Consider the following 57,671-nt stretch of genomic DNA (forward strand, 5'->3'; position numbering starts at 1 on the left):
AATAGCCTGTTATTTTTATATAACTCATAGCGTTTAAAAATATGAAATTCACATTTAAATTTTATGGGTATTATAGAAACTTAAGAATTTAGCTTAGATTAAAATTTAAACAAAACATGTAACACATTTCTTTATCTGTGACAACCATCACATTAAAACTATGTTGTTAAATTTTAATGAAATAATAATTAATGAAATATTGAATAAAAACTGGTTTTTTTTTAAATATACCTCACAAAAAGCAAAAAAAAAGATGAAGGAAGTCCTTCATCTTTTTAAAAACGCTGAGTCGTTAGACAGTAAAATCATCACCCAAATACACTTGGCGCACAGTTTCATCTGCCAACACTTCTTCTGGCGTACCTTCCGCAATCACAGCACCTTCACTCACAATATAAGCATGCTCACAAATCGCTAAGGTTTCACGAACATTATGGTCGGTAATCAAAACCCCGATCCCACGATCTTTTAACTGGCGAATAATATCTTTAATATCACCTACCGAGATTGGATCGACACCTGCAAAAGGTTCATCCAAAAGCATAAATTTTGGATCTGCTGCAAGTGCGCGTGCGATCTCTGCACGGCGGCGCTCACCACCTGACACACTCATTCCAAGAGAATCTTTAATATGGGTAATTTTAAAATCTTCTAATAATTCTTTGAGACGTTGTTGACGCTGTTGTTTATCTAAGTCTTTGCGTGTTTCTAGGATGGCCATGATATTTTCAGCAATCGTCAACTTCCTGAAAATTGAAGCTTCCTGTGGAAGATAACCAATCCCTTTACGTGCACGTTGATGCATAGCTAAATCAGAAATATCTTCATTATCAAGATGAATTTCGCCTTTATCCATTCGCACCAAACCAACGACCATATAGAAACTGGTGGTTTTACCCGCACCATTCGGCCCAAGCAAACCTACAATCTGTCCACTTTGCATACTAAATGAAACATCTTTGACCACCCAGCGTTTACTATAAACTTTTGCTAAATGTTTGATACAAAGTACTTGAGGCTGATTCGATGCTGTCATTAATCACGCGCTCCAGGGAAAGACTTGGTGCTATTTGGCGGAATAATAATTTGTACACGTCCTTTCGCAGAACCTGTGCTATTTGAACTGCCCGAAGCCTCAATATCACCTTTGTTCATACTGTATTTTAATGAACTACTGCGAATACTTGCTCCATCTTGATATAAATAAGCATTACCAATCAGATTAATAATACCTGTTTCAGCATTATAAATAATTTTTTGCGCTTCTCCACGAGCAACACCCTTAGCCGTATCAACTTGTTGTTGAAACTTTGCTGGGCCCCCAGTGGCAGTAATGGTACTAATTTGCTTATTTTTATTCAATTGAGCCACAATTGAAGCAGCTTGAAGCTTCATAGTACCTTGCTCAATGATGACATTACCGGTATATGTCGTTACACCCGCAGCTTCATTATAGGTTGCTTTATCTGCAACCAATGAAATTGGCTGATTACGATCTGACGGTAATGCAAATGCTGCTGCAGACAAGCCCATTAAACCGGCAGTGCAGATCGCTTTTATTAGGAAAGATTGTTTCATTGAAAAAGGCTTAGTTAGGTACATACTTTCCTCGAATATGTGCAAATTCATATTGACCTTGGTTTAAATCAGCTTTTAAACCCTGACTAATAAATTCTGCATCAGGTGCATTAACAGTCACTTGGTGAGTCGTTTCAAACTGACGTATTTTAGGGTAACCCGTTAACTCGTCTGTTTGAAATTCCATGGTCCCTCGTTCACCAATCTTGGTCGCTTTAACTTGTCCAGATAAAACGACTTTTTCATTGTCATTAAATCCTCGTGCTTCTTTTGCAAAAAAAGTTGAATCTACTTTATTTTGATGAAACATCGAAGCATTGAGATTACTCAATGTTGAAGTTTTTCTTTGTAAATCCTGCTCTAAACGATCCACTTGAGCACGAACATAAAGATTACCCTTTTCATCTGTTTGAACCAACTGGATACCCTCAGCAGTATACGTCATGCTTTTTGCTGAATTCGCATCCAACTTTTTGCCTTTTCCACTGTAATAGTAATAGCCACCACTGATTGCCGCGATGACAACTGCAGTCACATATAAAACCTTAGTATCCATAAATTACATTCAACATTTGATCAATCTGAATTTACGCTATTAATGCGGTATAGCTGTATATTTTTCAAGTAATTCTTGGTAAGTGCCTTTTGCCATCAGCAACATATCACAGACTTCACGCACAGCTCCACGCCCACCCATCGCCTGAGTGACTAAATCTGCTCGACGACGCACTTCAACATGCCCATTGGGTACAGTGACTTTCATTCCTGCAATTGCAAAGGCAGAAAGATCTGGCCAATCATCGCCCATATATAAACAGTCTTCAGGATCTAAATTGAATTGAGCACAAGCTTCTTTAAGTGCAGTCCCTTTGTCTTCACGACCTTGAAAGATCAAATCCACCCCCAGATCAGCCATACGCTTTTCAACAATATTGCTTTTGCGACCAGTGATAATGATGACTTTAATCCCAGATTTTTGCACCAGTTTCATGCCCAATCCGTCACGAATATCAAAGGATTTAATTTCATCCCCTGTATTGGTCAACGTCACAAAACCATCACTCAAAATACCATCTACATCTAAAACCAATGCTTCAATATGACGCGCTTGTTCCAGTAAAACATAAGAAGCCATTGATTAATTTACTCCAGCTTGAATCAGGTCATGCATACTAATTACACCAATCACTTTATTGGCATCATCGACGACAATAAATTGACTAATTTTCTTTTCATTCATTTTTTCTAAAGCTTCAACTGCACGTGCTTCTTTAGAAATGGTTGAAGGGTTTTGAACCATGACCGCGGAAACAGGCAAGTTCACATCAAAACCTTGCTGTCTATCAATTAAACGACGTAAATCACCATCGGTAAATATGCCCAATAAAGTATCATTTTCATCGACAACAGTGGTTAAACCTAAACGCTTGTTAGAAATTTCGTACAAAACTTTATTCATTGGTGTATCAGGAAATACTTTAGGTAAATCAGTGCCTGTACGCATCAAATGTTTAACATGTAACAACAATCGTTTACCCAACGCACCCGCAGGATGTGACATTGCAAAATCATCTGCAGTAAAACCACGTGCATCTAATAATGCCACAGCCAGTGCATCGCCCAATACCAATGTTGCAGTAGTACTTGAGGTTGGTGCCAAACCTAATGGACATGCTTCTTTGATATTTCCAAGTGTCAACGCAACATCTGCATTTTGTGGCATAGGTCCTTTGTCATCACCGCTGATGGTGATCAAAGGCACTTCCAAATACTTAATCAGTGGCATCAACATCATAATCTCATCACTCTTTCCAGAGTTTGAAATTGCAATCAACACGTCACCTTTGACCAACATACCCAAATCGCCATGCCCTGCTTCACCAGGATGCATAAAGAATGATGGTGTCCCTGTTGATGCGAAAGTTGCTGCCATTTTCCGCCCAATATGCCCAGATTTCCCCATACCCGTAATCACTAAACGACCTTGGCATTGTAAAATAATTTCACATGCGCGCGTAAAGCGTTCATCAATTTGAGTCGCTAAAATCTCTATGGCATGTTCTTCAATGCGTAAAGTTTCAAGTGCAACTTTTTGAAAATCAACTTGATTTGATTTATTTTCAGGATTCAAAATGGGCTAACCTTAACTCTAATAAAGAGTTTTGAATATCGAATGGAATATTTTTGCTATTTTAGCATAGCAATACAATAGGCTGCTTTCCTAAATGTATAAATTTCATTTTCTTAGAAAAATAACGTATAAAACTTTATGAAATATGGAGCTTAGGTTAAGATTAATCATCATTTTATTGAAGCCTTTAGAAAACCTATGCAACCATTTGTTCTTTACAACTCTGAGCAACGAAAAAAAGTTGAATTTGTTCCCCGTAAAGAAGGACATATCGACATGTATGTGTGCGGTATGACAGTTTATGATTACTGTCATATAGGCCATGCTCGGGTGATGGTTGCTTTTGACTACATTATTCGTTTTTTACGTAGCCAAGGTTGGAATGTTAAATACGTTCGTAACATCACAGATATCGATGACAAAATTATTGCGCGTGCCAATGAAAATAGCGAAAGCATTACAGCTTTGACCGATCGTTTTATCAAGGCGATGAATGACGATGCCGAAAACCTAGGATGCTTAGCACCTGATGAGGCACCACGCGCAACAGATTACATCGATCAAATGCAGAATATGATTGGTAACCTTGTCAATAAAGGCACGGCTTACCCTTCTGCAAATGGCGATGTGTATTTTGAAGTTGAAAAATTTAAGAACTATGGCCGACTTTCAGGACGTAAACTTGACGATATGCAAGCTGGCGCTTCTGAACGTGTTGATGTTGAAGTTGAGAAGAAACATCCATTTGACTTTGTGCTATGGAAACATGCTAAAGAAAATGAGCCATCATGGGCTTCACCTTGGGGTAATGGCCGTCCAGGTTGGCATATTGAATGCTCAGCAATGTCAACTTGCTGCTTAGGCAATCATTTCGATATTCATGGTGGCGGTTCAGATCTTTTATTCCCACATCATGAAAATGAAATTGCGCAATCAGAAGCAGCAACAGATGAACAATATGTAAACTACTGGATGCATGTTGGCTTTATCAATGTCGATGGTGAAAAAATGTCTAAATCTTTAGGCAACTTCTTTACCATTCGTGATGTGATGGAGAAATTTCATCCTGAAGTGATTCGTTATTTTATTGTGTCATCACACTATCGTAGCCCTGTAAACTTCTCGGACTTTGCACTAAAAGAAGCAAAAACTACGCTTTCTCGTTTTTATCATGCATTTAAAGCATATCAACAAGTCTATGGCGATAAAACCACAGATCTGTTAGATGAAACGCTCGTCGAGCGCTTTAATTCAGCAATGCGTGATGACTTCAATACATCTGAAGCAATTGCAGTTTTATTCGAAATTATTAAAGAATTGAATCGTGCGGTTAAAGAAGAGAATGCAGCGCAATCTACGCTTTATTATTCTACTTTACGCCACTTGACCAATATTCTTGGCTTGGTTCAATACAATGTAGATGAGTTTTTAAAATCAGACATTGGTCAAGAAGCACTTGGTTTATCCGAAGCTGATATTGAAGATTTCATTCAACAACGTGTTGATGCCAAGAAAAATAAAGACTTTGCCCGTGCAGATGAAATCCGTCAGTCTTTGCTTGCTCAAGGTGTAGTACTGGAAGATACACGTCAAGGTACCATTTGGCGCCGCGCGGATTAATTTCTAAGAGCTTTATTAAAAAGAAAAACCTGATCAAATGATCAGGTTTTTTTGTAAAGTCGTTGCTGACTAAATATGTTTTTAAACGGTACATCTCTTACAGTTTCACTATATTCATCGTATGACCATACTTAAGTTTAGTTTTATAAATTGTTCGTTGAAGTTTTATCTCTCCTAATTTACTTATATAAAAGCTAAATTATTAAATACATTAAAAAAATAAATATTTTATTGAATATGATGGACTATAGTTTTATTGAATCAGCGAAATAGCTGATATACTCTGAGTCCAGTTCTTCATCAGCGGTTTTGGATCAATAGAATGAGTTCAGTGCGCCAACAGAATTTTCTTCTTCGCAAAGAGAAAATTTTAGCAATGGCAGAAACCTTATTGCTTGATAATAATCAGGATATTACGTTAAGTGAGCTTGCTGCTGAACTAGATATCGCAAAAGGAACGATCTATAAACATTTTAAAAGTAAAAACCAACTATATCTCGAACTGATTATTTTGAATGAAAAACGACTTTTAGATATTTCTAAAGCCTATCATCACGATATTAAAATCTATGTATCTGAATACATGTTATATAACATGTTAAATTCGAATCGAACAATTTTACTGCATGTGATTGAAGAGCGTTTAACCAATAATGAACGTAAACTCAAAGACTTATTCGAAGAACTTTATAGCATACGTGAACAACGTATTTTAGAAATTAAAGATCTTTTCGGAGCACATCTCAAAGCCTTAAACAGTAGTATGTCAATCCGCGATTACTTGTCTTATATCTGGACAGTGACTTATGGCGCATCATTATTATTAAATTCTACGCACTATCAAAAGTCTATTGGCTCTCGTGAACGCTTAATCAAACTCTATGTCAATCAAGCATTGATGACACCTGATAAGCTAACCGATTCAGAGCATCAAGCGAATTAATGTTAAAAGAATAACTGTTCTTAAGCTGTTCAGTTTTAAAAGTCCTCTAAACTTCAGGCTGATCAGCATGACCCAATAACTGACTGGGTAAAGGCATTGAGTTCACCTGACTAAAAATCTCATAACACATATGTCTTAACCACTGATGACTGGTTTTATGGTGACATGACATATGCCAATACTGCTTAATCGAATAAGTCGGAAACGAAATTGGTGCTGGAAAAATTTGTAAGTTTCCTCGTGACAACAAGACCTCACTCAAATAATAAGGAACGGTTGCAATCGAGTCAGTATCTTGCACCACCAATCCAACACCAAGATAACTCGGGATACGCATCAATACATCACGTTTTAAATCCAAATTTAACAGCTCATTGGCGATGTGATAATGCCCCACACCCGCATCAATATCGATGTGTGACTCACTCAAATACTGCTCTACGGTCATGCTTTGTTGAGTTAATCGTGGATGATCTTTAGATGCAATCACCACATAAAATTGTTCGAATAATTTTTGTTGATAGAAACCATTTTCTAATTGCGGTAAAAAACCAATCGCCAAATCAATTTCACCATTTGCCATCTGATAACTGGTTTCAGAGGTGATGGCGCGAACATTTAATTTGACATGCGGTGCATGTGCTTTGAGATATTGAGAGATTTTAGGCAATAAAACTAAGTGAGAAACATCCGTCATCGCAACTGTAAATTGTTGCTGTGATGCTGTTTCATCAAAATCCACACTAAAATTATTAATAATTTCAACTTTACTCAGTGCTTCACTGATCAAAGGATAAAGTTGTTTAGATAATTCTGTAGGCACCATTTCATTACCAATCCGTAAAAACAACGGATCGTTATAATGAACACGAATTTTGTTCAGAATATTGCTTACTGTAGGTTGGCTCATCGCTAAATGATCTGCGGCAACAGAAACACTTTTAAACTTGTAGATATAGTAAAAAATACTGAGCAACTTACAATCTAACTCATACACGAAATTACATCTCACTCATTTTTAGATTCAATATTATATATTCTGCTTTTTTATAAAAATTTCCAATGTTTTAATGTACCGATTTTAAACAATCAAACCAGGATTTTAAAATCGGTACGAATTATTGGCGCGATCCGTTCAGCAATTATTCTTTAACAAACAAATCAACCATCAACTCATCCTCTGAATCAGCATAGCGATATTCAGTAAAATCTGTAATACCCGACTCTCGTAGGATTTCTTCATCAATCAACAAACGTCCTGTTAAAGCACGTTGCTCACTGTTTAAAATACGATAAGCGGCGTCTGCCATAATGTTCGGTTTACGAGCTCTGCTAAATAATTGCTTACCGCCTAAAGAAAACTCAATTGCAGCTGTGGCAATAATCGTTCTCGGCCATAGTGAGTTTACACTCACTCCATAACTGGCAAACTCTTGATTCATCCCTAAAGTCAGCATACTCATGCCATATTTAGTAATGGTATAAGGTGCATAGCTGGCAAACCATTTTTCATCCAAGTTTAACGGCGGTGAAAGATTTAAAATATGTGGATTGTCACTGTTTTTTAAGTACGGTAACGCAGCTTGACTACATACCATCACAGCACGTGTATTAATCTGATACATTAAATCGAAACGGTTTGGGTCAAGCGTCTCCACACCAGACAGTTTAATCGCACCAGCATTGTTAATTAAAATATCAATTCCACCGAAATGCTCTGCTGCTTGTTTCATGGCAAGCGCAACCGCATCTTGATCACGTACATCCAGTTGAAGTGCTAAAGCTTGACCACCTGCCGCCTCAACTTCTTGAGCAACAGTAAAAATCGAGCCTCCTAATTTAGGATGCTCTTGTGTAGATTTTGCAGCAATCACAATGTTCGCACCATCTTGTGCAGCTTTTAGTGCAATCTCTCGCCCTATTCCTCGGCTTGCACCGGTAATAAAAAGTGTTTTTCCTTTAAGCGACATGATTTCCTCGTTGTATTTGTTTTTTGCTGTACTAGGGTCTGTTGATATTTCATAAATGGCTTGCGTTGTAGGCTAAAATTGAGCAGATAAGGCATGAAACGAAAAGAATAGCGAGACTATTTTTGAGTTTCATAACGCAGACTGAGATAATTTTAGCCACAACCCTACGGGACTAGTGTGTTTTTTGCCGCTATGTCGTTACAAACTACTCATTTAGAATGACTAAATTTCGTATTTCTCGCCTCATATCGTCTAAAAAACACTCGTTGTCGCAAACATAGAAGAAGTGTCAACAGACCCTAATCTACTTAACTTTGTTTTCTCCTCATAGTACCAAATCTGCCATTTTGTATACTCATGAGTACAATAATTATTGTTTTTTATGGTGTTTATAAAAATCAAAAGCTTGCATAAGCAAGCCTTGGACTAAAGGTGGTTAAAATTTAAATTCTAGGCAGCGCCAACTTTTGGACTTGTTCCAATTTGCCAAACAAAAGGCAATGGTTCACGATTGACTTCCCAATCACCAATCACTTTTTCCTTATATACGACTGGATTATGTGAAGATACGACCCGCGCATTGCGCCAGAAGCGATCAAGTTGTTTTGTGGTGGTACTTGCAGATGCGCCAAGCGCATTAAATAACTTACTGGTTAACTCCAAGACTAAATCAGAAATAACCACCTGCCCTTGTGCTGCCTCTAATTCAGCATCATTATTTGCTTGAATATTTTTTACTTCGGATTCACTAAAGTGACTGATATATGCACGCTGCAAAGCTTCTGCTGTTTGAGTGGTAATACTTTCACTTGCATAGGCTTGTGCGGAAGCTTTACCAATCACTTGTAAAATCTGTGGATCATTACGTACTAAATCAGCATTGCCATGACTAAAAATACGATCACGCTTTTGTACTTCATGAATAAATGTTGCAACTGCTGACTGTGCAATCCCCGATAAGGTCGCCAAATGAATCACTTGGTAGAATGCAGTTTGATATTTAAAACGTTGCTCAAAAGGCAAAATATGGTCTGCTTCGATTGCAACATTGCTTAACGTTAAAGTGCCACTCCCCGTAGTTTTTTGACCGAAACCATCCCAATCATCCTGTACTTCAACCCCAGAAGCATGTCGAGAAATCGCAGCAATAACATGCTGATCAGTACGTTCATCATAGGCAAATAAATCAACCCAATCCGCAAAGATTGTACCTGTTGAATAGTACTTCTTCCCATTGACCAACAATTGATTATTATTTTGAGTCACACGGGTAATCACATCACCAATTTTCACATGACCGATTTCAGTCCATGCATTTCCCACCAAATCACCTTGAACAAAACGTTTAAACCATAATTCTTGGTTCTTAAACTTATGTGCATTTAATCGATCTTCAACAAAAGCGAAATGCCCCCGCAATGCTTGCACAATATTTGAATCGGCCTTTGCAAGTTCAGTGAGCAATTGAAATAACTGAGGTAAAGACACCCCATCTCCACCAAACTTGACTGGCACACGTAATGCACCAAAACCTGCATGTTTTAACCAGTCTATTTGCTCATACGGTAATATACGCTGTTGCTCGCGCTCAACGACACCTTGTGAAATCTTTTCAAAAATTGCACGATACTTTGACGCAACCTTCTCATAGTCTGCTGAGATTGATAAATCTTCAATAAAACGGTTTTGAATATCTAAGTTACCCATTTTTTCTCTCCATCTGTTGGTTATTTTTATTCTTAACTCCACGCATGGCGTGGTAAGTGAATGTTATTGAGATAATAATTACCGACTAAATTAAATTTCCAACGTACAGGATCATGCAAAGTATGAGTACGTGCATTACGCCAATGGCGATCTAAATTTAATTCAGACAATGTTGAACGAGTACCTGATAATTCAAATAATTTATTAGAAGCCAGAATGGCAATTTCAGTTGTTAATACCTTGGCTTCTGCGACCAGTAATGCCGCCTGATTAACATTCTCTTCAGATGGATCTGCGATTGCTTGATCAATTGCATCACCAGCCAAGTCTAAAACAGCTTCGGCTGCACGTAATTTGATTTTTAACTCCCCTATACTTGCAATGGTATACGGATCATCGCTGGCTTTTTCTAAACCTGAGTCAATCCAAGGGCGTGAATGTAAGCGTACATATTGAATCGTTTCATCAATTGCACCACGAGCAATACCAGCATCTACTGCGGCTTGAATAAATTGAGAAATAGCACCTGCTGCTGTAGGTCTTTCAAAGGCTTTGTGAATCGGCACAATATATTTTTCATCGACTTGAACTTGTTTCAATAACACAGTTCCACTCGCTGTGGTTCTTTGTCCAAATCCAGACCAATCATTAACAATTTCCAGACCTGTACTGGTTCGTGGCGTTAAGGCAACCACAGGCAGCCCCTCTTCATTAACTGCTACGACAGGTACCCAATGTGCCAATAAAGCCCCAGTAGCAAAGAATTTTTGACCATTAATTTCATAACCTTGGGCTGTTTTATGTATTTTGGTTTCTAAGTCAGCAACGGTCTTGCTACCTTTTTCTGAAAACGCATTGCCCAGACGCCGACCTTTTAAAATTTCAGCAAAGAAAAATTGTTGCTGCTCAGGACTGGCATCTAAACGGAGATGCTCAATAAAAGCCCAATGATTTTGAGCAATTTGTCCAAGTGAAGGGTCTACACTAGAAATGGTCTTCACCACTTCCGCTAAAGTACGATATTTCACTTCAGCCCCACCAAAGGCCTGAGGAATATTAATCCCCCATAAACCACTTTGTGAATAGAGCTGTATCTCCTCAAGCGGCAAACGACGTTCATAATCACGTTGTGATGCTTCTTTGGCAAACTCTTTGGCCAAATTTTTCGCCACTTGAATGGCTTCCGCATCCGATTGAATAACGTGTGCATCATGATTCAATTCAAAAAATTGCAAAGGAACCGCTGTCTGAGAAGAAAAGTTTTTTTGGTTTAAATCCGTCATTGTTGTTACTCTTTTAAATAAGCATAGATTTAAACTAGCACTATTTTTTTATACTATTTATACGAATAAATGCATTTATTATTCAAAACAAAATCATAAATTTATCATTAAAATTCATAACTATTAAAATCATAAAAAAGCCCACATTATATGGGCTGGGCTCTAACTAATGAGCTCAATCAATATACAATAAATAATTATTTAAAATGCATATTTAAAATTGGATTTAGACTAACTTGCTTGTGCCAATCTATCCGTATTCTCTTTACGATATTGTGCGCCTCGATGATTCTCTGGCAAATAAGCACCTTGTTGAAATAGTTTTTCTCGTAGAGTCCCCTGACGATATTCTGTTTGATAAACACCACGACGTTGTAACTCAGGTACAATAAAATCTACAATATCAATAAAAGTTTGATGAGCAAGAATATAGGCTAAATTAAAACCATCAACATCGGTATCTTCTACCCATTGTTGTAACTCATCTGCAACCGTTTGTGCTGAACCGACCAATACAGGACCATTCCCCCCCACACTATTCCAATGGGCAATTTCTTCAATTGTCCAAATACGCTTAGGATCTGCATTGACATAAGCATCTAACATCGATTGAATCGCATTAGTTTCAATATACTCAACTTTATCATGCGGTTGATACTGTGAAAAATCCACACCAGACCAACCAGATACCAAGGTCAATGCACCATCATAGCTTCCATAAGATTGATATTCTTTAAATTTCGCCTGTGCCTTTTGATCCGTTTCATCGGTTACAATTGACAATAAGGTATAAATTTTAACAGCATAAGGATCTCGCCCTTCCTGCTTTAATTTTTCACGAATACTTTGAACAATTTTCTTGGCTGCTATTTTTGACGGTGGCGCAATAAAAATACATTCGGCATTTTGGCTTGCAAATTTTTGTCCCCGAGCTGAAGCACCTGCTTGGTATAGCACAGGCGTGCGTTGTGGCGAAGGTTCACAAATATGAATACCGGGAACTTTAAAGTATTTCCCCTCATGTAAAATAGGATGAACTTTTGTATGATCAGCAAAGATTCCTGCCTGCTTATCTCTTAAAACAGCATCATTTTCCCAAGACCCTTCCCACAGCTTATACAGCACTTCTAAATACTCATCGGCAATGTCATAGCGATCATCATGATTTAATTGCGTATTTAGTCCTAAGTTTTTAGAACCACTTTCCAAATAGGAGGTGACGATATTCCATCCCACCCGACCTTTGGTAAGATGATCTAATGTACTGATTCTTCGTGCAAAAGGATAAGGATGTTCAAAAGATATTGATGTAGTTACACCGAAACCTAAATGCCGTGTTACCGCAGCCATCGCTGGGACAATTTGCAAAGGATCATTGACCGGGACTTGTACTGCACCCGTTAATGCATGTTCTGCACTGTGGTGGTAAACATCATATATCCCGAGTACATCCGCAATAAAAATGCCATCAAACACGCCCTTTTCCAAAATTTTAGCAAGGTCAGTCCAATACTCAATATCTTTATATTCTGTCGAACGATCTGAAGGATGACGCCATAAACCAGGAGATTGGTGGGCAATACAATTCATTTCAAAGGCGTTAAAGCGGATCTGCTTAGTCATTTCTCTTCAACTCATTTTGGTTATTATTTTTATCCTATGCCATTTATCTTTATTCTTTTATCTCAATATCTTCAATTATTATCATGATTGCTTTTATCTAAAATGGTGAAGTGAATATACTATTTTATAAAAAGTGCTTTATTTAAAATGACTCATATTGGCCTTTATCATTCTGTAAGTATCATGATTAACTTTGTATAAAAATTAAAAACATATCTTATTTAAAAAGCATCAATCCAAACTTAGTTTAAGGTTAATCACTCAGCATAAAATCTAAAGGAAAAAAGCAAAATTCGATGCTAATTTTCAATCTTTTTAGCCAGCAATTGACGTGCTTTAAAATCTTTATAGAAGTATAAAATTAGTCCAAAGATCAAAACCGCCGCACCAATAAACACACTCATTGTTGGTTTTTCATTATTGAGCATCGCGCCTAAAAACATGGCAATCATCGGGGTCATCACAGTCGTCAATGACAAAGTCGTGGCTTTAATATTTTGCACCAATTTAAAATAACAAAACATCGCCAGTAATGAAGCCATCAATACGGTATAAATCAATGCCAATAATGATTTGGTTTCTGGAATATGCGTAGGCGCATACTGCCAAATAAAAGGAATAATACACATTGCAGCCAAGGTAGAAACCAAGATTGAACCTGTTGCTTGCGCCATTGGAACGACATCTGCATTCACTTTTTTTACCCAAAAGATGGAGAAAGCATAGGTAAATACACTCATCAACATCAACAAGATTCCAACAGGATGCACATGTTGACTTGCCCCGCTACTGGTACAAATAATGGCGAGGCCAACAACAGCAACCAGCATCCCAAGCCATTGAATCCCCAGTAATCTTTGACCAAAAACAAAACGACCAATAAGCCCTGCCATAATTGGAGCTAACCCAAACATCAAAGCAATAATACCTGAACTTAAATAACTGGTTGCAGCATAGGTAAAAATTTGCGAACCAATCAGACTAAATGAGCCTGCTAAATAACTATGTAAAGCAATTTTATTGCACGGTAATTTAACTTTTAAAATTAGCAATAGAATTAAAGCAATCGGCAAGGCGATAAAAAACCGCAAAACCAAGGCCCACATCATATGTAAATCTGCCACACTCCATACAATTGCCAAAGGCGTACTTGCCCAAATGAAGACCAATAAAATATAGGTCGTCATCAGGTTGGATTTGGAGGGCATATAGATTCCTAAATGACTGCTGGATGTGAATTAAAATGTGCTGGGTTTAAAAAAGAATTTCTACATTAATCTTTGCAAATTCACTTAAATCTTAATCAAGCAATGTGAAGATCTATTGAAAAGCAAGGTCGAGTCATTCAAAAGGTCGAAAAAATCAGTCGCAGATGATTATTCAAAGCATGAGTTAAACTTATATCGAAGTCTTACGTTTCTGCTTGAGAATGGTTTGGTCTAAGCTACTCGAAAACTCACGTTTATCACGCTCAGAAATCGGTGGTGGTCCACCTGTTTGTACACCTGCACCGCGCAAAGTATCCATAAAATCACGTAAATGTAAGCGAGCTTTGACGTTGGCTGAAGTATACACTTCTCCACGTGGATGAATTGCCACACCACCCTTTTCAATAACCTGTGCCGCTAAAGGGATATCCTGAGTAATCACAATATCATTCTCCCCCATACGATCAACAATTTCTTGGTCAGCTTGATCTGCACCCGACATTGCTTGAATTGAGTTGATCCGTACAGATGGCGTAATACCTACAGGCTGGTTTGCAACAAAAGTAACTTCCAATTGATAACGGTCTGATGCACGTAAGATCACTTCACGAAGAATTTTAGGTAAAGCATCTGCATCGACCCAAAGTTTAAATGGCAGCACACAACATCTCTGATAAAGATTTTTCAACATTTTAACAAAATGCCGCTTCGCTGTCCTATGCATATTCTTTTATTTATCGCGAAAATCTTTAACAACTTCGAGATCCAATCAAACTTTGCATCTCGCTTTTGGTGATTAAAAGTACAATTTAGGGCGTGGTTTATGGCAATTGAGTTTAATATTCTGGTTTTTCTTATGATTTTACATTTCAGGACTTGAAATCTAGCAATCATCCTCGATTTAATAGCATAAGAGAGGCATTTAAAATCGTGAAAATGAACAATCAAAACAGACCTGAAACAATTATCATAGAAGATCAGAATTTTGGTAGCCATGTCGAACATTGGAGTCTATTGACTGAAAATCCAACGTCCGAAGTGCCCAAATGGTTAGGTTTGGCTTTGGATGCACCAGTAATGCCCATGGGGCTTTGTTCAAAAGAATGCGATATGGATGTATCAACTTGGTTAATCCAAGGTCCAAGCGGTTCTTCTGTACAGCTCTGTCAAGTGATTGATGTTGAGAATAACAAACCTAAAGCTGTAAAAACGGCTTTCCCAAGTTTTGAAAGTCCCTATCAATTAAATGCTTCTATTGACCGTATTATTACCTGTAAAACCAATACTCAAGCCGTACTTAGCTTAAAAGTAGGAACAAATAGTGTAGTTTATGCATTTGACAGTTTGTACAGTGTAAACGGCCATCAATATTTGCAAGATCAACAATATAAAGTTCAACTGAATGCATGGGCCTATGAACTTGAAAAAGTTTCTGACCATGAACAAATCATTGTTGATGATCCTGCTTCAATCAAACACCATCGTGCGTTAAACGATATTCTTTCACAAAATAATGGTATTGCACCTGAAAACCTTCAAGAGCAAATTGATGCATGGGAAGCGAAGTCAGAAGATGATAAAGCGCCTGTTACTGTTGATTTTTCTAAAATGGTGGCATACCTCTATGGAGAAACCTTAGGGCAAGAGGATGAAGCTTGGTTTCAAGGTAAAGTGGTCGGTAAAACTCAAATGCAGTTTATGCAACAAGACTACACGCTTTATGATGTGACTTTAATTCTTGAAGAGAACCAACCCGCAATCTTAGTCCGTATCGCAACCAAGGATCCTGCTTTCAAAAATTTTGAAATTGGACAATATATTCGCGGTAATATCTGGATTCAAGCAAACATTTATTCTGCTGCTTGATTCAAAAAACACATAATCAGCATGATGGAAAACCCATCATGCTTTTTTATTACATGTTTTGTAACATTTCTATTATATCTAAATAGAACCTCGCATTTTTTATCTTTTTGAATTCAAATTTACCAGTTATCCACAGTTTAAATTCAAACTTAAATAATCAGGCCTTTTTAAAACTATTTAAGTTGAAGAATATCGCCTGTTTATTTAAATAATAAATACATTCCCCTATTTGAAAAATCCCAAGAAAACGAATTCAAAAATAAATTTAAAAACAGCAGCTTAAGTATAAAAATTAAACCAATAAATATCATGATCTTGTTAAAAAATAGACTTCTTTTTTATACTTAAATCATATTATTTTCCATATAAAGACTAAAAAATAGTCAAGTTATCCACAATGTATCCACAAAATCATGATTATAAATTCATAATATTTTTATTGATCGGGAGATAATAAAAGCCGCAACATATTAATAATGTAATTTAGCACTTTATTTAACCAGTCAATTATGTTAAAAATACGACGAACCAATAGGATTTAAACAATAATTTAAAAATCTAGGCTCAGTAATGAAAATTATACCTGAACAATCGACTAGTCTAATCAATCAAGTTAGTGGTTTTCACTTACGCTTGGATAAAGGAGCCTGCTGCTTTTTTGTTCTAGGTATGTTTTTAGCTGCAATGATGATCCATATATTAGGCATATTCCCGACGACTTAATGTTTTACGACATTTATCTCACATAAAAAAATCCCTCACTCTGGAGGGATTTTTTTATGTCTAGGGCTTTACCTGTTTATTCAATCAAAGGAGAAAATTAGGTCCTGATCGACCACAACAAATCATTTAAATGTTTTGAAGTGAGATTAGCCGTTACGTTGAGCAAAGTCATCCATAAAGTTGACAAGTGCTTGTACGCCGTCCAAAGGTACAGCGTTATAAATACTTGCTCGCATACCACCCACTGAACGATGACCCGCAAGATTGAGCAAATGATTTTCTTCAGCTTCTTTCAAGAATAATTTATCCAATGCTTCATCTGCCAAAGTAAACGGTACATTCATGATTGAACGGTTTGGAAGTGCGATCGGGTTATTATAAAAATCACTAGAATCAATATAACCATATAGCAATTTAGATTTTTCAAGGTTGGTTTTATACATTGCGTCTACACCGCCCTGCTCAAGTAACCATTCAAAAACCAAACCAGATAAATACCAAGCATAAGTTGCTGGCGTATTCACCATAGAATCATTCTTCGCTTGTGAACCATATTTTAACAAGCTTGGAATTTCAGGTTTTGCTTGATCCAATAAATCATCACGCACGATCACAAGGGTTAAACCTGCTGGGCCAATATTCTTTTGTGCTCCAGCATAGATCAAACCAAACTTAGATACGTCTAATGGTGCAGATAAAATACTTGATGAAAAATCAGAAACTAAAGGCTTATCTGTTTCTGGAATATTGGCAAATTGAATACCACCAATTGTTTCATTTTCAGCATAATGGACATAAGCCGCATCGTCTGACAAGTTCCATGTACTTTGCTCAGAAATTGCAAGCTTTCCATTTATGCTTGTTGCCGCTTCAACGATATTGATATCGCCATAACGTTGCGCTTCTTTAGTGGCTTTTTCTGACCAAATCCCAGTATGGATATAATCAGCTTTAGAATTTTTACCCAATAAATTGAGTGGAATTGCAGAAAACTGAAGTGATGCACCACCTTGTAAGAACAATACTTTATAGTTCTCTGGAATGTTCATCAATTTACGTAAATCTGCTTCTGCTTTTTCAGCGACAGCCACATAGTCTTTGCTACGATGGCTCATTTCCATGATGGATAAGCCTTTACCATGCCAATCCAATAACTCAGCCTGAGCTTTTTCTAAAACGGCAGTAGGTAATGCAGCAGGACCAGCACAGAAATTGTACGCGCGCATGATTTTTCCCTTTTTAAAAGTGAAACGAATGAAATAGGCGCATTTAACCACAAATCGACCTTTCATGCAGTAGCTTTGTCAGTCAATATTTCAATATGTTTAGAGATTTAGAGTTGATAATTCAATTAACTATCGATATTGAGAGAAGCAAAATATTATAGCTAGACTGCTCACGGATATTTTAATCATCATCCTGAAATAATGACTTATTGCCAACATGCTTTTCTAGCTGACTGCACAAGGCTAGAGCATCCGTTACGCATAACCATATACCAATAGAAAACTCAATTTATAAACTTAACTCAGTTATAATTTATCCAGCTTAAACTTTATTCATTGGTAGATGTTAAATGCCAGCATCAAATCATCAGGATTGGATTCGCACAGCATCGGAAACAGATCGATTTGAACGTATCGAAGCATTTTTTAATGATCATGCCTATGAACCGCATCGGCATGATACCTATGCCATTGGTCGCACACTTTCAGGCGTTCAAAGTTTTCATTATCAAGGTGTCATGCAACATAGCCAGCAAGGTATGACGATGGTGCTGCATCCTGATGAAAAACATGATGGTGAATCAGGTACACAAGACGGTTTCCGCTATCGTATGGTGTATATAGAACCTGCAAAAATTCAATCTATTTTAAAGGGTAAACCTCTCCCCTTTATCCAACATGGGATCAGCACAGATCCTCGATTATTTAAAGCCACTAATACTTTTCTACAAAGCATCGAAAATCATATGGAAGTATTGGAAGAAGAAGATGCGCTGTATGATCTGGCCATGGCTTTAAATGAAATTTCTGTTCAACCATTATCACAACGGCTGAGTTTTGATTATCGTGCAGCAGAACAAGCTCGAGAATTTATTCATGCTGTATCTGAACGAAATATCAGCTTAGATGATTTAGAAAAAAATATTGGACGCGACCGTTGGAGTTTATCGCGCGACTTCCGCTTATTGTTTGGAACCAGCCCACATCGTTATTTAACCATGCGTAGGCTGGAAAAAGTTAAAATCAATTTAATCAAAGGGGCTTCTTTGGTTGCGGCTGCAACAGATGCAGGGTTTTATGATCAAAGTCATATGACCCGACATTTTAAACAAGCGTTTGGGCTCAGCCCTGCGCATTGGAAAAAGATTAATCATTTGCCTTAGGCGTAAATACACACAGATTCAGTTCAAGCTAGTGATTAATCACAGCAAATTCATTCCTACAATAAAATCGCGTAGCATTCCAAGTCCTGTAACAATCAGCATGATTGCCATAATTTTATTTAAATAATTAAACCATTTAGGATCAGAAATTTTATCCCCTAAAAACTTGCCCGCCAAAGCATATACAAATGGCGCTCCAGCAGCACCCATTGAAATGATCAAAGATACAATAAAAATCATTACGCCTGTAATTTTAGCCGCAGGATACATAATTGTCGTGACGGGTAAAATCACCAGAATCCCTTTAGGATTAAACAATTGAATTAAGAAACCATTTAAGAAGGTCAGTTGATGTTCGGCTTTTTCAGTACTTTCTAAATAGGCTGTCAACATTTTAACAGCCATATAAAAGGTATACACCGCCCCGACCAAAGAAATATAGTGTAGCCAGTGGTGAGGAATAACAGCCTCACCAACATAGCCCAAAGTCAGAAATAGAAATAACATTGCACAACCCACCCCAATGAAAAAACCGATGGATTGTTTAAGCTGCCCAAGCAGTCCTGCATTCAATCCAATGAAATTTACAGGACCGGGGCTATACATCACACTCAAGGTATAAAGAAAGATTTCCACAACAACACTCAACTTTGATCTAAACGAATTTCAGAAGATCAAAGTAAGTCTGTGGAAATGTTTTGTATTGTACGTTTGTGCAGAACTAAACTTTATTTTCTACATAGCGTGCAAAATTATCTAAAATTGCTTGCCAACCTGCTTGCTGTTGCTCAATCGGATACATCGTTTCAGGATCAAAACTAATCCTCACCACAACAGCATCATTTTTTTGTTCAAAGTGAACTTCAGCATTTCGCTCGCCAAAAGAATAGGCAATTTTTTTATGGGGAATAATTTCAGTATATGTACCCGAAAAATCAAAGCCCATACTGCCATCTTTGGCTTCCATACGATTTGAGAATTGTCCACCTACACGTAAATCATTTTTAGAATTGACCGTGTGCCAATCCGCTGAAGCGGTATTCCATTGCTGTATATCCTCTGGATTATTATAAATGTCCCAAACCAATTCGATTGGTGCTGTGACCACGGACTCAACGGTAATTCTTGCCATTTTTTATTCTCCATAGATCTATTTTGAGATTCAATTTATTGATTGAATTATCATGATTTTGATTATAATTTAATCGGATTTATACTGATTATCGAAACTACAAAAACCACACATATTAAAGTATACATTTAGATTATTTATTCTAGTCATTCAAGGTTAGAATAGTCTCAAATTTAAACAAATGCTGATGATTTTTCAGATGAAATTTAAAACTTGCTATTCACTTAAAGCATTATCAAAATTGATACAAGTAAGCAGTTTTGCAGCCTTCAATACGGCCTTTGTATCTGTCACCTTTGCTGAAAACCTAAGCTATGTACAAGCAGAACAATATTTACTTGAAAATTCTTATACTACCCAAGCCAATCAAGCACTCAATCAAGCGTCTAAACTTCAAGCAGAGGCTGTCAAAAATATTGGTCTACCTCGCATCGATTTAAATGTACGTGCCTATAAGTTTCATACTGAAACAGATATTCCGCTAAATGGGGTCAAAAATAATCTGGAACAGACGCTTTCACAAGGGGTGAATGATCGGGTTGATCAATGGCAATCTGAACAGAACATTCCCTCGAATATCACAGATCCTTTAAAACAAGGGCTAAACCAAGGAATTCATAGTGGTATTGGCCTAATTCCAGATACAGCCAATGTTGTCCTTGAAGATGAAGTTGTTCGTCCTACTGTTTCTGTGATGATGCCAATTTATACTGGCGGGATTACCTCGACAACAAAGCAGATTGCCAATTTAAAAGTTGAACGTAGTCAACTCGATACTAAACAACAGCAAGATACACAACGTTTTGAAGTGATTCAGGCGTATTTTAATGTGCAATTACAACAACAGCTGTTCAATGCCAGTCAATTCAATCTAAGTGCAATGCAACAACACTATGACAATTCACTCAAACTTGAAAAACAGGGATTTATTAGCAAAGGACAGCGCATGCAATTTGAAGTTGCGCGCAATAATGCCCAGCGTTCAGAACAAAATGCTTCAGCAAATTTACAAGCCAGTCAGTTCCAACTTCAAAATTTATTGCATAAATCCAAAATTGATCAACTGACGACACCCTTATTTGTCAATCGTCAGCAAAGCCAATCACTCAACCAACTCCTTACTTCTTATCCTGAAACTTCAAGCCTGGTTCGAAAAATGCAAATGGATACGCAGCTTGCCAATCAGAATGTCAAAATACAGAGCGCCGCAAAAAAACCAACCCTTTTTGCGTTTGGGGAATATAGTTTAGATCAAAACCAAAACTGGATTGTGGGTGTTGCTGCTCGCTACAACCTATTTTCAGGGATTGATAAAAACAAAAATGTCCAAGCCGCTGAATTACAAAGATATGCAACAGAGCTTATGACAGCGCGCACCCAACAAGAGATTGAGAATATTATCTACAAATCCTATAGTGAACTCGCCACAGCACAGCAGTCCAATCAATTACTGCAACAAAATGAACAAGCAGTGTTAGAGAATTTAAGAATCCAACAATTATCATTTAAAGAAGATATGGGCACCGCCACTCAAGTCATCGATGCACAGAATCAACTCAGCCTACTCAAAACAGAAAAAGCACTCAATGCCTATAAATACGTACTCTCTCTAGCAACTTTGCTACAAAGCCATGGTTCTATTGAACAATTTAAAGACTACGTCAATCAAACTAATACAGATTATATTCGTTAAGATGGAGCATAAAATGACAAAACAGCATGACCATCACAATGGACAAAATGATTCATCTTCAACTTCGCAAGCTGATGCAAACTCAGATATTTCATCAAATGAAAATTTAGTTCATCCAGAAATGAATACACACAATAATACAGATCCGACTGCTTTATCTGATGCAGCTGTAGCGCAACAACCTACAGCCAATCAAATTGAATCTGAAAAAGAGACACCAATCAGAGACTCAGCACAGGAACAAAGAGCTGCGACAAACATCAACGCTGATCAAAAACCTTCTAAAAAGAAAACAATTTTGGTCATCGGCGCAATAATTTTAATTCTATTATTGGGATTGATTGCGTTTGGTCTATGGAAAAGTTATCAACCTAAAACAGTAGATGTTCAAGGACGTGTTGAGGCTGAAACATTACATGTCAGCACTAAAGTTCCAAGTCGGATAGAAGGCATCTTTGTCAGCGATGGTCAAAAAATTGAAAAAGGACAACTGTTAGTTACTCTAAGTAGTCCAGAAATTGCTGCCAAAAAACAACAAGCGCTGGCAAGTTTACAATCCGCCTTAGCCTTACAATCGACGGCAGACAGAGGTTCTCAACAAGAAAACATTGATACCTTATATGCCAATTGGCAAAGTGTAAAAGCGCAAGAAAATCTTGCAAAAATGACCTATCAACGTGGTGCTAACCTCTTTGCACAAGGGGTAATTTCACGTCAACGCCGTGATGAAATGCATGCCGCTGCACAATCAGCCACTCAAATGAGTGAAGCCGCTTATCAGCAATATGCACGAGCAAAACGTGGCAGTACCGCTGAACAAAAATCTGGGGCTGATGCACAAGTCGAGATTGCAAAAGCCGCTGTTGCGGAAGCCAATGCTTTAGAGGCAGAAACCAAACTATATTCTCCTGTAAACGGCACAGTATCTAAAACTTATGGTAAACCCTCAGAACTGGTGGCTATTGGTGTCCCTGTTGTGAGTATTATTCAAGATGAAGAAAATTGGGTCAGTTTAAATGTCCGTGAAGATCAATACACCCAAGTTTATCAAGCAAAAAGCTTAGATGGTTTTATACCCGCACTCAATAAAACAGTGTCATTTAACATCAAAAATATAGATGCTGAGGGTGAGTTTGCAACTATTAAAACCACACGTCAGACAGGTGGATATGATATTCGTAGTTTTAAAGTCAAGCTTACTCCCGCTGAAGCCGTGCCTGAATTAAAAGTAGGCATGAGTGTGATCTTTAAATTAAAAGAGAGCCAATAAACATGTGGACGGGCATGTTAAGAGAGCTTCAATATTTGCTCAAGCATAAATGGGATTTATGCTTAGTCACACTTGCCCCGCTCTTTGTGATTATTTTATTCAGTAGTATGTTTTATGCAGGAAAAGCTGAACATTTACCGATTGCAATTATTGATCAAGATCAGAGTGAACTCAGTCGCAATATAGAAAAGTATCTTAGTCATAATCACACGCTTTCAATCTACACTGTATCAGACAATCCCAATGAAGTTGAACATCTGCTCAATCAGACCAAGATTTGGGGATATGTGCATATTCCAGCAGGTGCTGAACAACGTATGGTTCAAGCACAAGATGCACAGATCAGTATTGCTTTTAATCAGTCCTATTTTAGTATTGGCAATGGGATCTCTTCAGCGATGCTTCTCTCTACGGTTGAAGCGATTGCTGATTTTGCAAAGAATTCATATTTTGAAAATAAAATTCCTTATGCTGAACTTTCCACAGCAAATATAAAAATTTCTCCCCTATTCAATCCAAATCTCAGTTATGAGTTCTATTTAGAACCCTTTATGATTCCAGCAATTTTGCACTTATTGCTGTGTTGTTGTGTAGCCTTTGCTGTGGGTCAAGAATTGAAATACGGTACCTTAAATCAATGGGTCCAAGGCAAGTCTGTATTGAGTGCGCTTTTGGCAAAAAATATGGTCTATGTGTTAATTTTCTGTTTTTGGACTTGGGCATGGTTGTTTTGGCTGGTGGTGATCCGAGGTTGGTTCATTGCTGGCAGTCTATGGATAATTTTACTTGGACAGTTCTTACTTTATTCAGCCTATGCACTGATCAGTAGTACAGTCGTTCTCGCAACTAGAAATTTATCTAAAACTTTTGGATTTATTGCAGTTTATGGTGGCTCTTCACTAAGTTTCGCAGGCGTAACGCTTCCCTTGAATAATGCACCAATTTTTACCAAATTTTGGGCCAACATTATTCCTTATACACCTTATGCGAAATTACAAACTGAACAATGGGTTGTTGGCAGTCCTAGTTTTATTTCGATGGTTCCTTTAGCTATCCTTGCCGCATATTGTATTTTCTATTTTGCATTATCAAGTTTACTCCTCAATAAAAATTTAAAGGGAGCAAAACATGATTAAATTCTTTAAAGAACTCGCTCGATACTATGTAGACACTTTTAAAAATATTGGGAAAAACTCGTCTATTTTGACCACCATGGTGCTTTCAGTATTTTTTTATAGCATTTTTTATCCCACAGCCTATAAAGCGCAAACGGCTGAAAGCTTACCGATTATTATTGTAGATGAAGAACAAAGCTATCTGAGCAATACCATCATTACTGAAGTTGCCAAAAGTCCCAATGTAAAAGTTACTAAAATTACTGGGAATTTTGAACAAGCAAAACGTATGGTTCAAGAGCAAAAAGCCGATGGTATTTTGTTATTACCTGAGAACCTATCCAATAGTGTGGTTCGAGGTGAGGCTGGTGGTATTGGTTTATATTTAAGCAGTGCTTATTTTCTTAAAACCAAACAGATTGGTTTAGGCTTAGCCACTGCAATTGAAAATGCGGTTGCAGAACAAGCCGAAAGGTTTGGCAAAATTTCACATTTCCAAGTCGCGCTTCCGATCCATCAAATTCCGTTGTTTAACACACTTTCAGGATATGGCAGTTATATCTTTCCTGCAATTGCACCGCTGATTATCCATCAGACTATTGTTCTGGGCTTGTGCATGTTGATTGCTGGGTATCGTGAGCAACGATGGCGAGCCACAACCGCTGAATTTTTTGGAATCTATCTAGCAGCACTCACGATTGGTTGCCTCGGCTGCTATTATCTATTTGGTTTCACTTACTGGATCAATGATTATCCGAGAGGCGGCAATTTCTGGGGTATGCTGTTTTCCGTTCCAATTTTTATTAGTTGCGTGATTGCAATGGCAATGCTTTTAGCCAGCTATCTAGATATTTCAGAACGTGCTGGACATCTGATCGTTTTCACCTCAATTCCATTGTTTTTACTTTCAGGTGCTGCTTGGCCCCTGCAAGCAATGCCGACTTGGATGCAGTATTTTGCTCACTTCTTCCCGTCTACTCAAGGAATTAACTTATTTATTCAGCTAAATCAAATGGGTGTGCCGATTCAGGTGATTATTCCTAAGTTAATTTATCTTGTATGCTTAACAGGAATTTTGATGATATGGGCATATATACGCCTGACCAAAACACATAAAAAATAAGAATAATTGTGTGAAATTTAATTTATATAATGAATTAAAATTAACAATAAAATCGAATATTTTAATCAAACTGAACTATTTTTAATCATTTGAACGCATTTTTGATAAAAAAGTTAGTACTGCTGACGCAAATAGCGTCAGAATAGGCCATTTTCGAAATACTCTGAATACTCAGAATCTCCCACCCTAAGGCACCCACATGCTTTAGCGGGATTTCTTTTGTGTTTTTTTGATAGAGTTTTCCTTTTCGCCAAAATCTGAATTTTAAGGGCTCAGTATGAAGAAAATGAAAATTAGCCTCGCTTGGCAAATTGTTATTGCGCTCTTCTTAGGTATTCTTGTTGGTGCTTTTTTGCACAACGCACCTGAAATTCGCGGTGACATCATTGCAAACTTTTTACAACCATTGGGTAAGATTTTCATCAATCTGATCAAAATGATTGTAATTCCACTTGTGCTTTCCATGCTGATTTTAGGAATTGCCAATGCGGGTGACAGTAAAAGTGTCGGTAAACTTGGTTTTAAAACCATTGTTTATTTTGAGATTATTACGACAGTTGCAATTATTGTAGGCTTAGTTGCTGCCAATGTATTCCAACCTGGTGCAGGCATTGATATGTCTACACTGACAACCTCTGATATTTCGCAATATAAAGAAACGACACAGGAAGTCAGCCATGAAGCTCATGGCTTAGTGAATACAGTTCTTTCACTTATCCCACCGAATATTTTTGCTGCAATGGGTGATGGGCACATGTTGCCGATTATTTTCTTTGCAGTCATTTTCGGTATTGGTCTAGGTTCATTGTCTAAAGAAACCAAGCAACCGTTAATTGACGTGTTAAAAGCTGTTTCTGAAACAATGTTCAAAGTAACGCACATGATCATGATGTTTGCACCGTTTGGTGTATTCGGCTTGATCGCAGCGACTGTTGCAAACTTTGGTTTTAGTTCATTATTACCGTTAATTAAACTAGCCGTTTTAGTTTATGGGGCAATTTTGTTCTTTATCTTTATTGTGCTTGGTTTTGTGGCTAGATTCTGTGGTTTCAGTATCTGGACAATTATCAAAATCTTAAAAGATGAACTTATTCTGGCCTACTCCACTGCAAGCTCTGAAACCGTTTTACCACGTATGATGGAAAAAATGGAAGCTTATGGTGCACCTAAATCAATTACCAGTTTTGTTGTTCCTATCGGTTATTCATTTAACTTAGATGGTTCAACACTCTATCAAAGTATTGCTGCCATATTTATTGCGCAACTTTACGGTATTGATTTAACCATCACTCAACAGCTTGTTTTGGTCTTGACCCTGATGATTACCTCTAAGGGTATCGCAGGTGTTCCTGGTGTGTCTTTCGTGGTCCTATTGGCAACTTTAGGCAGCGTGGGGATCCCACTAGAAGGCTTAGCATTTATTGCGGGTATTGACCGTATTTTAGATATGGCCCGTACTGTATTGAATGTGATTGGTAACGCACTTGCTGTTCTCGTGATTAGTAAATGGGAAGGCAAATTCGATACTGAAAAACAAAAATCTTATAATTTTGATGCCACACATTAATTTTTAAGATCAGAAAAACCACCTTCGGGTGGTTTTTTTGTACATGCTTGACTGAGATCACCTCCCTTTTAGACTGCATTCAATTCCACCAATCGCTCAAAAGATTGAATATATGATATGCAGAATAATTAACCTTCTAGCATTGATAAGGGTACTGTTTTAATGGCGTTTTACCTTTCTTTAAAATGATTTTAATCTGCGCTTTTTTACCGACATCGACAAATTCTTGTGTGATATAGCCATCTTTTGCAAGGCATAAATTCCAATCGTACACTTGCACCCCATGAATCATTAAGCTCTCAACTTTCCATTGGGCCTGTTTTTCAAAATTCACTATCCCCAATTTGTTTGTGAACTTTTCATCATACTGGTCATCTATTTTTGCAGGATGTACTGCCGTTACTAACACGACTTTTACATCAGAAATTGCTACTCCCTGCTCATTTACAACAGTCACAATCACTTGAGGCTTCTGTGTTTTATATATCGGATAACAACTACTTAAAGAAATCAGGATTGGTATTAGAAATATAAATCTATTCATTCATTTACCTTGTATAGCCACAGCTCAATTTTGAGTTTCCTTGTGGTGTTTCATCTAAAGCGTTCTCAATATTCCAATCATCACCCACAACCTTACGTAAATGATAGAGCACCGTTGTCGGTGTACCCTTAAATACAAAATAGTAACCATTGGATTGAGTTTTATCCGATTTATATTTTTGTAATGCAATTTTGATCAGTTGTGATCCAAAAACATTACTATCTACTGCTAAGTCATCCTGTTCAGTATGTGCAGTTTTATAATAGCGATAACCTTGCACACCATAATATGTATTATTACCAACAATCATCGTCTGTTTAGATTTATTCAGCTTTACATTTTTCTGCCCATCACGGCTAAAATCTTGTAAAAGTACAGCTATTTTACTTTCAGGATGTTGAAAAAGTGCATAACAATTGATCGCTTTAGTATCGATAAGCGTGTCTATCTGAATATTCTGAGCATTTACCAATTGCGTAAAAATCAAACCGACTATTAGTAAACTTATTTTATTTATATTCTGAAACTGTTTCATAGGTTATTTTCCAGCAGTCGTTTGCGAAAGCAATAAGTTTTATAAGGACTCTAAAGTCACGATTAGGTCATTTATTTTTATGAAAAAAAATTATAAAAATTCATAATAGACTTCTTTCATAAGTCCTTTTTAAAACCATAAATCAACATAAAAGCACCCTCATCCTAACCTTCTCCCATAGGGAGAAGGAACTTTCAATTCCAATATAATTCACTTCACATGATCATTTTTTGATTCATGAAATATCTTTAATACACAAAAACCACAATAAAGTGGCTTTTGTTATTAGCATCTAAAATTATCAATCAGAGAATGTACTCGCTTCTTTAGCTATGCAATTAAATATGCACTGAGAATAATCAGCATTTGTACAACTAAAATAACACTAAACCATTTCCAGCCTTTTTGGCGAAGGATGACCTTATCTGCTGTTGAATAATTGACTGTTCTTATCATTTTATCACCTCATTCTTGCTACATCATGGAACATTTTTGGGGCAAAACATCGGTCTTTTAATAGACAATGTATAACATGCAAGAAATAAACCAAAGTTAAAACTGTAACTAAAATTATCTTATACTTATCTATATAATTAACTTGATATAAATCAACTCATTTTGATGTTCCATTATTTAATCATACATAGTGCCACTATCCCGTGGCAGCATAAATCTTACCTTTGAGTGGAGGCGATAGAAATATTGATCAGTTTAAAAACAAAAAAGCCCCTTACGGGGCTTTTACAATCCATCGGTCTAGATCTAATTAACCAATAAACTTACGCGCATTACGGAACATACGTAACCATGCACCATCTTCAGTCCATTCCTCAGGCTTCCAAGAGTGCTGAATTGCACGGAAATTACGTTCAGGATGTGGCATCATAATCGTTGCACGACCATCTTTTGAAGTCACCCCAGAAATCGCTTCAGGAGAGCCATTCGGGTTCAATGGGTATTGTTGAGTCGCATTACCCAAGCTGTCTACATAACGTAAAATCACTTGATTACCCGCATTTAACGCAGCAAAGTTTTCAGCAGAAGTTTCTGCACGACCTTCACCATGTGCAACAGCGATTGGTAAAATAGAGCCTTCCATACCTTCTAAAAGAATCGATGGAGATTTCTCAACTTTCACATTCACAACACGTGCTTCAAATACTTCTGAAGTATTACGGCGGAAACGTGGCCAGTTGTCTGCACCTGGAATAAGTGGTGCAAGCTGAGCCAACATTTGACAACCATTACAAATACCTACAGAGAAAGTATTGTCACGGTTAAAGAATTTCTCAAATTGATCACGAAGTTTAGGATTAAACAGTACAGACTTGGCCCAACCACCACCAGCACCTAAAACATCGCCATAAGAGAAACCACCACAAGCAACCAGCCCTTCAAAGTCGTCTAAATCTACACGACCTGAAAGTAAATCACTCATGTGAACATCCACAGTATTAAAACCCACTTTATCGAATGCCGCAGCCATTTCAACATGACCATTCACGCCTTGTTCACGTAAAATCATCATGTTTGGACGGCGTTCATTGATATATGGTGCTTCAACAGGCTCATTTAAATCAAAAGTTGGTAATGCAATTATACCTTTATGGTTTTTATCACCAATTAATGCAAATTCTGAATCAGCGGTTTCTACGTTATCACGTAAACGTTGAATTTGATGAGACACTTCAGTCCAAGCTTGTTGCAATTCAGCACGATCAAGTACCAAACTGTTCACTGACAATTTATCAAAATCATTGACAGTACCAACAACGCGAATCGCGTCTTTTAAACTTGAAGTTGCAACTTCATCTGTCAAACTTGCCCAGTCTGCTTTAGAAATTTGCAATACTGCACCAATTTCTTCGGCAAATAAGCTTTCAGTAGATTGATCTTCAAGTGCTACACCTAAGCGTGAAGCAAACATCATTTCAGCAACAGTTGCCAATAAGCCACCATCACCGATGTCATGATACGCCATGATCAAACCGCGATTATTCCAATCTTGAACCAATGCAAAGAATGCTTTGAACTCATCAAAGTTATCAACATCAGGTGTAACAGAACCAATTGCCTTATACACTTGTGCAAGGATCGAACCGCCTAAACGGAACTGACCTTTAGATAAATCAATACGTACTAGAACTGAATCTTCATTTTTCAATTCAGGTGTCAATGTTTTACGAACATCCAACACAGGTGCAAATGCAGTGATGACACCAGACATTGGTGAAGTCACAGATTTATCTTCGCCTTCGTCATTCCAAGTCGTACGCATTGACAATGAGTCTTTACCCACTGGAATTGCAATACCCAATGCAGGACACATTTCCATGCCGATGGCTTTTACGCCTTCGAATAATGCTTGATCTTCACCTTTTTGACCTGCGGCCGCCATCCAGTTAGCAGACAGTTTAATATCACTGATCTGTTCAATATTGGCACACATGATATTGGTGATGGACTCAGCCACAGCCAAACGTGCCGAAGCAGCAGGATTTAACAATGCAACAGGAGGACGTTCACCCATTGCCATTGCTTCACCAGTATAGCCTTGTAAGCTAGTTGTGGTTACCGCAGCATCCGCAACAGGAACTTGCCAACGGCCCACCATCTGATCACGCGATACCATACCTGTGATTGAACGGTCACCAATGGTGATTAGGAATGATTTTGAAGCCACTGTCGGGTTTTTCAATACACGGAAGATCGCATCTTTTAAATCGACTTTAGATGCGTCGAACTCGTCACCTTTACGTTGAATCGTTTCGTATGTACGACTCATGCGTGGCGTGCCACCAAGCATGACTTGCATTGGCATATCCACTGCTTTGTTTTCAAACAATGGATCGTTTACAGTCAATTGACGCGCTTCAGTCGCTTCACCCAATACAGCAAATGGGCAACGTTCACGTGCACAAATCGATTCAAATAACTCTAATGATTCTGGTTTGATGGCAAGCACATAACGTTCTTGCGCTTCATTTGACCAGATTTCCATTGGCGACATGCCTGGTTCAAGCGATGGGATTTTACGAAGATCAAGAGTTGCACCCAATTCGTGATCATTCACAAGTTCAGGCATTGCATTGGAAACACCGCCCGCACCTACATCGTGTACAGATACGATCGGGTTAAAGTCTTCCATTCTCCAACATGCATCAATCACTTCCTGACAACGACGCTCCATTTCTGGGTTTTCACGTTGTACAGAAGCAAAATCTAAGTTTTCACCCAATTTACCACTATCTACAGAAGAAGCTGCACCACCGCCCAAACCAATGAGCATCGCAGGACCACCCAGTACAATCAGTAAATCGCCTGGCTGAATTGCATCTTTTTCAACATGGTCAGGACGGATATTCCCGTAACCACCTGCAATCATAATCGGTTTATGGAAACCTTTTACTTCGCCATTAACATTTTGCTCAAAAGTACGGAAGTAACCATTTAACGCAGGGCGACCAAACTCGTTGTTAAATGCTGCACCACCTAAAGGACCATCAATCATGATCTGAAGTGGTGATGCCATACGAGATGGTTTACCGTAGTTTTCTTCCCAAGGCTGTTCAAAACCGGGAATATTAAGGTTAGAAACCGTAAAGCCCGTTAAACCCGCTTTTGGTTTACCACCACGGCCTGTTGCACCTTCATCCCGAATTTCACCACCAGAACCTGTCGCAGCACCTGCAAATGGAGCAATTGCGGTTGGATGGTTATGGGTTTCCACTTTCATAAGAATGTGGGCAGCTTGGCTCTTATATTTATAAATATGGTGACCCGTGGCTTCATCTTTTTTCGGATAGAAACGCTGTGTGTCAAAACCAACAATTACAGAAGCATTATCTTTATATGCTGACAAAACATCTGTAGGTGATTCTTTATAGGTATTTTTAATCATTTGGAACAATGATAATGGTTGTTTTTCACCATCAATTATCCACTCTGAACCAAAGATTTTATGACGACAATGTTCTGAGTTTGCTTGAGCAAACATCATCAACTCGATGTCGTGTGGGTTACGCCCCATCTTATTAAATGCAGCGGTTAAATAGTCAATTTCTTCATCTGACAAGGCAAAGCCAAATTCAGAGTTTGCTTTAACCAGTGCATCTTTGCCTTGTCCCAAAATATCAATTGAGTTTAAAGGCTTAGGCTCAGTTTCAGAGAATAAAGCTGTTGCGTCATCAATTTTATTGAAAACGCTTTCTGTCATACGGTCATGTAAAATTTGTTTTACTTCATCAGAGATTTCAGAAATCCCCTTTAAAGTAAACAAAACACCGCGTTCTAAGCGGTGTACAGGTGTATTACAGTTGGCAAAAATATCGGTTGCCTTAGATGACCACGGTGAAATTGTACCGACACGTGGCGTGACTAAAATCTGGACTTCGTCACTTGCAGCCTGACGAACTTCAAACGATGCTCCATCGTTTAAAAGCTGTAAAGCAGATTGCTGTTGTTGCTCGTTGAGCGTTTGGTCGAAAAGGTAAACCCATTGGCTTTCTATTGATTGAACAGAACTGATCGACGCAAGGCGTGTTAATAGTTGTGTTTGCTTAAAAGAAGAGTGTGCAGGTGCACCGGCAACGATAAACATGCTGTTTTTGGCTCCACGGGCAGGTTTTGGCAACCTACCTCAATGTGACTTGAAGAGAGCGCATATTCTACTGTGAAAGCAAGATTTCAGCTAGTCATATCCCACTTAAAAAACGCTGAAATCTTGGTTTTAAATATCCGATTTACTTTGACTTTCGTCTTTAAACATGATTCGTAACAATTGAATTATTGAGCTGTATAATGAAACTCACCCGTTTTAGGATCTTCTTTCGCAATGATTCCGCTTTTTTGATAAAAGACTTTTCCACAAGAAATCTCAGGATCGATTTCACCATCAATATCATAGGATAATCGGACATTGATATGTTCCAAATATGGGTTTTGAGATACAGAGTCAATGAAAAATACATCTAAACTTTCCATGTTATAGCACACATAGATTTTTTCAGGATGCGAGTTTTTATTCAGATCAATTGTATACGTATGATCCGCATTTTGAGTCATTCGATCGAGTTTGAGAGCAACCGCATTGACCAAATCACCACTTTTATTGATCGCATACGCATAGTTTGCCGTGTCATTTTTATAAGCTTCATTGCAGTTTTTAATTGGTTGCCCAATTTTCACCTTGCTAGGCGTAAGATCCTCTATTGTAAATTTAGATTTTCCATTCAACATACTGCTTGGTAAGATGCTCCAATACTGTTTATTTTGCGCATTTGGATCATCTGTCCAAATACAATTATTTGTCAGATGACCATCTGGCGTTTCTTGAAAGGCAAAAGTCGCTAAAGCTTGATCTACTGGTTCAGGCTTGGCAGGAATGCTTTCTTCGATTTCAGCTTTGCTCACTTCAATCTTTTTCTGAGTTTCGATTTCTTTGTTTTGATTAGATAGATTTTTATCAGTTGGGCTACACGCTGTGAATAAAATGGTCATAATTAATAAGAAGAAATTTTTATTCATGCTTTACTCTATTTCTTAAATGATACAAGGATAATGTTTATTCATTTTAACTGTTTATAAGTCTAAACATATTAACTTTAATCATTGAAATTTTCCTAGTGTTTGGACTATCTAGATTATAAATTGGTTTACTGGTCATTCAAAAATTTACTGCTCAATGTTTAGTGGATAGAAAAGATCAAAAATTAACAGGCGATTGTATTATTGGATAATTTTTAGGTCACGGTGAACAGCTTTTAATTCGCCTTGATTCTGAAAAACCTGATTATGGCTCTGTTGTTGTCGTGAATCCAATTACAGCGAGAGATGATTGGTTTAGTGTTGAGGCCAATTTTTATAACTTCATTATGAATTATTTTAAATATAAGAGTGAAAAATACTGGGAAAATATTTCTCAAATATAAACCGACCAAGACAACTTATGTCGCCCGCCCCTAGTACATTTTCAATAAATTTGGCATCATACGATTAACGAAAGAATGAATAATGATAAATGACTCAAATGCGTTGGTTAGAACTCCTTTCAACAGTTCGTTTAGGTAGTAAAAAGCAAAGTACAGAACAGGCACGAAGTCCATTTCATAAAGATTATGACCGCATTATATTTTCGCAAAGTTTTAGACAACTCAATCGTAAAACTCAAGTTCATCCACTGACCCAACATGATGGTATTCATACACGGCTCACGCACTCTTTAGAGGTGTCATGTATTGGCCGTTCTTTGGGAATGCTCGCTGCTGAAAAAATCAAAAATGAACTCCCCGTTTGGATCTCCCCAGCGGATGTAGGGGCAATTATTCAAGCTGCATGTTTAGCACATGATATCGGTAACCCACCCTTTGGACATGCTGGTGAATATGCGATTCGTGAATGGTTTGATGACGCTGCACATACAAATTTTTTACAAGATCTGAGCCCTGAACAACAAGCAGATGTACGACAGTTCGAAGGTAATGCCCAAGGTTTAAGATTGCTTACTAAAATTGACTATCATCCTCATGATGGAGGGATGCGTCTTACTTATGCAACGTTAGGAGCTTACTTAAAGTATCCTTGGCTCTCTAAGACCATCGAATCTCAAGGGAATACTCCTGCAAGCAAACGGGCTAAATTTGGCTGTTATCAAGCTGAAAAAGAAATTCTTAAACAGATTGCAGATCAACTCGGTTTAATTCAATTGGGTGAGTATCATTGGTGTCGTCATCCGCTGACGTATTTACTAGAAGCTGCTGATGACATTTGTTATGCCTTAATTGATTTAGAAGACGGTATTATTCTCAATATGCTCAGCTATGAAGAAGTTGAACCTATTTTTCTTGATTTGTTAGGAGATTATGGCGTTCCCGCTGAACTTAGTATGCCGTATATGACTTGGCAACAAAAAATTGCAGCCTTACGCGGTCGTGTCATGAAACGGCTGGTAGATGAAGTAACCACTGCTTTCGCAAAACAACATTATCAAATTTTGTCAGGACAGCTAAAAGGTTCGTTACTGCAATACTGTGCTGAGGATATTGAGATTGGGATTGATCGAGCAAAAAACCTTGCCCGTGAAAAAATATTTGAACACCCGCAAAAATCAGGTTTGGAAATTATTGCCCATCAGAGTTTACAGCATATTTTAGATGCCTTTATTCCCCTTACCACACCGAATAAAACATTAAGTTTTAAAGATGGTCGTTTACTGTCTATTTTAGAACGCTTTGGTGCACGCTTTAGTGATCATCACTATGACAATATTATGCAAGTCTTAGATATTGTGAGTAAATTTTCAGACCATCAAGCCTATAACTTAGCGCAAGAACTCCAAGGTAATAAGGTTGGTTTTTTCTGATGACTGCGCGGCATATTGATGATGGCATCTATAAATATCAATTTATTTATGCCGATCAATGGGTCCATTGCCCTGATTGTGATACAGCAGGAATTGTCCATTATCAATCATTAGATACAACTCTATATAGTTGTAATTGTCGCGCTCATTTTGTATTTACGTGTCGCAAATGCAATCGCCATTTAGACAGTCATTCCACGCAATATAATATTGAATTTAATGGCTATTATTATGTATATCTGTCTGAACGTTGCCACTTCTGTGGAGGGGCTCAACTAACAGTGAATGAAAAAATACGGAATATTAAAAACCCAAATTCACATTTTGAAGCAGTCTGCCCTTTATGTAAAAAAACCTCAAAACTGGTGCTAAAATCTCAAAAAATTGTTTTCTCAAAAGCGAATAGGTTGGAACATACTCACTTTGGGCTTAAGCTTTATTTAGTCGCCCATACTCGTTTCGGGAATATTTATGTACATAATCTTGAGCATTTACAAGTGTTAAAGTCTTTTGTACATGCTGGTTTACGTGAAAGGACACAAAGTACTGGAAATTCCAGTTATTTTTCTCGACTGCCTGCTTGGATAAAATCTGCCCGAAATCGCAAAGAAATTCTTAAAGCAATTTTGCGTTTAGAGCAAATGGCATCTACTATTCAACCATTAACAAATAAGTGAACAAACTCAATGATCGGATGTCTTATTGGTGAAGTCTTAGCTTTAGAAGCACCTACCGTACTTTTAAATGTAAATGGCGTGGGTTATGAGATTGACACGCCACTCTCAACATTTTGCCAATTACAAAAAGGTCAAAAAGTTACCTTATGGACACATTTAGCCGTCCGTGAAGATGCTCAATTACTTTATGGCTTCTCTAACGCTCAAGAAAAAACCATCTTCCGCACCCTGCTAAAAGTGAATGGTGTCGGTCCTAAAATGGCTTTAGGCATTTTGTCTACATTGAGTGTAGAAATGTTGGTACATACTGTTGAGAATGGTGATGTCAAAACTTTAGTTAAAGTCCCTGGCGTTGGTGCGAAAACAGCCGAACGTTTAATGATTGAACTTCGTGATCGCTTTAAAGTCTTTGCTACAGGTACCACACCGAGTAATTCGACTTCAACTCAAATACAATTTACGGGCAATTCTGCTGTTGCAGAAGCTGAAGCGGCATTGCAATCTTTAGGTTATAAACCTTTGGAAGCACAAAAACTGATTAATGCCGTGAAAGCAGACTATACTGAAGCAAGCGACATTATCCGTGCTGCACTTAAATCCATGAATAAATAAGACAGATTAAGACACTCATGCAAGACCGTTTAATCAGTGGGGCTGAAAAACCCGAAGATCATTTTGATCGTGCCATTCGTCCAACCTCTTTGGATGACTATATAGGCCAACCTGTTGTACGAGAGCAAATGGAAATTTTCATTGGTGCTGCTCGTGGTCGTGGTGAAGCACTTGATCATACCTTGATCTTTGGCCCACCCGGTTTAGGTAAAACCACATTGGCCAATATTATTGCCCGTGAAATGGGGGGGAACCTTAAATCTACTTCTGGCCCAGTACTGGAACGTGCAGGTGATTTGGCTGCAATGCTGACCAATCTGGAAGAAGGTGATGTGCTATTTATTGATGAAATTCATCGTCTCTCTCCAGTGATTGAAGAAATTCTTTATCCCGCGATGGAAGATTACCAACTCGATATCATGATTGGTGAGGGCCCTGGCGCACGTTCGATAAAATTGGATTTACCACCATTTACCTTGGTTGCTGCGACAACACGTGCAGGTCTACTTACCTCACCTTTGCGTGATCGCTTTGGAATTGTGCAACGTTTAGAGTTTTATTCAGTCGAAGATTTGACTCATATTGTTGCACGTTCAGCATCATTAATGAATGTTCCCACAACAGCAGATGGTGCAAAAGAAATTGCTCGTCGTGCACGTGGCACTCCCCGTATTGCTAACCGTTTGTTACGTCGTGTCCGTGACTATGCACAAGTTAAAGGCACGGGTGAAGTCACTCAACACATGGCACAACGTGCATTGGATATGTTAAATGTTGATAAAGATGGTTTAGATACGTTAGACCGTCGTTATTTATCGATGTTATTAGAACGTTTTGATGGCGGCCCTGCCGGTGTTGAAGCTTTAGCCGCAGCAATGGCTGAAGATTCAGGCACGCTAGAAGATGTGATTGAACCCTATTTGATTCAGCAAGGTTATGCTATGCGTACCGCTCGTGGACGTATTGCAACCAACCAAGCCTATTTACAGTTTGGGATGACACCACCTGAACCAAAATAATCAACTCAAGGGAATATTGAATATTCCCTTGAGTCTCTTATGATTTTATATATAAAAGCCCTATACAAATAGGGCTTTTATAGTGCTAATCGAAGATGGGTTTTATTAGAATTTAAACGTTGTGCTCAATTGAACACGGCGTCCCTCTTGAGTATTTTTATACCGATTATAATAGTCTGCGCCTACTTTCTGATAATCAACAAAGTTTTTATCAAAAATATTATATAAACCAACAGCAATATCCCACTGATTATTGACATTAAAATTTGATCCCATATGCATCAAACCATATGCTTTAAAATCACCTAATGCATCATAAACTTCTTGGTTAACTTGAGGTAGGCTATTATAGTAGTCTGGTGTAAAACGCGCACGTTCACTCCGGTATTCGCCTCGCGCCCATAATTGAATTTTATCATCCGCTTGCCATTTTAATAATGCATTAACAATATGTTTAGGTGTATCGTTTAAAGGCGGATTACCATTCTTTTTGTCCTTAATTTCTGCCACTGTCCATGTATAATTCAAACCAAATTTCCAAGTCGGTACAAACTCCCAATTTAAGCCGGTTTCAACACCATAGATTTCTGCTTCTCGAGCATTAATCGGGCGAGTAACATTCCAAGCGCGTTTGCCAGTATCTTCAGGTCGCATTAACCATGGTGTACCAAGCTTTGCCATTTCTTCTTCACATGCAGCTTTAGTCAGATTAGCATCACAGGTTCTTTCCACTGGTCCATTGACTATTTTATCTTTAATCTGACTGAAAAATGCTGTGATATTAGCATCAAAATTAGAACTGTTATTAAAATAAGTACCCAGCTCAAAGTTATTACTTGTTTCAGGTTTTAAATTTGGACTTCCAAAAAAAGGAACTGCTCCTTGTCTACCAATGTTATAAACCCCATTGGTCAGACGTTCTAAGCGAGGTGCTTTATATCCCTCACTATAACCACCTTTAAACGTCCAATTGTCATTTGCATTCCAAACTAAATATGCTCTAGGTGTCCAAAAACTACCAAATGTATCATGATTGTCAAAACGTAAACCCATGGTTAAAGCTAGATCAGGAGTAAGTGCCCATGTATCTTCAGCAAAAAGCCCCAGTTGCTGAAATGACACCTCCTTATTTACCCTTAATCCATCTTTAATACTTGCATCCCACCATTGCCCACCAAGGGTAATATTGTGTCCTTTAAAATATTGTGTGGCCAATTTAGTATCAAAAATCGTATCCTCACTTTCTAAAAGACGAGGGGTAATTACACTTGAACCTGCTTGAGCACGTGCTGGAATAAGACGACCAATCGTTTCAGTTTGAGTATTACTAATACTTGATTCCAAGGTCCCTATTTTATTGCGCCATGTATGTGCAAGTACTAGCCGATCTCGATTAAACTCTTTTGTTTTATCATAACCACCATTTGCACCAAGCGTACCAAGTTGACTCTTACTGTTATCGTACCATTGCTCAGTTTTTTCATATTCTACGGAGAGGTCATGTTGCTTTGTTGGGGTAAGTGTTAAACGAGCACCAATTGTTTCTAAATCTGATTTGGTTGGGTTATTCCCCATGTTCAACTCTACTGAATTATCATTTACATCGAGATAACCCACATTGGATTGACTACGTTGTGCTTTTCGAGCACGAAGTTGCACTCCCAACAAATCCTGAATAATTGGACCAGTAATAAATCCATCAGCAGCACGTTGATTACCAAAATCAGAACTGTTTGGAAGTAAAGTCCCTTCTAATGTGATGGAGCCTGTCCATTCATTTGAAACTTTTTTTGTAATAATATTGACAACACCACCAATAGCATCAGAACCGTACAATGTAGAAGCAGGTCCTCGAATCACTTCGATTCGTTCAATTGCTGAAACTGGAGGAATAAAACTATTATTTGACTCCCCAAAACCATTTGGTGCGATATCCCCAGTACTGTTCTGACGACGACCATCTATCAAAACAAGGGAATACTCAGAATCCATCCCACGGATACGTATATTTAAACCGCCAGTTTTCCCAGCGCCTGGGCTAATATCAACCCCCTCAACATCAACTAAAGCATCTGCAATTGAGTTTATACGTTTATCTTTTAGATCTTGTGCTGTGATCACAGTAATACTTGCCGGCGCATCTTTTAGTTTTTGCTCATAACCTGCCGCAGAGACAACAATTGTTGAAAGTTGTTGTGTAGCATCGGATTCTACCTTGCTATTTGCAAAGACTGAAGTTGTTGTAATTCCTAAAAGTGCGATTGAAATAGGACGAAGGTTAAACTTACTCATAAATAGAATTCCAGTAGATGGACGGCATAACCAATTGAAAACAAATAAAACATCTAAATATGAATGATAAGAATTATCATTTGCAATAAAAAGAATACAAAAGATGGCGGTCATAGTAAAGATATATTACATATTATTTTAATAAAAACTTAATAAAAACTTTTGTTGGTTTTAATAGCCTCATTTAATTACATTGATCTTATTAAAAATTTGCTATTCAAAACAAATAAGTTATTGTTAATATTTAATTTTATTATTTTATAAAATCTTCTTCGATACATCCTTTTTACTCAGCACTTAATAAAAATTCCTACACTCAATTGGCTGTTAGTAAGGTAGTTCAAAGATAAAACACACGAAAACATCATATAGCTATGCTGCTTATTTAAACAATTACAAAAAAATAATTTTGGAATGAACGGGTTTCGTCGAGTGTTGAAGTTATGAAATATAGAGCGGATATTCAATTGCCATCTTTTATTTCACGCTGCAAATGCAGATTGACATACTCTTTTGATTAATGAGTTTTTCTTATTGTACGTTTAAAACTTTAAACTTATAAAAAAGCCAATTCAATGTTAATAACTTAATAAAAGGACAGTTGATAATTTTGACTGAGCAACCCAAAAAGGAATCAAATTGAGTGAACTTGCATGGAATGTGAGTTTAGAAAAAAAATTCAACAGCGCATATACCTAAAGCTCATTCGAGAGTCTTTTATACAAATATTCAAACTTGCTGATGTTGATCGTTATCGCCCGAAAATCAATATTTTCAACATGGATGTACTGGTTTCATAATCGAATAAATAGGATATTTAAATATGGATAACACTCAGAATATATTACAAAAATTTGCAATAAAAGTCAGTGATTGGTCAGAAAAATGGTTTCCTGATTCCTATATCTTTGCCCTGTTAGGCGTCATCATTGTCGCCATAGCTGCGATTGGAATAGGAGCACCTGTTCAGGAGGTCGCAATTTCATTTGGCAATGGTTTCTGGAGTTTGATTCCATTTACGATGCAAATGTGTATGTTGATTGTCGTTGGTTATGTGGTTTCAGTATCCAAACCCGTCGAAATGCTGATTCAAAAAATGGCTCAGATTCCAACATCTGGAAGAAATGCTATTGTTTTTGTAGCGACTGTTAGTCTGTTGATTTCGCTGATTAACTGGGCCATGAGTACAGTTTTAACTGCCCTTTTGGTGATTGCACTATCCAAGCGTAAAGAGCTGAATATGGATTATCGTGCAGCTGCCGCAGCCGCTATTATTGGTATGGGAGCAACTTGGGCATTGGGTATTAGTTCTTCCGCTGCTCAGTTACAGGCAAACAAAGCGAGCTTACCAGAACCACTTTATAATTTAACTGGTATTATTCCTTTTACTGAAACGATCTTTTTACCACAGTCTATGATTATGACTGCCGTATTGATTATTGTATCAATTGCCATTGCATTCTGGTCTGCACCTAAAGGCAATAGTATAAAAACCATTGATGAATTCGATATTCATTTTGAAAATGAAAAGACCGAAGTTCAGAGCAAAAAACGCCCAGGTGATTGGCTAGAAAACTCCCCTATTCTGAGCATTTTAATTGTGGTTTTGGGTCTGATCTGGATGTTTAATGAGTTTACAAAAAGCAATCCGATTATTGCGATTTCCAGTTTAAACACTTACAACTTTATCTTCTTAATGCTGGGTATTGCTTTACACGGAACACCTCGAAATTTTTTAAATGCAGTTTCTAAAGCAGTCCCTGCGGTTTCTGGCGTACTGATCCAATTTCCACTCTATGGAAGTATTGCTTTTATCATGACAAGTGCAATGAACGCACAGGATTTATCTCTATCTCATTATATTGCTGAATTTTTTGTATCGATTGCATCCAAAGAAACTTTCGCAATTGTTATGGGGTTATATTCGGCTATTTTAGGCTTTTTCATTCCATCTGGGGGTGGTAAGTGGATTATTGAAGCACCTTATGTCATGCAGGCTGCACACGATTTAAAAGTACATTTAGGCTGGTCTGTTCAGATTTATAATGCAGCAGAAGCTTTACCCAATTTAATTAATCCTTTCTTTATGTTACCCATGCTGGGAATTTTAAAGTTAAAAGCCAAAGATGTTATTGGATTTACAGTTACTCAGCTTGTCTTCCATTTACCCTTGGTTTTATTCTTATTGTGGATTCTTGGTCGTACTTTAACGTATATGCCACCTACTTTTTAGAATTTAAGATGCTTTGTTGTACAAAGTTATTTAAACGGCTTATTCAACATAATCTTCTGTTGAATAAGCCGACAACTAAATTGATCATACCAAGAGTTGATCTTCTTACAAACGAGCTTTAATTAATCGTAGGAGATCACTAACTACTTTAATTTTAATAATCAGATCAGTGGTATACATCATAAAATGGTACACATAAGTGGAATCAAGTTTGATCTATACCAAACCCTTATCATACATCTCAGTAAGATTATTTTGTGCATCTGCATCTCCCCGAGCAGCCGCCTTGCTAAAACATTCAAATGCTTTTTCATAACTTTGGGTTGCGCAAAGCCCCTTGTAATACATTGATCCAAGGTTATTTTGTGCATCCGCATTTTCTTGGGCAGCCGCCTTGTTAAACCATTCAAATGCTTTCGTATCATTTTGGGCTATGCCTTGACCAGTGACATACATCACTCCAAGGTTATTTTGTGCACCTGCATATCCTTGGGCAGCCGCTTTATTATAGTATTCAAATGCTTTTTCATAACTTTGAGCTACACCTTGGCCATGCTGATACATCCACCCAAGGTAATATTGTGCATCTAAAAATCCCTGAGCAGCTGCCTTGCTATACAATTTAAAAGCTTTTTCATAATTTTGAACTACGCCTTGACCATGCTGATACATCACTCCTAGGTTATTTTGCGCACCAGCATTACCTTGCGCAGCTAACTTTTTATAAAATTCCAACGCTTTTTTATAGTTTTGTACTACGCCTTGACCATTCTGATACATCGATCCAAGGTTAGTTTGTGCTACAGCATTATCCTGAGCAGCTGCCTTAACATACCATTCAAATGCTTTTTCATAATTTTGAATTACACCTTGACCATGTTGATACATCCATCCAAGGTTATTTTGCGCATCCAAATCCCCCTGAGCAGCTGCCTTACTATACCATTCAAACGCTTTTTCATAATTTTGTACTACACCTTGACCATTCTCGTACATCCATCCAAGATCATTTTGTGCATCTATCTCTCCTTGATTAGCTAATCTCGAGGTATATTTAAATTTAACAGTTTTTGCAAAAGTTGGACTAACAAAAAACAATATAGGAAAAATAATTATATGAAATAGGCTTTTATTGATATTCATTGGTTACGTTTTTAAATTAGATCATTGATTTAATTTAATATATTCCAACTAAAATTGAAATAAATTTTATTCGTTTTTTATTTATTAAAATTTCATGCAGATCAAAATCCATTCAACAAAATGAGTGTTATGTGAAATATTCTTTACGGCGTTTAATTTTGTTCTAGATTTTTTTAGCTTTAAACGTTACCACAGGATTCCTTACAGTAATGCCACTTCATTAACAGAATCCACAAGCTAATCTCCGTTAGCCCTTCTCTCCTCATTCGGATTGTAATCTTGTGCCATTTGAGAAAGCATGCCTTGTGCTAAAATTCGCGCCAAAGTCAGTATTAAACTCTTGTGCAAATTTATAAGTGGGGCAAATCAATTTGCTTTCTACAATATAGCCTCTAAAGCTTATATACACGTACTGTTCAAGCAACCAGTCCGCTGTTCATGTAGATTTCCGTTTCTCTCAAAACATCTCATAGATGCTTTTGGTATAGTTGATAGGTTCACTTATAAATATCGTAAAATTCAATCAAGCAATCAGATCAGCAATATAAAAAGTTCTTGTTTTTTTAACTGACTGATTTGAAATTGAATCAGCGCAAGTAAATACTGGCAAGCAATTGATAGATATGCAATAAACAACACAGGAATGCATAGCAACATGAGTAATAAATTCGAATTCCAAATCCGTGTATATATCGAAGATACAGATGCTGGCGGTATCGTATACCATGCCAATCATATCCGCTTTATGGAACGTGCACGGACAGAATGGCTACGTGCATCCGGTATTGACCACTATTGGCATCAAAAAGATTACAATTTTGTCGTGCATAAAATTGCATTGAAATATTCTCGCCCTATACTCATGGACGATCTTATTACTGTTACAGCAAGTGTAGTTTCATGTAAAGCTTCGTCATTTGTGTTGCAACAGAATATATATCGTGGTGAAATCATGCTTGCTTCTGGCGAGGTGGAATTGGCATGTTTAAGTACAGATATGAAACCTCGTAGAATTCCTGACGAAATCCGTGATTTAATTCTTCGAGAATTAGCTCACGAATAAAAAATACTTTTGGCACATGTAACTATGGCAACACAACTAGAATCTTCTTTACACATCTCTGATTTAATTTTACAAGCGAGCCCTGTGGTTCAATTGGTGATGCTAATCTTAGTACTCGCATCTGTTTTTAGTTGGTATTTGATTGCCAAGTTGCATATGGGCTATAAGAAAGCACATCAAGGCGATGAGCACTTCCAAAAAATCTTCTGGTCTGGTGCTGAACTCAATACCTTATATAACAATGCTCAGCTTAATTCTAAGCGAAGCGGTTTAGAAGATATTTTCTATCAAGGTTTAAGTGAATTTTTAAAACTTAAAAAACGCCATGCAGAAACTGCATCGATGATTGAAGGCACTGAACGTATCTTGCGTGTAGGACTCAGTCGTGATCAAGGCCGTTTAGAGCAAGGCTTAAGCTCTCTCGCCAGTATCGGTTCTGTCGCACCTTATATTGGTTTATTTGGTACTGTTTGGGGCATTATGAGTGCATTCATTGGCTTAGCTCAGGTTGAACAAGTTACCTTAGCCACTGTTGCACCAGGTATTGCTGAAGCATTGATTGCAACTGCGATTGGTTTATTTGCTGCAATACCAGCAGTACTAGCATTTAACCATTACACTGCAAAAGGCGAAGAAATTTATTCAGATCGTGCATTATTTGCAGAAGAAATGGTGGCGCTATTACAACGTCAGTCTGTGGGAACTACACAGGAAGATGAATAATGACAATCCAACGTTCTGGACGTTTTGAGCGCGTCAAAAAGCCTTTAAAAAGTGATATGAATGTCGTTCCCTATATCGACGTCATGTTGGTTTTATTGGTTATTTTTATGGTGACAGCACCCATGATTACCACGGGTGTTAAAGTTGATCTACCTCAAGCAAACAATAATCCGATTCAATCTGAAGACCGACCAGCCATCGTGACTTTAGAAGCAGATGGTACGATTAAACTTGAAGACAAAAACCATAAAAATGAGGTTTTAACTTTAGATGAGTTAAAAACAGTACTTACAGAAAATCAGCAACAGGCTCAAGCAAATAACAAGCAATTGAGTGTCTTGATCAATGGTAGTGAATCACGCCCTTATGGTGAAGTCATGAAACTCATGTCTACACTGCAAGATGCTGGTTTAAGCCAAGTGGGTTTACTGACAGAGTCTGTAAAGTAAGTTATGAAAAATATTCAAAAGCCACAATCTAAAGAAAAAGCGATTGCACTTGGATTTACCCTAGGTATTCATGTGGTGGCGATTACTGGCTTACTTTTTCTCGGTTTAAGTCAACCACCTGAGCCACCCAAGCAAATTAAAACCGTTTTAATTAAACCTGAAGATTTACCACCGCCTGAACCCAAGCCTTTAGTAGAAACTGATGCCACTGAAACGGCAGATAGCAAGGTTGCAGAAAATACTCAGCAAACAGCGGAACCCGATCAAACTGCACCAGAAATTCCAACTGAAGCAAATAACACACCAGATACCAAGGCGATAGATGCACAAAAAGCTGCCGAACAGGCCAAGGCAGCCGCATTAGAACAGCAATTGGCTATGGCAGCGGCTAAAGCAGCACAAGAAAAAGCCTTAAAACTTTCTCAAGCTAAAGCAGATGCTGCGGAAAAAGCCAAACAAGAGGCAGCTGAAAAAGTAAAGCAGGCTAAAAATGCTGCTGAGAAAGCTAAGGCAGAAGCTGAAGCAAGATCTAAAGCAGATGCAGCAGCTAAGGCCAAGCAAGAGGCGCTTCAAAAAGCCAAAGCAGATGCTGCAGAAAAAGCTAGACTCGCAAGACTCAATGCCGAAGCAAAAAGCAAAGCAGAAGCTGCTGAAAAAGTCAGAAAAGAAGCCGCAGATAAGGCCCAACAGGCCAAAGCCGATGCTGCTGCAAAAGCCAAGGCAGAAGCTGCTGCAAAGGCTAAAGCGGATGCTAATGCAAAAGCTAAAGCAGATGCTGCTGCAAAGGCTAAAGCGGATGCTAATGCGAAGGCTAAAGCAGATGCTAATGCAAAAGCCAAAGCGGACGCTGCTGAAAAAGCCAAAGCGGATGCTAATGCAAAAGCTAAAGCAGATGCTGCTGCAAAAGCCAAAGCGGATGCTGCTGCAAAAGCTAAAGCGGATGCTAATGCAAAAGCCAAGGCAGATGCCGCGGCAAAAGCCAAAGCGGATGCGGACGCAAAACGTAAAGCTGATCTAGCACGCGAATTAGATGAAGAAAAAGCCTCTGCTGCTGAAAAAGCCAAAGAAGCTGCTGCAAATAAAAAGGCAGAAGCGAGAAAAGTTGCATCTTCTGCGAAAAAGGACTTTGAAAGTAAAGTTCGGAATGCTTGGCGTATGCCTGCTGGCTCAACAGGTCAAAAGGCAACAGCTCGTGTCACACTAACGGATAGCGGTTCTGTGGCCTCGATCATTGTCAATGCATCAGACCCAGATGTAAAAGCAAGTGTGGAACAAGCAGTTCGCAATGCTGCACCTTTCCCGATGCCATCTGATCCAGATGCACGACGTGAAGCACGAAGTTTTAGTGCAAATTTTACTGTGAAATAATCTTAAAATTACACCCTGCCAAGGCAGGGTGTAATTTAATGTAAGAACAATCACTCGGAAAATCAAATGCGAGTTAACCCCATATTTGTAGCAATTTCATTATTTTTTCCAACCGCGTTATTATTTGCAAAAAATATCGAGCAAGAAAAAATACTTGAAGTAAATACGCAACAACACCCACCTTCTGCGTCATACGAAAAAAACCGTCTGTACCAACAACGGAAGCATTACTTCTACAAAGTCAAATGGCTCAGCAGATAAATACCGCTAGAGTCAATCGTATTGTTAAAAAGTTGAGAAATTTAACAATCATCCAAGAAAATGCCGATGTTATTATTTACTTAGATGACAGTGGGAATGTAAAAGATATTTTAATCACAGAACAGGACAGCGAAACGTTTTCAAACGCAATCAAAACGGCGATTCAGCAAACAGCACCTTTTGAAATGTCTAAACAGTCATCGCTCAATCAATTATTAAAAGTGATTCGCATCAAATTCCGTATTGAATAAGTCTCTATTGAACACGAAATAATATATTTTAATGGCAGCAACAACGACATTGTTCTCAAATCTATAAAAAAGTAATTTTTAAAACTGCGCCATTTACAACGCCCAAAGATCAAGCCGAAATTCATTGGTGTAATAAATTTGAATTTAATTTTTTTAGTAAATCTGTTCAATGATAATCTTTTGTTCACAATTACATGCTTTATATAGATTAAAATCATGTCTTTGTGCTACAAAGCTAAGCATAGTTAAAAATTGATATTTGAGTACATGAAGTCCAATGAAAATCATGCCTAAACATCTATTAGGATTCGCAATTATTGTTGCATTTAGTCCAGCATTGATCACCACATCATATGCACAATTGCAATTAGAAATTGCCAAAGCACCTGAATCTGCACCTAAAATTGCCATCATTCCATTTAGTAATGATCAATCTATCTACCCTATTGTTGAACAAGATTTAAATCGCTCTGGGCGCTTTACCAGTTCATCAAAAAATCTTCCTGCAACTGCAAACATAAACAATATAAATGCAGAAGCATGGAAAGCAGCTGGGGTTCCTTATGTGGTTTTAGGTGACTCTAAAACCAATGCAGATGGTTCACTGGCAGTACATTACCAACTCTATGATGTTGAAAAGCAGAAATTCCTATTAAATGAATTGCTCTCGATTCCAGCATCACGTGTACGTTCTGCGGCACATATGATCAGTGACGCAATTTATCAAGCGCTTACAGGGATTCAAGGCGACTTCACAGGACGTATTGCTTATGTGTTACGTAACCCTGCAACACCAGAGACTCGTTATACCTTACAAATTGCAGATACCGATGGTGAGCAACCTAAAACGGTATTAAGTTCAAGAGATCCTATTCTCTCACCTGCTTGGACGCCAGATGCGAAAAAAATTGCATATGTTTCATTTGAAACCAAGCGCCCTGCTATTTATATCCAAGATTTAGCCACAGGTGCACGTGAAAAACTCGCTGCATTTCGCGGTTTAAACGGTGCACCAAGTTTCTCTCCTGATGGGAAATCAATGCTATTTACTGCGTCAATGCATGGAAATCCTGAAGTTTATCAAATGGATTTAGATTCACGTCAAGTGAAGCGCATGACCAACGATAGCGCAATTGACACAGAAGCACGTTATGCTCCAGATGGAAAATCATTTATTTTCACATCTGACCGTGGTGGATCAGCACAAATTTACCGTTATAGTTTTGATGACGGCTCGACCAAACGTTTAACTTTCCGTGGTGCATTTAATGCACGCGGTACATTAAGTGCCGATGGTAAATATGTGGCATTGGTACACCGCCCTTCTGGTAGTAACTACAAAGTTGCCATTCAGGAAATTTCTACAGGTATCACCAATATTTTGACACCAACAAGTTTAGATGAATCACCAAGCTTTTCTCCAAATGGGCAAATGGTAGTTTATGCAACACGTGAGGGTAATCGTGGCTTATTGGCAATCATGTCTACAGATGGTCGCTTCCGCATGAACTTACCAAGTGAACAAGGTGAAGTACGTGAACCGGCTTGGGCCCCTAAATAATTTAATCAAGATGTAAATCACTTATTTAAAATTGAAATACCGGAGATCAACATGAAGTCAATTCAATATCTAGCTTTACCCTTATTAGCAGCAAGCTTGGTGATGACAGGTTGTGCAAGCCGTAAACCTGCTGCCACTGTAGAATCAGGAACCAATCCAAATAGTGCGACGACAGTAAATACCAGTGGTTTAAGTGAAGATGCTGCTTTAAATGCACAAAACTTAAATGGTGCTTCATCTAAAGGCGTGACTGAAGCCAATAAAGCATTTTTAGCAAAACGTGTGGTACATTTTGATTATGACAGTAGTGATCTTTCCAATGATGACTACCAAACACTACAAGCACATGCGCAGTTCTTGATTGCCAATGCCAACTCTAAAGTGGCATTAACAGGTCATACAGATGAACGTGGTACGCGTGAGTACAACATGGCTTTAGGTGAGCGTCGTGCTAAAGCCGTTGAAAGCTACCTGATCACCAATGGTGTTAAAGCAAACCAATTAGAAGCGGTAAGCTACGGTAAAGAAATGCCAATCAATGCTGGTCATGATGAAGCTGCTTGGAAAGAAAACCGCCGTGTTGAAATCAACTACGAAGCCGTTCCTCCTCTTTTAAAATAATGCCAAAGTTGCATTATTAAAATAGACCATAAAAAATGCCCAATTCAATTGGGCATTTTTACCAGAAATTCTTCTCATTCAGCGCTTTTCCATTTCAAGATAAAGTCTTGATTTAGTAAAGTAAAATAAGAAACTGCTTAGAATGTTCAATGGTAATTTATATTAATAACGCCATTTCTTGAGTATTTGCTCATTAAATAACGCAATAAACCTTTCCTCTACCCATTCATCCACTTCATCTGGATGTGCTTCAGCAAAAAACTCAGACTGCACTAAAATCAGACAACCTTTAATATAGTCATCCACACAGTCCAATATTTTACTTAAATAAGGCGTGTCGTCATGATCAAAGTAATAGATTTCTTTGCTGATATCATGAAAGCAAAACATATTGCCATTACCAAGATAATCACTAAATGTAATCAGATGAGGTAAAACTGCTAAATCGGTCTGACTAAATTCAGGCGCATATTGCGGTGCATTTGCCCAAATATCTTTTAAGTAGCCAATATCATCAAACTGCTGTAATTGTTCACCAATATCAGCAATCCCAAAGTGTTGATAGAAGATCTTTAAAGATTCAGGTAAGCGACAATTTAAACGCTGTTCAAGTTTTAAAATTTGCTCATCATCAATTGCGGGTGCAATCTCATCATCATTGAAATCAGCTAGAGATTCTAAAATTAGGCGAGTTTTAACATCCCACTCCGCTTCACCAATTTTATTAAACGGAATGATAATGTCTGTTTTGTGATCAATTTCTATCATGAAGCGTTATTGTTCGGGCTTAATATAAAATATATGAATAGAAAAAAGCGCTCATATAGTAATGAACGCTTTTTATTGATTAAGCCTTTGACTCATCTGGCTTGGGGCTTTGCATAGATTCAATCATGTCATGCTTATTGAATTCTTTGAATTCAGGCTTAGCTTCGTAATTCTTCCATGCTTCTTTCACTTTTTCAGCACTAATATCTTTTAAATCAATGCTTTCATTTGGAGTCGGAGTCGCTTCAAACTTTGTCGTTGTCATGTCAGTGCTCCTTTACGCTATTGTACGTATATTCAACATAACACTTTCTAAAATACTTTCAAGGGTAATTTCACGACAAATAACACAGGATAATTTCTATTTTGTGCTGAACTCATCTAAAATAGCCTCCATTATTTGGTTTGTAAAAATTTATCGCTTTTGGAGCACCTCTGATATGTCATATCGCACCCTATCCCAATATTTAGAACAACAACAAGGGAACTTAACATCTGAACTTGCCAATGTAATTGAAACAATTGCAAATACCTGCAAAACCATTGATCAGGCTTTACAGAAAGGTGCTTTAGCTGGTGTCTTGGGGAGTGCACAACATGAAAATGTACAAGGTGAAGAGCAAAAAAAACTTGATGTGATTTCAAATGACTATTTGATTGATGCTTTAAAAGCCAATCCAAATGTAGGTGGACTCGCATCTGAAGAATTAGATGAATTTACCCCAGCTCAAGAAAATGGCAAATATTTGGTTTTATTTGATCCATTAGATGGTTCAAGCAATATTGACATTAATATGTGTGTAGGAACAATTTTTTCTATCCTTCCTGCTCAAAATGCCGTAACGCAAGCTGAAGACTTCATGCAAGCAGGTATTCAACAAGTTTCAGCAGGTTATGTGCTTTATGGCCCATCGACAATGATGGCTTTGACCGTTGGCGCGGGTGTTGTATTTTTCACTTACGACCCTGAAGAAAAGCAATTCTTGCTCACTTCTGAAAATATTCAAGTTGCTGCGGATACCAAAGAGTTTGCGATTAACTCATCAAACCAACGTCATTGGGAAGCGCCTGTAAAACGTTATATCGATGAACTACAAGCGGGTAAAACATCTATACGTGAAAAAGATTTCAATATGCGTTGGGTGGCGTGTATGGTGGGTGATATTCATCGTATTTTATGTCGTAGCGGTATTTTCTTATATCCATACGATACTAAAGATCCTAAAAAAGCAGGTCGTCTACGTTTAATGTATGAAGCCAACCCAATGAGTATGTTAATGGAACAAGCTGGCGGCGCATCGACTACAGGTCGTACACGTATTCTAGAGATTCAACCGACTGAGTTACATCAACGTGTTCCTGTTATCATTGGTTCTAAGAATGAAGTTGAGCTTGTTACCAGCTACCACAACTAATTCTTCTCTCTTTTCTTACTCTCTATTTAGGGAGTAACGCCAGCTAGGGTCTGTTGCAATTTCTTTATAGAATGATCACAGACCCTACTTAATTTTTTGGACGTACTCTCCCATGCCTACAATTTTCCTTGAATCAAAAGACAATCCCAAAATTAAACACCTCAGAGGTTTAATTGAACAAAACACTTACCGTAAAAAACAGGGACAAACTGTACTTGAGGGAACCCATCTTACGCTTGCATGGTTAGAAAAAGGTCGAAAAATCAATTCAATTTTCACCACTGAACATGCCTTAGATCATGAAGATTTAGGCAGTATCCTTGACCAATATCAAGGTATCGTGTTTGTGGTGGGTGAATCTTTATACAAAGATTTAAGTACCCTTGGGACCAGCCTTGCATGTCTAGCCATTGTGGATTTACCAAGTTCAACTCAGGCACTGAATTTTACTGAAGACACGCTAATTCTTGAAAATGTCCAAGATCCGGGCAATGTTGGCACATTACTCAGATCAGCCGCCGCCGCGGGTATTGAACAAATTGTCTGTACCAAAGGTTCTGCATCATTATGGTCACCACGAGTATTACGTGCCGGTATGGGGGCGCATTTTTCATTACACACATATGAAAACGTGATCCTTGAAGACCTACTCAAGCAATTTAAAATTCCTGTGTATGTCACCAGTTCGCATCAGGCAGAAAGCCTTTACACTAAAAACCTGCGCAAACAATGTGTTTGGATTCTAGGTAACGAAGGTCAAGGCGTTTCAGATTTTGCCCTTAAACGCGCAGAAGCGGTATCTATTCCGCAACCTGGTGGTCAAGAATCCCTCAATGTTGCAGTTGCAGGCTCGATTTGTTTCTTTGAAATGGTTAGACAACGACTATAAGGTTAATTTATTTTAAATATTGCCCGTTATTGGAAAAAATCATTTAAACTGAAAAAAATAATTGATTTACATGTCAACCCAAACCATTTTTTTAACGTTATAGAGATATGAATTTAAAATAATGGTGGGTACCCATGACGGGATTTTCCATCTCTATGGACTTAGCACCAAAGAAGTCACAGTCTGAAACAGCAAGTGCTCAAACGAGTACGAGTGAGCAGCGCCTGCGTTTTTTCATGCAGGACGTGACGGGTCGTGCCCTAGTGATGATGGAAAATGCAACCCAAGGTCACAATGGGATTGCGATGGATTTGGTACAGGAAGCATTTATTTCCTTACATAAATCTTATGCTGAGAAATCTACCGAAGAGTGGTATCCACTGTTCTATACAATTTTAAATAACAAATTACAAGATTGGCGACGCAAAGAAGCACGACGCGCTTCTCCATTTTCGTTATTTCGAAAAATTGATTTAGATTCTGATGATGAAGAGGCCATGGAAATTGTGGATGAATCCACACCTAATCCACTTCAATTTCTAGATCAAGATGTCACCGTTGAGGAAATTCAAGAAGCCATTAGCCGCCTCCCTGTACGCCAGCAACAAGCATTTATGTTACGCGCTTGGGAAGGATTTGATACTCAAACCACTGCATCTATTATGAACTGTACAGAAGGTAGTGTAAAAACCCATTATCACAGAGCTATTCAAGGACTAAGAACTTCGCTCTCACATTTAAATCCGTATGGAGGTTCATCACATGAATAATGATGATTTCACCAAACAAGTGACGGCAAAACTGGATGAAGCTGCACGTAATCACCGCAATAAAGCAGTGGTGATGAACAATGTGCTTGATCATATCCAAGATAAACAAACCTCACGTTTTGGTCACTGGAAAATGACTGGCTTTGCGCTTGCAGCGGCAATTACTGGTTTTGTTGTGATTCCAAATGTTTTTGATGTATCACCAGAATCGCAAACTCCGCAACAAGTGGTGATTAGCCCTAAACTTTCACCTCAAATGATGGAAGATTTAGATATGTTGTCTGTATTTGGTGAGGATAAAAATTCTCATGGCAGCTAGAAAATTAGCTTTGGCATTTTGTGCTATTGGTTTTCTACAAACAAGTTTTGCTGGATTTGAACGTTTTTGGATTTTTTCTAAAGATGCGAACAGTCAAGTCAATGAAACATGGGATGCCCTTTCTGAGGACGAACAAAAAGCACTAATTAAACGCTATCAAAATTTAAAAGAAATTCCGACTGATCAAAGTGCAGCACTGCAACAACGCATGGATTGGTTTACTCAGCTTCCTGAACAAGAAAAGCAAAAAATGCGTGAAGTCTGGCAGCAAATGAGCACCGCTGAACGCAACGAAATGCGCAAAAAAATGCAAAAAGCATCAACATCTGATGAGCGCAATGAAATTCGTGAACAATATATGGTGAAATATCAACAGAATATCACGGGTTCACATTAAGCATATTTTTAAATTTTATTCATTGCCAGTTATTTAACTGGCTTTTTATCTTCAAACTCAACATCGTCAAAATCCAAACACACCATTACTGACAATTCTCCTCTCTCATAATTTTAAAATTAAAATGCTGAATTTCTAATTTTCATGCATAAAAAAACCTGCACAAGGCAGGTTTTTCATCACTTAAATTCGAAAACGAATTACAAGCTATAGTACATATCAAATTCAACTGGGTGAGTCGTCGTATTTAAACGACGTACATCTTCAGTTTTAAGCTCGATGTATGCATCCAACATTTCTTTTGTGAATACACCACCTTTAAGAAGGAACTCATGATCCGCTTCAAGTGCTTCAAGTGCCATATCTAGGCTATGCGCAACTGTTGGGATTTTAGCTTCTTCTTCAGGAGGAAGATCATATAAGTTTTTATCAGCTGCTTCACCTGGGTGGATCTTGTTTTGAATACCATCAAGACCAGCCATCAATAATGCCGCAAAACCTAAGTATGGGTTCATCATTGGATCAGGGAAACGCGCTTCAATACGTTTACCTTTAGGGCTAGAAACGTATGGGATACGAATAGAAGCAGAACGGTTACGTGCAGAATAAGCAAGCATAATTGGCGCTTCGAAATGAGGAACCAAACGCTTATACGAGTTAGTAGAAGGGTTTGTGATCGCATTCAATGCACGCGCATGCTTGATGATACCACCGATGAAGTAAAGCGCCATTTCTGAAAGACCAGCGTATTCATCACCAGCAAACAAGTTCTTGCCATCTTTAGAGATAGACATGTGAACATGCATACCTGAACCGTTATCACCAACCATAGGCTTAGGCATAAACGTCGCTGTTTTCGCATATTGATGCGCAACGTTCCATACAGCATATTTGAACTGTTGAACTTCGTCAGCTTTACGAACCATCGTATTGAAGCTTACACCAATTTCTAATTGGCAAGATGCAACTTCATGATGGTGCACTTCTACACGACCAGGGCCCATGATGTCTTCGATACGTGCACACATTTCAGCACGCATATCTTGTGAAGAATCTACTGGAGGAACTGGGAAATAACCACCTTTAACACGAGGACGGTGACCAGAGTTACCTGCTTCGTAGTCTTTACCTGTAGACCAAGCAGCTTCTTCAGCGATTAATGTATGGCGAGCGCCAGACATATCGATGTCCCATTTAACTTCATCAAAAACGAAGAATTCTGGTTCTGGACCAAAGAATGCAGTATCACCAATACCTGTTGATTTTAGGTATTCTTCCGCACGACGAGCAATCGAACGTGGATCACGGTCATAACCTTGACCAGTAGATGGTTCAATAACATCACAAGTAACGACGATGGTTGCTTCAGCAAAGAACGGGTCAAGGAAAGCAGTTTCAGGATCTGGACGTAAAATCATGTCAGATGCTTCAATGCCTTTCCAACCAGCAATTGAAGAACCATCAAACATTTTACCATCTTCAAAAGTATCTTCATCGATAGTGTCTGATGGGTAGCTTACGTGCTGCTCTTTACCCTTAGTATCAGTAAAGCGAAAATCGACCCATTTTGCGCCACTTTCTTGTATGAGTTGAAGGACCTTGTTCGCCATGCTCATTTTGCTCCAATGAATTTTTGTTGCACTTGTGAAGTGCGTGTTAGTAGTTGGTATTTATATAGCAAGTAGCATACCAACTTTTAAAATAATTGCTAAAATATTGAATTTCTTATCAGAAAATAAGCTTAGCAACGATTAAATTCCATCTATTATACTGAGTGCAAATAGAATTGCACCATATTCAAACACACTTCTCATTTTAAAATTATTACGCACAATTTTAACGCACTATTTTTGTGCAAACTGAATAAAATGTTTTATCTTGGTGCTTATATTACGCGAACAACACTTTTTATCGGCTATTTTTTAAGATGATGGCAATTTTTTATTTCAAAAGCATTAAAATAAGGCGTATTCAGTCTGTATACGCCTTTAACATTGTTCTGTACAACCCTCGTTACAACAACGGGATTTTATAATTTATGATCTACTATATCGACAATTAGCCAAATTCAACTTCTGCTCTTGCAATAAGTGCTTCAACCATGACCAATACATCATCTTTTTTTCTGGCATCCACCGCAAAAATTGGCATGGTCAATTGATTTAATTGCATCCAATCTTTATAAGGTTTTAATAGATGCTGCGGATTTTCATCTATATGGGTCACACCAACCACAATATTATTGAGATGTTCTTTAAAACTTTGAAAGTAAAATTTTAAATCTTCAAGTGCATCTTTTTGCGTATGGTCAATCAATACGACCGCTCCGATTGCACCTTTACATATCACTGACCAAACAAAATCAAAGCGATCCTGCCCTGGTGTTCCATATAATCCAACAATAACGCCTTCATCTAATTTAATTTCACCATAGTCAATCCCGACAGTGGTCAAAGCTTTACTGTGTGCTTGCTCATCTGTATTTTGTGCTTCTGTAGATAAGACTGAAATTTCAGATAATGATTTGATTGCTTCTGTTTTACCAGCGCCCATTTTACCGCCAAAAACAATTTTATACTTTTGTAAGATCACATCATCACCTATTTTTAAACTTATCACTGCATCATATAAACTGACTATGCATTTATTTATCGTGTCAGTTTAAACAAACTTGATTTAAGGGTTAATTTTTACAAGCCTTATTTGATTCGCATGTTTTTCACACACTTAAAGCCCTAATTTTTTCCTTAACTTACCAAAAAACCCACGTAAAATGCCTGAAGATTGTTTTTCCTCAGTGAGCAATTTTGCATCTTCAATCGCTATTTTTTTCAGTGAATTGGTCAACATGCCAATTGAAACAAATTTAGCGACTTGTTCTTTGCTATAACCTGTTTTCTGAGCCACTTGGGAAACACTTGCTCCCAATTCAAAACACGCTGCAATTTTAAAAACCATTTGCCGTTCATTTTGATGATTCGGTTGCGGCCAATCTAGCAGTTTATAGCAATCGTTAGAACTGATTGGAATATTGACATCATCTGAATACCACAATAAATTCCACACCCAAGATCTAAGTTCTATACCTTGAAAAGTGCTGACAGACTGTGCCATTTGCATAGTTGCATAAGTAAAATTTAAAGAAACATCCGTTCCCTGCACTTTTCGTAACGGGTCTATCCAAACTTGCTGTGTGCGAATATTAACTAATGCGATGTTGCCTTTTGAGTCGAATACTTGAACGTTGCCATTTCGTTCATTAAAAAGCTCAGCAACCACCTTGGTTAAATCGGCTTTTTTAGAAATCTGATTGACAATATTGACGGTTTTATCACTGACAGGTACATGTAAATAGCGATCTTTAAACCATTTTCGAATTTCATCTGAGGGAGAAAAAGGTAAATATAATTTATCTCCTTCTATTTGCCCTGATTTTTCATTCTTATTGACCAGACGCAAA

General features: G+C 37.8%; 53 protein-coding genes (1 of these 53 running past the window's edge). 26 read left to right on the forward strand and 27 right to left on the reverse strand.

The annotated features are described in order from the left end of the window. Window positions 1-292: 292 nt before the first annotated feature. The 5 genes from lptB to GJV03_RS11195 are packed head-to-tail and all read right to left on the reverse strand — an operon-like array spanning window position 293 to window position 3,709. Window positions 293-1,036: an LPS export ABC transporter ATP-binding protein gene (lptB, locus tag GJV03_RS11175; RefSeq protein WP_151803313.1), complete on the reverse strand. Its 744-nt coding sequence runs from the start codon at window positions 1,034-1,036 to the stop codon at window positions 293-295. Next, window positions 1,036-1,578 carry a lipopolysaccharide transport periplasmic protein LptA gene (gene lptA / locus GJV03_RS11180; protein ID WP_085942773.1) on the reverse strand — a complete coding sequence of 181 codons (543 nt, stop codon included), beginning with the start codon at window positions 1,576-1,578 and terminating at the stop codon, window positions 1,036-1,038. Before lptA ends, lptB begins: the two co-directional genes overlap by 1 nt. 10 nt (window positions 1,579-1,588) lie before the next feature. After that, window positions 1,589-2,134, reverse strand: coding sequence for an LPS export ABC transporter periplasmic protein LptC (lptC, locus tag GJV03_RS11185; protein ID WP_004724340.1), 546 nt, complete (start codon window positions 2,132-2,134; stop codon window positions 1,589-1,591). 39 nt (window positions 2,135-2,173) lie between these two features. After that, window positions 2,174-2,713 carry an HAD-IIIA family hydrolase gene (locus tag GJV03_RS11190; RefSeq protein ID WP_154130109.1) on the reverse strand — a complete coding sequence of 180 codons (540 nt, stop codon included), beginning with the start codon at window positions 2,711-2,713 and terminating at the stop codon, window positions 2,174-2,176. A 3-nt stretch (window positions 2,714-2,716) separates the two neighbouring features. Further along, window positions 2,717-3,709: a KpsF/GutQ family sugar-phosphate isomerase gene (locus tag GJV03_RS11195; protein ID WP_004822585.1), complete on the reverse strand. Its 993-nt coding sequence runs from the start codon at window positions 3,707-3,709 to the stop codon at window positions 2,717-2,719. 198 nt (window positions 3,710-3,907) lie between these two features. Here GJV03_RS11195 and cysS point away from each other — a divergent pair, with 198 nt between their 5' ends. After that, on the forward strand, window positions 3,908-5,329 hold the full coding sequence (cysS, locus tag GJV03_RS11200; protein WP_056512044.1) for a cysteine--tRNA ligase: 1,422 nt from the start codon (window positions 3,908-3,910) through the stop codon (window positions 5,327-5,329). 322 nt (window positions 5,330-5,651) lie between these two features. Further along, window positions 5,652-6,272 (forward strand): TetR/AcrR family transcriptional regulator, encoded by a 621-nt coding sequence (locus GJV03_RS11205; RefSeq protein ID WP_004822589.1) that lies wholly within the window; start codon window positions 5,652-5,654, stop codon window positions 6,270-6,272. A gap of 46 nt (window positions 6,273-6,318) precedes the next feature. On the opposite strand, the gene GJV03_RS11210 is transcribed toward GJV03_RS11205, so the two are convergent. The 7 genes from GJV03_RS11210 to GJV03_RS11240 all read right to left on the reverse strand — a co-directional run bounded on the left by GJV03_RS11210 (window position 6,319) and on the right by GJV03_RS11240 (window position 14,754). Continuing rightward, entirely contained in the window at window positions 6,319-7,269 is a 951-nt protein-coding gene (locus GJV03_RS11210; protein ID WP_105714145.1) for a LysR family transcriptional regulator, read from the reverse strand. 145 nt (window positions 7,270-7,414) lie between these two features. Further along, window positions 7,415-8,242: an NAD(P)-dependent oxidoreductase gene (locus tag GJV03_RS11215; RefSeq protein WP_154130110.1), complete on the reverse strand. Its 828-nt coding sequence runs from the start codon at window positions 8,240-8,242 to the stop codon at window positions 7,415-7,417. Window positions 8,243-8,692: 450 nt separating this feature from the next. Continuing rightward, window positions 8,693-9,949 (reverse strand): acyl-CoA dehydrogenase family protein, encoded by a 1,257-nt coding sequence (locus tag GJV03_RS11220; RefSeq protein ID WP_154130111.1) that lies wholly within the window; start codon window positions 9,947-9,949, stop codon window positions 8,693-8,695. A gap of 32 nt (window positions 9,950-9,981) precedes the next feature. Next, complete coding sequence (locus tag GJV03_RS11225; RefSeq protein ID WP_004724354.1) at window positions 9,982-11,232, reverse strand: SfnB family sulfur acquisition oxidoreductase; 1,251 nt, start codon at window positions 11,230-11,232, stop codon at window positions 9,982-9,984. Window positions 11,233-11,463: 231 nt separating this feature from the next. Then, entirely contained in the window at window positions 11,464-12,855 is a 1,392-nt protein-coding gene (locus tag GJV03_RS11230) for an LLM class flavin-dependent oxidoreductase (protein ID WP_154130112.1), read from the reverse strand. A gap of 299 nt (window positions 12,856-13,154) precedes the next feature. After that, on the reverse strand, window positions 13,155-14,063 hold the full coding sequence (locus GJV03_RS11235) for an EamA family transporter (protein ID WP_056512063.1): 909 nt from the start codon (window positions 14,061-14,063) through the stop codon (window positions 13,155-13,157). Between the two features lie 190 nt (window positions 14,064-14,253). Beyond that, complete coding sequence (locus GJV03_RS11240; protein ID WP_154130113.1) at window positions 14,254-14,754, reverse strand: YaiI/YqxD family protein; 501 nt, start codon at window positions 14,752-14,754, stop codon at window positions 14,254-14,256. Window positions 14,755-14,999: 245 nt separating this feature from the next. Between GJV03_RS11240 and GJV03_RS11245 the strand changes: the two genes are divergently transcribed. Continuing rightward, window positions 15,000-15,929: a hypothetical protein gene (locus tag GJV03_RS11245; protein WP_004724362.1), complete on the forward strand. Its 930-nt coding sequence runs from the start codon at window positions 15,000-15,002 to the stop codon at window positions 15,927-15,929. Window positions 15,930-16,798: 869 nt separating this feature from the next. On the opposite strand, the gene serC is transcribed toward GJV03_RS11245, so the two are convergent. Then, complete coding sequence (gene serC / locus GJV03_RS11250) at window positions 16,799-17,878, reverse strand: 3-phosphoserine/phosphohydroxythreonine transaminase (RefSeq protein WP_004724366.1); 1,080 nt, start codon at window positions 17,876-17,878, stop codon at window positions 16,799-16,801. A 350-nt stretch (window positions 17,879-18,228) separates the two neighbouring features. On the opposite strand from serC, the gene GJV03_RS11255 reads away from it, so the two are divergent. Then, window positions 18,229-19,041, forward strand: coding sequence for an AraC family transcriptional regulator (locus GJV03_RS11255; protein WP_004822608.1), 813 nt, complete (start codon window positions 18,229-18,231; stop codon window positions 19,039-19,041). 39 nt (window positions 19,042-19,080) lie between these two features. Here GJV03_RS11255 and GJV03_RS11260 read toward each other — a convergent pair whose 3' ends face one another. Both GJV03_RS11260 and GJV03_RS11265 read right to left on the reverse strand, forming a co-directional pair. After that, complete coding sequence (locus tag GJV03_RS11260) at window positions 19,081-19,677, reverse strand: LysE family transporter (protein WP_354666851.1); 597 nt, start codon at window positions 19,675-19,677, stop codon at window positions 19,081-19,083. Between the two features lie 85 nt (window positions 19,678-19,762). After that, complete coding sequence (locus GJV03_RS11265; protein ID WP_154130114.1) at window positions 19,763-20,173, reverse strand: SRPBCC domain-containing protein; 411 nt, start codon at window positions 20,171-20,173, stop codon at window positions 19,763-19,765. A 199-nt stretch (window positions 20,174-20,372) separates the two neighbouring features. Between GJV03_RS11265 and GJV03_RS11270 the strand changes: the two genes are divergently transcribed. From GJV03_RS11270 to gltP, 5 genes are all read left to right on the forward strand, one after another. Further along, window positions 20,373-21,866: a TolC family protein gene (locus tag GJV03_RS11270; protein WP_154130115.1), complete on the forward strand. Its 1,494-nt coding sequence runs from the start codon at window positions 20,373-20,375 to the stop codon at window positions 21,864-21,866. Between the two features lie 13 nt (window positions 21,867-21,879). After that, entirely contained in the window at window positions 21,880-23,136 is a 1,257-nt protein-coding gene (locus GJV03_RS11275) for an efflux RND transporter periplasmic adaptor subunit (RefSeq protein ID WP_105714135.1), read from the forward strand. Window positions 23,137-23,138: 2 nt separating this feature from the next. Continuing rightward, window positions 23,139-24,272, forward strand: a complete 1,134-nt coding sequence (locus tag GJV03_RS11280) for an ABC transporter permease (protein WP_105714134.1) — start codon at window positions 23,139-23,141, stop codon at window positions 24,270-24,272. Next, window positions 24,265-25,374, forward strand: coding sequence for an ABC transporter permease (locus GJV03_RS11285; RefSeq protein ID WP_151957200.1), 1,110 nt, complete (start codon window positions 24,265-24,267; stop codon window positions 25,372-25,374). Before GJV03_RS11280 ends, GJV03_RS11285 begins: the two co-directional genes overlap by 8 nt. A 277-nt stretch (window positions 25,375-25,651) precedes the next feature. After that, window positions 25,652-26,941: a glutamate/aspartate:proton symporter GltP gene (gltP, locus tag GJV03_RS11290; protein WP_004724381.1), complete on the forward strand. Its 1,290-nt coding sequence runs from the start codon at window positions 25,652-25,654 to the stop codon at window positions 26,939-26,941. 136 nt (window positions 26,942-27,077) lie between these two features. Here gltP and GJV03_RS11295 read toward each other — a convergent pair whose 3' ends face one another. The 5 genes from GJV03_RS11295 to GJV03_RS11310 all read right to left on the reverse strand — a co-directional run bounded on the left by GJV03_RS11295 (window position 27,078) and on the right by GJV03_RS11310 (window position 33,546). Then, a complete protein-coding gene (locus tag GJV03_RS11295) occupies window positions 27,078-27,485 on the reverse strand; it encodes a hypothetical protein (protein WP_154130116.1) in 408 nt (135 codons plus the stop codon). 4 nt (window positions 27,486-27,489) lie between these two features. Further along, window positions 27,490-28,020 carry a hypothetical protein gene (locus GJV03_RS11300; protein WP_154130117.1) on the reverse strand — a complete coding sequence of 177 codons (531 nt, stop codon included), beginning with the start codon at window positions 28,018-28,020 and terminating at the stop codon, window positions 27,490-27,492. A gap of 330 nt (window positions 28,021-28,350) precedes the next feature. Beyond that, window positions 28,351-28,476, reverse strand: coding sequence for a KGW motif small protein (locus tag GJV03_RS21735; protein ID WP_004724391.1), 126 nt, complete (start codon window positions 28,474-28,476; stop codon window positions 28,351-28,353). A 310-nt stretch (window positions 28,477-28,786) separates the two neighbouring features. Next, entirely contained in the window at window positions 28,787-32,620 is a 3,834-nt protein-coding gene (purL, locus tag GJV03_RS11305; protein ID WP_154130118.1) for a phosphoribosylformylglycinamidine synthase, read from the reverse strand. A gap of 185 nt (window positions 32,621-32,805) precedes the next feature. Beyond that, window positions 32,806-33,546, reverse strand: a complete 741-nt coding sequence (locus tag GJV03_RS11310) for a hypothetical protein (protein WP_151957196.1) — start codon at window positions 33,544-33,546, stop codon at window positions 32,806-32,808. A 493-nt stretch (window positions 33,547-34,039) separates the two neighbouring features. On the opposite strand from GJV03_RS11310, the gene GJV03_RS11315 reads away from it, so the two are divergent. Genes GJV03_RS11315 through ruvB form a run of 4 tightly spaced genes read left to right on the forward strand, consistent with a single transcriptional unit; the run spans window position 34,040 to window position 37,688 of the window. Beyond that, window positions 34,040-35,380 (forward strand): deoxyguanosinetriphosphate triphosphohydrolase, encoded by a 1,341-nt coding sequence (locus GJV03_RS11315; protein WP_004724400.1) that lies wholly within the window; start codon window positions 34,040-34,042, stop codon window positions 35,378-35,380. Continuing rightward, on the forward strand, window positions 35,380-36,057 hold the full coding sequence (locus GJV03_RS11320) for a hypothetical protein (RefSeq protein ID WP_154130119.1): 678 nt from the start codon (window positions 35,380-35,382) through the stop codon (window positions 36,055-36,057). Before GJV03_RS11315 ends, GJV03_RS11320 begins: the two co-directional genes overlap by 1 nt. Before the next feature lie 9 nt (window positions 36,058-36,066). Further along, the gene (gene ruvA, locus GJV03_RS11325) at window positions 36,067-36,669 is read left to right on the forward strand and encodes a Holliday junction branch migration protein RuvA (RefSeq protein ID WP_154130120.1); all 603 of its coding nucleotides are present in this window, start codon (window positions 36,067-36,069) and stop codon (window positions 36,667-36,669) included. Window positions 36,670-36,686: 17 nt separating this feature from the next. Beyond that, window positions 36,687-37,688, forward strand: coding sequence for a Holliday junction branch migration DNA helicase RuvB (ruvB, locus tag GJV03_RS11330; RefSeq protein ID WP_004724408.1), 1,002 nt, complete (start codon window positions 36,687-36,689; stop codon window positions 37,686-37,688). A gap of 105 nt (window positions 37,689-37,793) precedes the next feature. On the opposite strand, the gene GJV03_RS11335 is transcribed toward ruvB, so the two are convergent. Beyond that, the gene (locus GJV03_RS11335) at window positions 37,794-39,980 is read right to left on the reverse strand and encodes a TonB-dependent receptor (protein ID WP_154130121.1); all 2,187 of its coding nucleotides are present in this window, start codon (window positions 39,978-39,980) and stop codon (window positions 37,794-37,796) included. 823 nt (window positions 39,981-40,803) lie between these two features. Here GJV03_RS11335 and GJV03_RS11340 point away from each other — a divergent pair. Continuing rightward, on the forward strand, window positions 40,804-42,213 hold the full coding sequence (locus tag GJV03_RS11340) for a TIGR00366 family protein (protein ID WP_154130122.1): 1,410 nt from the start codon (window positions 40,804-40,806) through the stop codon (window positions 42,211-42,213). 216 nt (window positions 42,214-42,429) lie between these two features. On the opposite strand, the gene GJV03_RS11345 is transcribed toward GJV03_RS11340, so the two are convergent. After that, window positions 42,430-43,356, reverse strand: coding sequence for a tetratricopeptide repeat protein (locus tag GJV03_RS11345; RefSeq protein WP_154130123.1), 927 nt, complete (start codon window positions 43,354-43,356; stop codon window positions 42,430-42,432). A 655-nt stretch (window positions 43,357-44,011) separates the two neighbouring features. Between GJV03_RS11345 and ybgC the strand changes: the two genes are divergently transcribed. From ybgC to pal, 7 genes are all read left to right on the forward strand, one after another. Then, window positions 44,012-44,419, forward strand: a complete 408-nt coding sequence (gene ybgC / locus GJV03_RS11350) for a tol-pal system-associated acyl-CoA thioesterase (RefSeq protein ID WP_004724526.1) — start codon at window positions 44,012-44,014, stop codon at window positions 44,417-44,419. A gap of 24 nt (window positions 44,420-44,443) precedes the next feature. After that, the gene (tolQ, locus tag GJV03_RS11355; RefSeq protein ID WP_004724528.1) at window positions 44,444-45,142 is read left to right on the forward strand and encodes a protein TolQ; all 699 of its coding nucleotides are present in this window, start codon (window positions 44,444-44,446) and stop codon (window positions 45,140-45,142) included. Then, window positions 45,142-45,591 carry a protein TolR gene (gene tolR, locus GJV03_RS11360; protein WP_004724530.1) on the forward strand — a complete coding sequence of 150 codons (450 nt, stop codon included), beginning with the start codon at window positions 45,142-45,144 and terminating at the stop codon, window positions 45,589-45,591. The genes tolQ and tolR overlap by 1 nt, the downstream gene beginning before the upstream one ends. A 3-nt stretch (window positions 45,592-45,594) precedes the next feature. Then, on the forward strand, window positions 45,595-46,959 hold the full coding sequence (gene tolA, locus GJV03_RS11365) for a cell envelope integrity protein TolA (RefSeq protein WP_154130124.1): 1,365 nt from the start codon (window positions 45,595-45,597) through the stop codon (window positions 46,957-46,959). Between the two features lie 245 nt (window positions 46,960-47,204). Continuing rightward, the gene (locus GJV03_RS21740) at window positions 47,205-47,471 is read left to right on the forward strand and encodes a hypothetical protein (protein WP_252720704.1); all 267 of its coding nucleotides are present in this window, start codon (window positions 47,205-47,207) and stop codon (window positions 47,469-47,471) included. A gap of 277 nt (window positions 47,472-47,748) precedes the next feature. Then, complete coding sequence (gene tolB / locus GJV03_RS11375) at window positions 47,749-49,032, forward strand: Tol-Pal system beta propeller repeat protein TolB (RefSeq protein ID WP_004724537.1); 1,284 nt, start codon at window positions 47,749-47,751, stop codon at window positions 49,030-49,032. Between the two features lie 51 nt (window positions 49,033-49,083). After that, window positions 49,084-49,653, forward strand: coding sequence for a peptidoglycan-associated lipoprotein Pal (gene pal / locus GJV03_RS11380; RefSeq protein WP_004822680.1), 570 nt, complete (start codon window positions 49,084-49,086; stop codon window positions 49,651-49,653). Between the two features lie 162 nt (window positions 49,654-49,815). Here pal and GJV03_RS11385 read toward each other — a convergent pair whose 3' ends face one another. Then, window positions 49,816-50,421 (reverse strand): SMI1/KNR4 family protein, encoded by a 606-nt coding sequence (locus GJV03_RS11385; RefSeq protein ID WP_151957725.1) that lies wholly within the window; start codon window positions 50,419-50,421, stop codon window positions 49,816-49,818. 79 nt (window positions 50,422-50,500) lie between these two features. Beyond that, a complete protein-coding gene (locus tag GJV03_RS11390) occupies window positions 50,501-50,686 on the reverse strand; it encodes an NF038105 family protein (RefSeq protein ID WP_004724542.1) in 186 nt (61 codons plus the stop codon). A gap of 175 nt (window positions 50,687-50,861) precedes the next feature. On the opposite strand from GJV03_RS11390, the gene GJV03_RS11395 reads away from it, so the two are divergent. The 5 genes from GJV03_RS11395 (at window position 50,862) to GJV03_RS11415 (ending at window position 54,211) form a co-directional block, all read left to right on the forward strand. After that, window positions 50,862-51,836: a class 1 fructose-bisphosphatase gene (locus GJV03_RS11395; RefSeq protein WP_004724544.1), complete on the forward strand. Its 975-nt coding sequence runs from the start codon at window positions 50,862-50,864 to the stop codon at window positions 51,834-51,836. Between the two features lie 112 nt (window positions 51,837-51,948). After that, window positions 51,949-52,725, forward strand: a complete 777-nt coding sequence (locus GJV03_RS11400; RefSeq protein WP_004724547.1) for an RNA methyltransferase — start codon at window positions 51,949-51,951, stop codon at window positions 52,723-52,725. Between the two features lie 155 nt (window positions 52,726-52,880). Further along, complete coding sequence (locus tag GJV03_RS11405; protein ID WP_016539489.1) at window positions 52,881-53,495, forward strand: RNA polymerase sigma factor; 615 nt, start codon at window positions 52,881-52,883, stop codon at window positions 53,493-53,495. Continuing rightward, window positions 53,488-53,814, forward strand: coding sequence for a hypothetical protein (locus GJV03_RS11410; RefSeq protein WP_154130125.1), 327 nt, complete (start codon window positions 53,488-53,490; stop codon window positions 53,812-53,814). Before GJV03_RS11405 ends, GJV03_RS11410 begins: the two co-directional genes overlap by 8 nt. After that, window positions 53,804-54,211, forward strand: a complete 408-nt coding sequence (locus tag GJV03_RS11415) for a DUF3106 domain-containing protein (RefSeq protein WP_004724554.1) — start codon at window positions 53,804-53,806, stop codon at window positions 54,209-54,211. Before GJV03_RS11410 ends, GJV03_RS11415 begins: the two co-directional genes overlap by 11 nt. 200 nt (window positions 54,212-54,411) lie before the next feature. On the opposite strand, the gene glnA is transcribed toward GJV03_RS11415, so the two are convergent. From glnA to GJV03_RS11430, 3 genes are all read right to left on the reverse strand, one after another. Then, window positions 54,412-55,827 carry a type I glutamate--ammonia ligase gene (gene glnA, locus GJV03_RS11420; RefSeq protein WP_016539490.1) on the reverse strand — a complete coding sequence of 472 codons (1,416 nt, stop codon included), beginning with the start codon at window positions 55,825-55,827 and terminating at the stop codon, window positions 54,412-54,414. Between the two features lie 442 nt (window positions 55,828-56,269). Beyond that, window positions 56,270-56,803 (reverse strand): ATP/GTP-binding protein, encoded by a 534-nt coding sequence (locus GJV03_RS11425; protein WP_096735536.1) that lies wholly within the window; start codon window positions 56,801-56,803, stop codon window positions 56,270-56,272. A 135-nt stretch (window positions 56,804-56,938) separates the two neighbouring features. After that, window positions 56,939-57,671 carry the 3' portion of a hypothetical protein gene (locus GJV03_RS11430; RefSeq protein WP_154130126.1) on the reverse strand. 209 nt of this gene lie beyond the right edge of the window, so 733 of the gene's 942 nt are visible here — the last part of the coding sequence; the start codon falls outside the window, past its right edge; the stop codon is at window positions 56,939-56,941.

Source organism: Acinetobacter sp. RIT698, assembly GCF_009668065.1.
In the GTDB taxonomy this organism is placed as follows: Bacteria; Pseudomonadota; Gammaproteobacteria; order Pseudomonadales; family Moraxellaceae; genus Acinetobacter; species Acinetobacter guillouiae.

Excerpts from the sequence above, each read along its gene's own strand:
- lptB (WP_151803313.1), bottom strand. The coding sequence starts at position 1,036 with ATGACAGCATCGAATCAGCCTCAAGTACTTTGTATCAAACATTTAGCA.
- lptA (WP_085942773.1), bottom strand. The coding sequence starts at position 1,578 with ATGAAACAATCTTTCCTAATAAAAGCGATCTGCACTGCCGGTTTAATG.
- lptC (WP_004724340.1), bottom strand. The coding sequence starts at position 2,134 with ATGGATACTAAGGTTTTATATGTGACTGCAGTTGTCATCGCGGCAATC.
- GJV03_RS11190 (WP_154130109.1), bottom strand. The coding sequence starts at position 2,713 with ATGGCTTCTTATGTTTTACTGGAACAAGCGCGTCATATTGAAGCATTG.
- cysS (WP_056512044.1), top strand. The coding sequence starts at position 3,908 with ATGCAACCATTTGTTCTTTACAACTCTGAGCAACGAAAAAAAGTTGAA.
- GJV03_RS11205 (WP_004822589.1), top strand. The coding sequence starts at position 5,652 with ATGAGTTCAGTGCGCCAACAGAATTTTCTTCTTCGCAAAGAGAAAATT.
- GJV03_RS11215 (WP_154130110.1), bottom strand. The coding sequence starts at position 8,242 with ATGTCGCTTAAAGGAAAAACACTTTTTATTACCGGTGCAAGCCGAGGA.
- GJV03_RS11220 (WP_154130111.1), bottom strand. The coding sequence starts at position 9,949 with ATGGGTAACTTAGATATTCAAAACCGTTTTATTGAAGATTTATCAATC.
- GJV03_RS11225 (WP_004724354.1), bottom strand. The coding sequence starts at position 11,232 with ATGACGGATTTAAACCAAAAAAACTTTTCTTCTCAGACAGCGGTTCCT.
- GJV03_RS11230 (WP_154130112.1), bottom strand. The coding sequence starts at position 12,855 with ATGACTAAGCAGATCCGCTTTAACGCCTTTGAAATGAATTGTATTGCC.
- GJV03_RS11235 (WP_056512063.1), bottom strand. The coding sequence starts at position 14,063 with ATGCCCTCCAAATCCAACCTGATGACGACCTATATTTTATTGGTCTTC.
- GJV03_RS11240 (WP_154130113.1), bottom strand. The coding sequence starts at position 14,754 with ATGTTGAAAAATCTTTATCAGAGATGTTGTGTGCTGCCATTTAAACTT.
- GJV03_RS11245 (WP_004724362.1), top strand. The coding sequence starts at position 15,000 with ATGAACAATCAAAACAGACCTGAAACAATTATCATAGAAGATCAGAAT.
- serC (WP_004724366.1), bottom strand. The coding sequence starts at position 17,878 with ATGCGCGCGTACAATTTCTGTGCTGGTCCTGCTGCATTACCTACTGCC.
- GJV03_RS11255 (WP_004822608.1), top strand. The coding sequence starts at position 18,229 with ATGCCAGCATCAAATCATCAGGATTGGATTCGCACAGCATCGGAAACA.
- GJV03_RS11265 (WP_154130114.1), bottom strand. The coding sequence starts at position 20,173 with ATGGCAAGAATTACCGTTGAGTCCGTGGTCACAGCACCAATCGAATTG.
- GJV03_RS11270 (WP_154130115.1), top strand. The coding sequence starts at position 20,373 with ATGAAATTTAAAACTTGCTATTCACTTAAAGCATTATCAAAATTGATA.
- GJV03_RS11275 (WP_105714135.1), top strand. The coding sequence starts at position 21,880 with ATGACAAAACAGCATGACCATCACAATGGACAAAATGATTCATCTTCA.
- GJV03_RS11280 (WP_105714134.1), top strand. The coding sequence starts at position 23,139 with ATGTGGACGGGCATGTTAAGAGAGCTTCAATATTTGCTCAAGCATAAA.
- GJV03_RS11285 (WP_151957200.1), top strand. The coding sequence starts at position 24,265 with ATGATTAAATTCTTTAAAGAACTCGCTCGATACTATGTAGACACTTTT.
- gltP (WP_004724381.1), top strand. The coding sequence starts at position 25,652 with ATGAAGAAAATGAAAATTAGCCTCGCTTGGCAAATTGTTATTGCGCTC.
- GJV03_RS11295 (WP_154130116.1), bottom strand. The coding sequence starts at position 27,485 with ATGAATAGATTTATATTTCTAATACCAATCCTGATTTCTTTAAGTAGT.
- GJV03_RS11300 (WP_154130117.1), bottom strand. The coding sequence starts at position 28,020 with ATGAAACAGTTTCAGAATATAAATAAAATAAGTTTACTAATAGTCGGT.
- GJV03_RS21735 (WP_004724391.1), bottom strand. The coding sequence starts at position 28,476 with ATGATAAGAACAGTCAATTATTCAACAGCAGATAAGGTCATCCTTCGC.
- purL (WP_154130118.1), bottom strand. The coding sequence starts at position 32,620 with ATGTTTATCGTTGCCGGTGCACCTGCACACTCTTCTTTTAAGCAAACA.
- GJV03_RS11310 (WP_151957196.1), bottom strand. The coding sequence starts at position 33,546 with ATGAATAAAAATTTCTTCTTATTAATTATGACCATTTTATTCACAGCG.
- GJV03_RS11315 (WP_004724400.1), top strand. The coding sequence starts at position 34,040 with ATGACTCAAATGCGTTGGTTAGAACTCCTTTCAACAGTTCGTTTAGGT.
- GJV03_RS11320 (WP_154130119.1), top strand. The coding sequence starts at position 35,380 with ATGACTGCGCGGCATATTGATGATGGCATCTATAAATATCAATTTATT.
- ruvA (WP_154130120.1), top strand. The coding sequence starts at position 36,067 with ATGATCGGATGTCTTATTGGTGAAGTCTTAGCTTTAGAAGCACCTACC.
- ruvB (WP_004724408.1), top strand. The coding sequence starts at position 36,687 with ATGCAAGACCGTTTAATCAGTGGGGCTGAAAAACCCGAAGATCATTTT.
- GJV03_RS11335 (WP_154130121.1), bottom strand. The coding sequence starts at position 39,980 with ATGAGTAAGTTTAACCTTCGTCCTATTTCAATCGCACTTTTAGGAATT.
- GJV03_RS11340 (WP_154130122.1), top strand. The coding sequence starts at position 40,804 with ATGGATAACACTCAGAATATATTACAAAAATTTGCAATAAAAGTCAGT.
- GJV03_RS11345 (WP_154130123.1), bottom strand. The coding sequence starts at position 43,356 with ATGAATATCAATAAAAGCCTATTTCATATAATTATTTTTCCTATATTG.
- ybgC (WP_004724526.1), top strand. The coding sequence starts at position 44,012 with ATGAGTAATAAATTCGAATTCCAAATCCGTGTATATATCGAAGATACA.
- tolQ (WP_004724528.1), top strand. The coding sequence starts at position 44,444 with ATGGCAACACAACTAGAATCTTCTTTACACATCTCTGATTTAATTTTA.
- tolR (WP_004724530.1), top strand. The coding sequence starts at position 45,142 with ATGACAATCCAACGTTCTGGACGTTTTGAGCGCGTCAAAAAGCCTTTA.
- tolA (WP_154130124.1), top strand. The coding sequence starts at position 45,595 with ATGAAAAATATTCAAAAGCCACAATCTAAAGAAAAAGCGATTGCACTT.
- GJV03_RS21740 (WP_252720704.1), top strand. The coding sequence starts at position 47,205 with ATGGCTCAGCAGATAAATACCGCTAGAGTCAATCGTATTGTTAAAAAG.
- tolB (WP_004724537.1), top strand. The coding sequence starts at position 47,749 with ATGAAAATCATGCCTAAACATCTATTAGGATTCGCAATTATTGTTGCA.
- pal (WP_004822680.1), top strand. The coding sequence starts at position 49,084 with ATGAAGTCAATTCAATATCTAGCTTTACCCTTATTAGCAGCAAGCTTG.
- GJV03_RS11385 (WP_151957725.1), bottom strand. The coding sequence starts at position 50,421 with ATGATAGAAATTGATCACAAAACAGACATTATCATTCCGTTTAATAAA.
- GJV03_RS11390 (WP_004724542.1), bottom strand. The coding sequence starts at position 50,686 with ATGACAACGACAAAGTTTGAAGCGACTCCGACTCCAAATGAAAGCATT.
- GJV03_RS11395 (WP_004724544.1), top strand. The coding sequence starts at position 50,862 with ATGTCATATCGCACCCTATCCCAATATTTAGAACAACAACAAGGGAAC.
- GJV03_RS11400 (WP_004724547.1), top strand. The coding sequence starts at position 51,949 with ATGCCTACAATTTTCCTTGAATCAAAAGACAATCCCAAAATTAAACAC.
- GJV03_RS11405 (WP_016539489.1), top strand. The coding sequence starts at position 52,881 with ATGGACTTAGCACCAAAGAAGTCACAGTCTGAAACAGCAAGTGCTCAA.
- GJV03_RS11410 (WP_154130125.1), top strand. The coding sequence starts at position 53,488 with ATGAATAATGATGATTTCACCAAACAAGTGACGGCAAAACTGGATGAA.
- GJV03_RS11415 (WP_004724554.1), top strand. The coding sequence starts at position 53,804 with ATGGCAGCTAGAAAATTAGCTTTGGCATTTTGTGCTATTGGTTTTCTA.
- glnA (WP_016539490.1), bottom strand. The coding sequence starts at position 55,827 with ATGAGCATGGCGAACAAGGTCCTTCAACTCATACAAGAAAGTGGCGCA.